Here is a 56,408-nt window from a genome sequence, read left to right as displayed (position 1 = left end):
TCGCCTATCAGGCCACCACCACCGACTTCTGGGGATCCATGGAAGCCGTCGGCGGTCCCTCGACCTGGGTGCTGGGTGGCGCGTTCAACTGCGGCAAGGCGCAACCCGGTCAGGTGGCGGCGGTCTCGCACGGCTGCCCGTCGGTGCTGGTGCGCGGCATCAACATTCTCAATACCCGCGCCGAGGCCGGGCAGTAGGAAAGGACCGACCGTGAGTAAGGAGCAAGCACAGTGAGTGTGCTCCCCGCCCCCGACGTCGTCGAACGCGCGCTGCGGTCCTCGCGCGCCGACGAGGCCATGGTGATCGTCACCGACGCGCACGAGGCCTCGCTGCGCTGGGCCGGAAATTCCATGACCACCAACGGTTCCTCGGTCGCGCGGGACTGGGTGGTGATCTCGATCTTCCGCGACGGACCCCATGCCGCGCGCGTCGGCAGCGTCAGCTCGACCAGCGTCGACCCGGCCGATATCGAGGCCGTGGTGCGCGCGAGCGAGCTGGCCGCCCGCGACGCCGAACCCGCGCGCGATGCCATGCCGCTGCTGGATCCCGACGCCGTGGACGCCGACACCCTCGACAAGCTCCTCGACTGGGAGGGCGAACCGGCGACCACCGATATCGGTGTGTTCACCACGCTGGCAGCCGATCTGGCCACCGGATTCGACGGCAGCGACCGCCTCTACGGTTTCGCCCACCACCAGATGCACTCCACCTGGCTGGGCACCTCCACCGGATTGCGGCGGCGCTGGCTGCAGCCGACCGGCTCGGTCGAGATCAACGGCAAGCGCGGCACCGGCAGCGAGCTGGCCAGTGCCTGGGTCGGTACCGGCACCACCGATTTCGCCGATGTCGACACCGCCGGGTTGCTCGCGGAACTCTCGCGTCGCCTGGATTGGAGCAAGCGTCGCGTCGAGCTGCCCGCGGGCCGCTACGAAACGCTGCTCCCGCCCTCCGCGGTCGCCGACCTGATGATCTACATGGCCTGGACGATAGAGGGCCGCGGCGCCCACGAGGGCCACACCGCCTTCTCCCGCGCGGGCGGCACGCGAATCGGCGAGCGGCTCACCGGGATTCCGCTGACCCTCTACTCCGATCCCAGCGCCGCCGGGCTCGAGTACCGGCCGTTCGTCGCGACGCCGTCGTCCTCGGAATCGCTGTCGGTGTTCGACAACGGCCTGACCGCGCAGCGCACCGACTGGGTTCGCGAGGGCGTCATCGATTCACTGGTCTATCCGCGGGCCACGGCCGCCGAATTCGATGCTCCCGCCACGATTCCCGGCGAGAACCTGCTCATGACCGGCGGCACCGATGCGAGCCTCACGGACATGATCGCGGCCACCGAACGCGGCCTGCTGCTGACCTGTCTCTGGTACATCCGCGAGGTCGACCCGGCCACCCTGCTGCTCACGGGTCTCACCCGGGACGGCGTCTACCTGGTCGAGAACGGCGAAGTCACCGGGGCGGTCAACAACTTCCGCTTCAACGAGAGCCCCCTGGATCTGCTGCGCCGCGTCAGCGAGGCGGGCCGCACCGAGATCACGCTGCCGCGCGAATGGAAGGACTGGTTCACCCGAACCGCCATGCCGCCGTTGCGGATTCCCGACTTCCATATGTCCTCGGTCAGCCAGGCCACCTAGATTCCCGGCGAGCGCGCGCGGATCAGTCGGCGCGCGCTCGCCGCATGAACCAGTTCGGTATGCCGAGCACGTCGGCCTCGTCGACGACCTCGAAGCCGAAGCCCCGGTAGAACTTCACGTTCTCGGGCTTGTCGGTCTCGAGGTAGGCCGCCGCGCCCCGATCGTCCACGCGCGCACAGAAATCCCGCAGCATCAGGGTGCCGATCCCGAGCCCCTGCAGCGCGGGATCCACCGCCACCGGCCCCAGATGCCAGTGCGGTTCGGCCGGATCGCGCTGCGCCCACTCGGTGCTCCAGCGAATCACCCGCCCGGTGGTTCCGACCGTGGTACCCAGTACCACCGTGGGCAGAATCCGCGCCTTCTCCCCCGGCACCGACTGACAGCGACCGGGCGGAGCCATCCCGCAGACTCCCACGACCCGGCCCTCGCGCAGTGCCCCCGCGACGGTGCCGCGCCCGGACACGCCGTAGACCGCCGCGCGGAAGAACCGGTGCAGCACCCGCTCCCGATGCGCCTCGTCACCGCCGAAGGCGGCCACATTGATCGGGTTGTCGCGCATCCCGTGCGCCAGCACCGCGGCCGCGTCGCGCCGCTGCCTCCGCACCAGGTCTCTGACCTCGATATCGACCATCGCCGCGCTCTCAGTTCGATCGGCCCCGCGCCTCCATCATCCCCGCGCTCGCGGGTTTCGGGCGTGAAAGCCTTCCGCGCCATGGTTTCCCGAAAAATCGATCGGACATCTACGAAGATTTGCCGATATCGACTCCGACTACACAGCAGAGACGGCGAATACGGCCGCTCCACCCCACACCTGAAGGAGTTACGGCCATGAGCAAGGTAGTCACCGGCGCGAACATGTCCCTCGACGGATTCATCGCAGGCCCCGGCGAAACCGGATTCGAGCACCTGTTCGCCTGGTATCAGGGCGGCGATGTCCCCATCCCCAGCACCCATCCCGAAATCCCGTTCAACCTGACCCCCGACGACGCGGCCTACCTGAGCGCCTGGCTCGACAGCGTCGGCGTCTACATCGTCGGCAAGCGACTGTTCACGCTCACCAACGGCTGGGGTGGCATCCACCCGGCCGACAAGCCGATCGTGGTGGTCACCCACACCGTGCCCGAGCAGTGGATCGCCGAGCACCCCGATGCCCCGTTCACCTTCGTCACCGGTGGTGTGAAGGAGGCCGTCGATGTCGCGCGCGGGATCGCGGGCGAGAAGATGGTCGGCGTCAGCGGCGGCGATATCGCCCGTCAATGCCTGGATGAGGGCCTGCTGGACGAGATCTGGGTCGATCTGGTGCCGGTGCTGCTCGGCGGCGGCGTGCCGCTGCTGGGTGAGCTCGCCAACGCACCGGTGTTGCTCGAGGACCCGGAGATCGTCGCGGGCTCCCGCGTCACCCACCTCAAGTACCGGCTGCGCTGAACCCGCCCGGACCGAACCTGGTTGCGCTGTCGGCGAACCGGTTGTCGCGCGGTCCATGCGCGCGCATCCTGGAGTCCTAGCAACGTAATCATGTAATCGGGATGGTGGTCGTCATGGACGACGAAGCTGCCCTCTCGTCGAGAGACGAGAACGCTAACTCCGCCGAGCCGGTCGCGCAGCCCGGCTTCGGCACGCCGGACGCCGCCGCGCTGGACTCCTACTCGCGCACCGTGATCGCGGTCGCGAAATCGGTGACCCCGCACGTGGCCAGCGTGCAGACCCGCCGCGGCGGCGGCTCGGCCGTGGTCTTCACCAACGACGGTTTCCTGCTCACCAACGCGCACGTGGTGGGCGAATCCACGAGCGGGACCGTGGTGTTCGCCGACGGACTGGAATCGAAATTCGATGTGGTGGGCGTGGATCCGCTCTCGGATCTGGCCGTGCTGCGGGCCCGCGGCACCGCGCCACCGACGGTCGAACTCGGCGATGCCGACCGCCTGGTGGTCGGCCAGCTGGTGGTCGCCATCGGCTCTCCCCTGGGACTGGCCGGATCGGTGACCGCCGGCGTGGTCAGCGCGCTGGGCCGCTCGGTGCCGGTGGGCAATCGCCGCACCTCCCGCGTCATCGAGGACGTGATCCAGACCGACGCCGCCCTCAACCCCGGCAATTCCGGTGGGGCGCTCGCGGATTCGGCCGGACGGGTGGTCGGGATCAATACCGCGGTCGCCGGAATCGGGCTGGGCCTGGCGATTCCGATCAATGTCACCACCCGGCGCATCATCAGCACCCTGCTCAACGAGGGCCGGGTGCGGCGCGCCTACCTGGGCGTGGTCGGCGTGCCCGCGCCGCTGCCGACCGCGGTGGCCGCTCGCACCGGACAGGACGCAGGACTGCGCATCGTCGAGGTAGTGCGCGGCGGTCCGGCCGAACGTGCCGGACTACGGCGCGGCGATCTGGTGCTCAGCATCTCCGACACCGAGATCCGCGACGCGCAGGGCATTCAGCGGCAGCTGTTCGCCGAGGCCATCGGCCGTTCGCTGCCGGTGACGGTATTGCGCAACGGCGCGATGGTGGATGTGATCGCGGTGCCGATCGAGCTCACGATGGACTGACGCCATCACGACGCCGAGCGTTCGGCGGGTCAGGAGGCCGAGCGGTGCTCGGTGGCGCCGGGCTGCCAGATGTCGGCGAGCTCGTCGAGGGGGATGTCGAGAGCGCGGCTGAGCGCCACCACGGTCCCGAAGGCCGGAGTCGGCAACCGACCGGATTCGATCTTGCGCAGCGTTTCGGGCGAAATGCCCGCTGCGGCAGCCACTTCCAGCAGATCCCGCTGCGCGCGAGCGGCACGCAACGCCGCACCCAGGCGGCGGCCCGCCTCGAGCTGGGCGGGCGTGAGGGGCAGTCGAACCATGACCGCCACCCTACGACTGGTATTTAAATACCGCAACCCGCTATGGTCGGTATAAAAATACCAATCTACGGAGGTTTGACATGGTCGAGCTCAAGAGCCCGGCGGAAGTCCAGCGCATGGCGGTGACCGGCCGCTTCGTCGCCGAGGTGCTGAGCGAACTGCGCGAGAAGGCCCAGATCGGAGTGAATCTGCTGGAGTTGGAAGCGATCGTGCGCGAACGCATCCGCGAGCGCGGCGCGGTCTCCTGCTACTGGGACTACTCCCCCTCCTTCGGACGCGGACCGTTCCGCAACACCGTCTGCCTGTCGGTGAACGACGCTGTGCTGCACGGACTCCCGTTCGACTACGCACTGCGCGACGGCGATGTCCTGACCATGGATCTGGCCGTGAGCATCGACGGCTGGGTCGCCGACTCGGCGGTCACCGTCATCGTCGGCACCCCCGATCCCGAGGACGCGCGCCTGGTCCGCGCCACCGAGGATGCTCTCGCGGCGGCCATCGCTGTAGCCCTGCCCGGCAACACGATCGGCGATCTCTCGGCCGCCATCGCCGCGGTCGCGCACACGGGCGGGTACCCGATCAACACCGAGTTCGGCGGTCACGGCCTGGGCCGCACCATGCACGAGGACCCGCACATCCCCAATCAAGGCCGAGCCGGGCGCGGTTTCCGACTGCGGCCGGGCCTGACCATCGCCATCGAACCCTGGTTCGCCCGCGGCACCGACCGCATCGTGACCGACCCCGACGGATGGACCTTGCGCGCGGCCGACGGCTCGCGCACCGCCCATTCCGAGCACACCGTCGCCATCACCGACGCCGAGCCGCTGGTCCTGACCCGGGCCTCCTGATCGGCGGATCCCGCCGCCGCGTTCTCCCGGACCCCGGCGACTGCCACGGTTCCGGCTCTCGAGCGCTCTGTGCGCTGTTCTCTCGTCATCGATTCCTTCGGTGAGCGGGCGCTTAGCAATGTGGGCTTGACCACACCGCTGTGATCCAGCTAACGTCTCGCCGCGAACTAAGCGCCCGCTTAGTTTACCTGTGACCGGAGCCACGTCCATCCCCGACGGAATTCCGGCTCGGCTCTGCTGTCCACCTGGTCCGGCCAGGTGCCTGCTCGTGAAGGAACGCTGATGAGGAAGATCGCCGCCACCTCCGCCCTGCTGATCGGCTCCGCCGTGCTCGGCTGCGGCACCGCCCACGCCGCCCCCGCCACCGACGCGGCGCCCGTGCACTTCACCGCCGGGGCGACCGAGGACGGCAAGGCCGTGATCCGCACCGACGCGGGCTCGATGCGCGTCGACAATGGCGTCTTCAAGATCGAGGGCGCGGACGGCAGCCTGCTGGCCGGCACCCAGTTGTCCTTCCGCGTGGACGATTTCGTCTTCCCGATCGCCGCGGACATCGCCGACCACACCGCCACCCTGACCCCGCAGTTCGATGTCGCGCACGCGGTCTACCAGCCGGTGGCCCAACCCGTCGCCCTTGACGACGGCGCCCAGCGCGAGGCGCTGGCCTGGCAGCGGCTGACCAGCACCATCCTCACCGGCGGCGCGCTGGGCACCGCGACCGGCGCGGTCGGCGGCGCGGCCATCGGCTGCCTGGCGGGCGGCATCATCGCCGGCGGCGGCGCGACCCTGGCCACCGGCATCATCGGCGGCATCTTCTCGTTCCTGCCCGCGGCCGCGGTCGGCTGCCTCGCGGGCGCCGCGGCCATGTCCGCGCTGGGCACCGTCGGTGGCGCGCTGCTGGTGACCATTCCGGTTGCGATCGGCGCGGCGATCCAGTACTACTCCACGATCAACGCGCCGCTGCCCCCGGCCAAGCCCGCCAACTGACCCGGACCCGCGCCGGATCCACCGCGCCAACTGCGGATCCGGCGCTTCCCGCGCCGGCCGGGCGTCCCTCGCGCCCGGCCGGTGGCAGGCAGGTGTGCGGCCGGTGGCCGGGAAAAGATCAGCCGGTGGCCGGATGAAATACTCACTGGGAGATACTCATTCGATGGGTAACGACGACGTAGCGCCGAACGCCGAAAGCGGCAGCCGCGACACCGCCGCGGTGGCGCATCTCGAGCTGTCCCAGCGCCGCTTCCCCGAAGGCCAGCGCCGGATCTTCCTCGCCGCCATCGACGCCTTCTCCGAGCGCGGCTTCCACGCCACCACCACCCGCGATATCGCGGCCCGCGCGGGCCTGAGCCCCGCCGGGCTGTATGTGCACTTCGGCTCCAAAGAGGAAGTGCTGTACCGCATCTCACTGTCGTCGATGCGCCTGACCCATCAGGTGGCCACCGCCGCGGCCGCCGGTTCCGGCAGTGCCGCCGAGCACCTGACCGCCGTGGTGCGCGACCTCACGGTGTGGCACGCCGAGCACGCGGCCTCGGTGAAGGTGGTGCTGCATCACCTCACCGACCTCACCCCCGAGCACCGCAACGAGGTCATCGAACTCCAGATCGCCATCCACCGTCTGGTCCGCGACCTGGTCGCCCAGGGCGTCGCCGACGGCGTCTTCGATGTCACCGACTCCCACGCCACCACCCTCGCCCTGATGTCGCTGTGCGTGGACACCTCCCGCTGGTATCAGCCGGACTACCGCCGCTCCCCCGACCAGATCGGCGCGGACTACGCCGTCCTCGCCCTGCGCATGGTCGGCGCGAACCAGCTCTGACCCCGCTGAATCCCGGGCGCACCCCGCGGGACCTGGATAGCATCGCCCTATAACCAACGGTCACTACAGGAATTCGCGCGACTGGTCGACGAGAACACCGATCTGACGGCGATCGTCACCGACCAAGCCGCGGTCATCATCAAGCTCCGCACCGAGCTGGGCATGTGATCGACCTCCGCGCCCCGGCACCGGAATCGACTGCGGTGGAATCGCTTTCAGCGAGCGCAGTCTGTACTCAGGCCTGCTCGACCGCCGTCGGGGTCGCCGAGTCCTGCTTCGCGTGCTCGGAGGATGGCTTCGGCGCGGTCGTGTACCTGGAGTTTGGCGAAGATGGAGCCGGTGTGGTTGCGAACGGTTTTTTCTGTGACGCAGAGTCGTTGGGCGATGTGGCGGTAGGTGAGACCTTGCGCGATCAGCTCGAGGATTTCTCGTTCGCGTTGGGTGAGAGTGGGAAACGCAGCCCGCGCCGGCAGCGCTCCAGACCGGGTGAACAGGTTCTTGATCTGCTCGGCCATCTCGGCGCTGAAGATCGCGCCGCCTTCGGCGACCGTATGTAGTGCACGCAGTGTTTCCTCGCGCTGCGCACCTTTGAGGATGTATCCGTGTGCACCGGCGCGCAATGTTGCCAGCAGGTTGTCGCCGTCGTCGGACATGGTCATGACGAGGATCCGAAGTTGCGGGTAGATGGTCAGCAGCGCGCGGGTGGCCTCGATTCCGGACCCGTCGGGAAGCCCGAGATCCATGACCACCACGTCGGGTTGCACGCGTTGTGCCTGTGCGAGGGCCTCTTTCACGGTCGCGGCGTGGGCGACCACGATGAACGACGCATCGGTGCCGATGGCATCGGCGAGCCCGTCGCGGAAGAGCGGATGATCATCGACCAGTAAGACACGCCGAGCGGCCTGTGCACTCATCTCCGAATTCCTTTCCCGGGCTTCAGATCGTGATGGGCAGGGTGGCGTGCACGCTCATTCCCTGCGGAGTATTCCCGATGGTGCAGCCGCCGCCGATCTCCTCGGCACGGTCGACCAGGGAGGCGAGTCCGCTGCCATGCCTCGGATGGTCCGGAAGCCCTTGTCCGTCATCGCTGATACTGATGGTCAGAACCGTGGTCGCGACATCGAGACTGATTTCGATGTGGCGGGCGTCGGCATGCCGGACCGCGTTGGTGACGGCTTCCGAGACGATGCGGTAGGCAGCGACTTCGACGCCCGCCGGGAGCTCGGGAAACTCCGCCGGTGATACGTGCACTGAGATGGCCGTTGCCGCGGTGCCGAGCCGGTCGGCGAGATCGGCCACCGCGCAGGGCAGGGTGCGATCGATCAACGCGGCCGGGGCGAGGCCGGTGGTAATCCGGCGTACCTCGGCCAGGGCATCACTCAATTGGTTTGCCGCAGTGCCCAAGTGCCGCTCGGCCACGGCCGACCGTGGCGAGTCGGCCTGCGCGGTTCCGATCCGCAGTTGCACCGCGGCGAGCAACGGGCCGAGCCCGTCGTGGATTTCGCGGCGCAGATGACGACGTTCCTCCTCTCGGGCGAGAACGAGGCGTTCGCGTGCGACGCGGGCTTGTTCGGCCAGCCCGAGCGCCGCCAGGGCCGGTGCCGCTTGGTCGGCGAGCAGGGTCAGCACATCGGTGTCGCGGTCCATCGGGGTACTGGCGGGGTCGCGTGCGACGGTGAGCCTGCCGATCGTGCGCCCGTGGTAGTGCAGCGGAAAGTGTTGTGCCGGCCCGATGATCGGGGATCCGGCGGTGGCGAGCTCGTGCGAGCCGGTGGCAGTGTCGATGGTGACGGCCGCGCCCGAGAGTCCGAGATCTTCTACCGCACTGCGGCAGATCTGCTCGGGCACATCCTCGGGGCTGGGTGCCTGTCGCAGTCGTGCCGTCAGCGCTTGGACGGCCTCGCGAGGGCGAGCCCGCGGGCCGTAGAACAACCGCTCCACCCCACCGGTCGCTCGCTCGGTGACGGGTCGGGCCAGCCAACCGACCACCAGTGCGCAGCCCAGCGAAACATGTGAGGCGGCAACGGTTTCGGGCATCGGAGCCCAGGGTTGCGCAGCGGCCGTCAGCAGTATCGCACCCGTCACGGTCGCCACGAACGCTGCCGCGAGCCGGTGACCGGTGGCGCGGTCAACCCGCCACAGTTGCCCACGTATCACGGCGATGCACAGCACCGCGGCCCACGCCACCGCACCGCTTACCCGAGCAGTGAGCACCGCAGTGTCGCCGGTCCATACCTCCGACAGCAGTAGCAGGACCAGCAGCAGATACACAACGATGAGCAGGCTGCGACCTACCCACTGTCGTCGCGTCGCTGCGGTGGCCACGGCCATGCACAACCCGGCGGTGACCGCGACGGTCACCCCGCGCCGCAACCAGGTCAGGACCGTCCCCCAGTGTTCGTCCATCGCCGCGCGGACCCACTCACCGGCGCCAGATTCGGCCCAGGGGCTGGGGTACGGGTCCGCGCCCGGCGTGCCGATCGCCCACACCACCGCGTACACCAGATAACAGCAGACGGCGGCCATAATCACGCCACGCCGCCACCATCGGGGCACATCGCCGGAGAGCACGAACGGGCACAGCAACACCGTCAGCGGACGGGCGGCGGCCCCGAAGGCATGGAGCACGACCGCCGCGCCCGCCGCGATCCGCCCGCCTCCGACGAGGGAGAACATGTCGGTCAAGGCCGACGGGATCAGCCACAAACCTCCCGCGGCCATTACTACCGCGCCCAACCGGTGGGCGTAGCGGTCGGCGAGCAGCAGCGCTCCCACCGCACAGACGGGCACGCCCACCAGCACCCGAGTCACCTCGGCGATCGTGCGAGGCGGCGAATAGTGTGCGGCCAGCCACGATTGGTTCGCGACGAGCAGGATCACCAGCCACGCGATCAACATGCCCGCCACTACAGCTACTACAGCACCGGCGATTCCGACGGTCCGGTCATGCGACCGGACCGCGGTGAGATCGGACGATCCGTTCATTTCACCCAGAGCACCCAGTATCCGTCGGTCATGGAACCTGATCCGGCGCTAAGACCGGGCCCGCTGTCGAGGGCGACAGATTCCGGGCTGCAATAGGCGTCGTGGACCTCGCCATCGCCCAACAGTTCTCGCTTGCGTTGCTCGCACTTACCTTCACCGTAGTAGTGGCCATACCAGTGAAAATCTGAATCGGCTCTGGCCAACACTGTCGACCACGGGCCCGTTCCGGCGGCTATCACTGCGATCCACAGTCCAGTGATCCCGATGATTGCTCGCATCGTGCACGTACGCATACTCGCCTCCCCAATCGATGTCGAACGCTGACGAAGCACGAACCCGACCGGGGGCGGGTTGCGCCCGCCCCCGGATCGTCAATCGATCAGCCCGCGAGTGCCATGAGAATGCGGGCGATCTCTACCGCGTACTGGTGCGGGACCCCGCACCCCACCAGGAAATGAATGATCTTGTCCTGCACCCAGTTCTCGGCCCGGTCGAGGAAGTCGGCCAGTTGCTTGGAATGACGCAGAACATACTCGGCGGCTTCCTTGGAGAAGTGCCTGAGCAGCCACGCCAAAGCCTTGCCCCCGTAACGCAGCGCAAGAACGATCAGCTTCCGTTTATAGCCCTCGATCCCCGAGGGCGCGAGCGTATTAACCGCTCCGCTCAATGCACTCCGGGCCGCTTCGACCTCAGCGCTGTCCTGCCCAGCCTCTCGCACCTGCGTGACCAGATCGTCGAGGTCGTCAGCGCTGATGTCCCACCGTGGTTCGGTCATAACAGTGACTCCTGTTTCTCGAGTGCTTCGCCGGACCGCCCGGCGAAACGTGAGACCACTGTCGAACGCCCGATGACCCGGGCACATGAGTCATCCGCCTCGAGTGTGCCCGGCCCGACGCTCACGGACATCCCGGCACACTCGACCAATAGCCGCCATACGATCGAATTGGCCTGGGCCAGAGAGAATTACAGAGATTATTCCCCGGACTCTGTTGCGGTGGACGATATTTCGGCCAGCATCGCCAGTGCGCGCTCCTTGTCTTCGCCAGGCGCGCTCGCCCCGAACCGTCGCAGACCGGTCTCGAGCACCCGGATGGCGGCTTTGTCGTCGTTCTTCATCTCGCTGAGGATGCGGGCATTGTCGAGCACGCGGGCCAGGCCCTCGAGTTGCTTCGAGCCGCCGTATTCCACGTCCGATTCGTCCCGCTGGATATAGATGACGCTGTTTCCGACCGGGTCGACAACCGTGAATCGGGTTTGACCGGGCCGGAAGCGGGTGATGCGCGGCGCGCCCTTGTCCGGTACCCGGCCGTAGCGGGCGCGTAGCGCGGTCTTGAACTCGGCGTGCAGGCCCTCGACCTCGTCGAGCAGAACCAGGCAGCCGACATGAGCCTCCTCCCCGGACAGCCCCTTCGGAGTCGGCCCGAAATGCAGCTCGAATCCGTCCCGTTCGACGACTCCGTAGGTATAGGGCCGGGTCATCTCGTAGGTGACCTTGTAGCCGAGGGTCCGATAGAAGTCGAGCGTCTCGGGTAGATCGCCACCCCAGAGCACCGGAATCGAAACTGCCGCCATAGCTTCCTCCTCGCCGGTCGGGTTCGAAATCCAAGCTAGCGATCGGGAGGGGTCACGCGCCTATGGCTCGGCGCGTGATCCACGTCGCGTCCCCAGAGCGGATAGGCTGCGCACGTGGACAACACGTTCGAGCCATTGGGCAAGGCGAACTATGTACAGCTGACCACCTTCAAGAAGGACGGGACGCCGGTCGGGACGCCGGTGTGGGCGGTCCTCGACGGTGGCAAACTCTACGTCTGGACGGTCACCGACAGTTGGAAGGTCAAGCGCATCCGGCGCAATCCCGAGGTCACGGTGCAACCGTGCGACGTCCGAGGCAACACTCGTGGCGAGGTCCTGAAGGGATCGGCGCTGATCCTCGACGCTTCCGGCAGCGAGCGGGTGCGCAATCTGATCAAGCGCCGCTACGGAATTCAGGGCTGGCTGGTTCTCCTCGGCAGTAAGCTGCGGCGCGGCGACAGCGGCACCATCGGCATCGAAATCGCTCCCGCATAACAGTTTTCGGACACGACCCGGCCGCCGAACCGACGGGGACCGGTCCGGCGGCGGGCGTGCCCTTGCGCGGGTCTAGGGCTGATCCCCGGCGATAATGGCGCCCAGCAGACCGCCGACACCACAGCCGACGATTGCGCCGACGAGGAAGAACCAGATCCCGATCACGATGCCGACGATGCAGCCGATGAGCGCGCCGGCCACGATCGACCCGGCATTGGCCACATTCTGCAACGCCGCGACATCACCGTTGGGTGCAGCGATATCGGCCGGATCCGACGGCCGCACGGTCAGTTGCGTGGCGGCCGCGTTCACCTCCGGCACGACGGTGAGGGTGCGGTCGGCGGCTTGATAGGTGAGCGGTAGCGAGGCGATGACCTCACCGGAGGGCGCGATGATGTTCACCGCGGCCCCGGTGAGCTCGAAATGCCCCGCCGTGAGCGTGGTGGTGACCGCCGAGCGGTCGGGAGCCAGCGAGACGGAGTAGTCGACACCCCGATCCACCCCGGTGATTCCCGGTTGCGCGACGGCGGGTTCGCCGTGTGCGGTCACCGAGGCGACACACAGTGCGGCGACGGAAAGTAAAGCGGTAGCGGCGATCTTGGCAATTCTCATGATTTTTCCCTGCAATCGAAGAGCCGATTCACCGCAGGGTCGAGCAGGCGAATCCCGAGAGATCCGCCCGAACACTGCAACTCGAATTCGCGGACGCGAGGGCGCGGCGAATCGGGGAATTCCCACATCGAATTATCGGACCCGATAACGCCATTCGACGATCACGGGTGACCCGACGTCTCCCCGAGTACGACGCCGGGACATTCTTATGATGCTCTCAGAATCCTGAACAGGGAAGACCCAGGTGCCGGGGTTGTCCGCCTTTGTCCTGCGCGTCACCCCGACACGCCGCGCCGGCCGGTGGACCGGCCGAATTCGATTACTCCAGTTCGCCTTCGGTCTCCAGATAGACCTGCCGCAGCCGATCCAGTGTTTCAGATTCGGGCGCCTCCCAGAGTTTCCGTTCCGCCGCCTCCAGCAAACGCTCCGCAATACCGTGCAGCGCCCACGGATTCGACTGCTCCATGAACTTCCGATTGGTCTCGTCGAAAACGTAGGACTCGGCGAGCTTTTCGTACATCCAGTCCGCGACCACATTGGTGGTGGCGTCGTAGCCGAACAGATAGTCGACGGTGGCGGCCATTTCGAACGCGCCCTTGTAGCCGTGGCGGCGCATGGCCTCGAGCCAACGCGGGTTGATCACCCGCGCCCGGAACACCCGGGTGGTCTCCTCCGAGAGGGTGCGGGTGCGCACCGCGTCCGGGCGGGTGCTGTCGCCGATGTACGCCTCGGGGTTCTTGCCGGTGAGCGCGCGCACCGCGGCCACCATGCCGCCGTGGTACTGGAAATAGTCGTCGGAGTCGGCGATGTCGTGCTCGCGGGTGTCGGTGTTCTTGGCCGCCACCGCGATTCGCCGGTAGGCGGTGCGCATATCGTCGGCCGCGGGCGCGCCGTCGAGGTCGCGGCCGTAGGCGAAACCGCCCCAGGCCGTGTACACCTGCGCCAGATCGTCGTCGGTGCGCCAGCTCTTGGAGTCGATGAGCTGCAGCAGACCCGCACCGTAGGTGCCGGGCTTGGAGCCGAAAATCCTTGTGGTGGCGCGACGTTCGTCGCCGTGCTCGGCGAGGTCCGCCTGGGCGTGCGCGCGCACGTAGTTGGATTCGGCGGGCTCGTCGAGCTCGGCGACCAGGCGCACCGCATCATCGAGCAACGCGAGCACGTGCGGGAAGGCATCACGGAAGAAGCCGCTGATGCGCACGGTCACATCGATGCGCGGGCGGCCCAGCTCCTCCAGGGAGATCGCCTCGAGCCGGGTGACGCGGCGGCTGGCCTCATCCCACACCGGCCGCACACCCAGCAGCGCGAAGACTTCGGCGATATCGTCGCCGGAGGTCCGCATAGCCGAGGTGCCCCACACCGACAGGCCCACCGAGCGCGGGTACTCGCCGTGATCGACCAGGTACCGCTCCAGCAGCGAATCCGCCATGGCTTGACCGGTTTCCCACGCCAGCCGCGACGGCACCGCCTTGGGATCGACCGAGTAGAAGTTGCGCCCGGTCGGCAACACATTGATCAGCCCGCGCAGCGGCGAACCACTCGGCCCGGCCGGAATGAATCCGCCGTTGAGCGCGTGCAGGATGCGCGAGATCTCGACCCCGGTCTGCCGCAGCCGCGGCACCACCTCGGTGGCCGCGAAGCCCAGCACCCGACGCACCTCGGTCAGCGGGCCTTCAATGTCGGTGAGCCCGGCGGCCTCGGCGAGTTCCCCGCCGAGCATGGTCTCGGTGACCGCGTCGATGGAGTCGACGTCCCAGTCGACCTCCTGCATGGTCAGCACCAGCTCACGCGCCAGCTTCTCGAACGCGTCCACCCGCTCGCGCGACTCGTCCCCGGCTTCGCTGAGCCCCAATGCTTCTCGCAGACCCGGCACATTGACCTCGCCGCCCCACAACTGCCGGGCGCGCAGCATGGCCAACACCAGATCGACCTCGGCCTCCCCGGCCGGGGCCTGCCCCAGGATGTGCAGGCCGTCGCGGATCTGCACGTCCTTGATCTCGCACAGCCAGCCGTCGACGTGCAGCAGCATGTCGTCGAACACGTCCTCGTCCGGCCGCTCGGCCAGACCCAGATCGTGGTCCATCTTGGCCGCCCGCATGAGCGTCCAGATCTGCTGGCGGATGGCGGGCAGCTTAGCCGGGTCCAGCGCGGAGATATTGGCGTGCTCGTCGAGCAGCTGCTCCAGACGCGAGATGTCGCCGTAGGTTTCGGCGCGCGCCATCGGCGGGATCAGGTGATCGACCAGGGTGGCGTGGGCGCGGCGCTTGGCCTGCGTGCCCTCGCCCGGGTCGTTGACCAGGAACGGGTAGATGAGCGGCAGATCGCCCAACGCGGCATCGGTGCCACAGGAGGCCGACATGCCGAGGGTCTTGCCCGGCAGCCATTCCAGGTTGCCGTGCTTGCCCAGGTGCACGACCGCGTCGGCGGCGAAGCCCTCGGGGGCGGCCAGCCAGCGGTAGGCGGCCAGATAGTGGTGGCTCGGCGGCAGATCCGGGTCGTGGTAGATGGCGACGGGGTTCTCGCCGAATCCGCGCGGCGGCTGCACGATCAGCACTACATTGCCGAAACGCAGTGCGGCGATGACGATTTCACCCTCGGGATCGGCCGAGCGGTCCACGTAGAGCTCGCCCGGCGCCGCACCCCAGGCCTCGGTGACACCCTCGCGCAGATCCTCCGGCAGGGTGTCGAACCACTGCCGGTAGAGGCCCGCGCCGATACGAATCGGGTTGCCCTCCAACTGTTCTGCGCTCAGCCAATCCGGGTCCTGCCCACCGGCGGCGATCAGAGCGTGAATCAGCGCGTCACCGTCGCCCTGTTCGAGGCCGGGGATCTCCCCTTCCGCGCCGAGATCGTAACCGGCAGCGCGCATTTCGGTGAGCAGCCGGATCGCGCTAGCCGGGGTGTCCAGGCCGACGGCATTGCCGATGCGGGCATGCTTGGTCGGGTACGCCGACAGCACGATCGCGATCTTCTTGCGCTCGACCGGAATGTGGCGCAGTCGCGCGTACCGCACCGCGATACCCGCCACTCGCGCCGCGCGTTCGGCGTCAGGCACATAGGTCGACAGTCCGTCGGCGTCGAATTCCTTGAACGAGAACGGCACCGTGATGATGCGGCCGTCGAATTCCGGCACCGCCACCTGGGTGGCCACATCCAGCGGCGACAGGCCGTCATCATTGGCCTCCCACTGCTCCCGGCCACTGGTCAGGCAGAGTCCTTGCAGGATCGGCACATCCAGGTCCGCGAGCGCCCCCACATCCCACGCCTCGTCGTCGCCACCGGCCGACGCGGTCGCGGGCTTGGTGCCACCGGCGGCCAGCACGGTGACCACCAGCGCGTCGGCGGTCCGCAGCGCGGCGAGCAGGTCCGGCTCAGCGGTACGGAGCGAGGCGCAGTACAGCGGCAGCGCCCGCGCGCCTTTGTCCTCGATGGCCTTGCACAGCCCGTCGATGTAGCCGGTGTTCCCGGCCAGATGCTGGGCGCGGTAGTAGACGACAGCCACGGTCGGGGCGTCGTCGGCGGCTGCCCGCGAATCCCGTTCCAGTTCACCCCAGCTCGGCATCTCCACCGGCGGCTCGAACCCGTGCCCGGTCAGCAGCACCGTGTCCGACAGGAAGTTGTGCAGCTGCAGCAGGTTTCGCGGCCCGCCCGCGGCCAGGTAGTTGTGTGCGTCCGCGGCCACGCCGCCCGGCACCGTCGAGCACTCCATGAGCTCGGCATCCGGTGCGATCTCACCGCCGAGCGCGACCATCGGAATCCCGCTGGCGCGCACCGCCTCCAGGCCCGTCTCCCAGGCACGTTTGCCGCCGAGAATGCGCACGATCACCAGCTCGACGCCCTTGAGCAGCGCGGGCAGATCCTCCGGCAACAGCCGTGCGGGATTGGCGAGCCGATACTCGCCGCCGCTGGCGCGCGCGCTCAGCAGATCGGTATCGGACGTGGACAGCAGCAGAATCACAGGTGTCGGCCTTCCTCGGGTGACGCGCCCAGCACGGTATGGCGCTCGCCGGAAGGTCTGACTGTCACAGTGGCGCGACCGCACCGGAATTGCACCGGTTTCTTCCGTTCGACGAGCTCGCCGATGCTATCGCGCCCGGTGCGCGGCCCCCGCAACGCGCCCTGGTCGATACTCGCCGCGCGCTCGGATCACAGTGCGGCTAAGGCTCGTCCGAGAACATGGGAGACCGACCGGTCCGCCCGTAAGCTGCGGGTATGCCACGTACTCCAGGATGGGTCAGGCGGAATCGCTTTGCTGCCTGGTCGGGATACTTTTGCGCACTGGTTGCCTTCGCAACGCTGGCCATGGCCCTCACGGCCGCCGGCTCCGGTCACACGCAGTGGGCCATGCTCTCCGGCATCATCTGCGCCGCCACGGTCCTCTTCGGCATCACGATCATGAGCACCACCATCCACCGCGACCACGTCGAACACCACAATGTCCCCAGCCTCATGAACGACACGTGGGAAGTCTCCCCCGCCTTCGCGCGGCGACGCGGCGCCCCGAAGTCCATCGAACCCCACCAGGCCGGCTGACCCCCGGCTCATCGGATTCGCCGGACAAATCAAACGATTCACCGAACAGATTCCGGGGCTCAATGCCCCGGAATCTTTTTGTAGCCACACCGACCATTCCGGCAAATCATGCTTAGATTGCAATATCTACAGATTTGGATACTTGTGATCTACGGGGTCGCTGTACCCGTGACCTGCTGGTGCAGCCCGCGCATGCTCGACCTCAGCATCCTCCGTAGTCTGGAGGCGTCATGACGCGATCCGATCCCGATTCCTGCCCGGGCGTGCTGCGCCTGCACGAAGCAGCCGACGGTCCCCTCGCCCGCATCCGCGTACCCGGCGGCCGCCTCTCCCCCGAACAGCTGCAGTCCCTCGCCGCCGCGGCGGTCGACCTCGGCGACGGGAACATCGAACTCACCTCACGCGCAAACGTACAGCTGCGGCAGGTCCGCGACGCCGCCGCGCTGACCGACCGGCTCACCGAGGCCGGGCTGCTGCCCAGCGCCACCCACGAGCGGATCCGCAACATCATCGCCTCGCCCCTGTCCGGCCGCCTCGGTGGCTGGACCGACGTGCACCCCCTGGTCCCGGCTCTCGACGAGGGCCTGCGCGCGCATCCGCGCCTGGCCGAACTCCCCGGCCGCGTCCTGTTCACCCTCGACGACGGCCGCGGCGACGTCAGCGGCCTCGGCGGCGACATCGGCGTGCACGCCCTCGACGCGAACACCTACGCACTCCTGTTGGCAGGCAAGGACACCGGCGTGCGCGTCCCCGCCGCCGACGCGGTCGACCTCATGCTCGCCGCCGCCCACGGCTTCCTGGAACTGCGCGACGGCCAGTGGCGACTGCACGAAATCCCGGACGGCGGCACCCGCCTGACCGAACACCTCCTGACCGCCCACACCGACCTCGACGCCTCCGGCGAGCCTCTCGAAGTGGCCCCCCGCCAGGACATTCCGATCGGCTGGCTCACCCAGGACGACGACAAGGTGGCCCTCGGCGCAGGCGTCCGCCTCGGCTCCCTCCCCGCCCGCACCGCCGAATTCATCGCGGCCGTCGAACGCCCCGTCTTCCTCACCCCCTGGCGCAGCCTGGTCCTCACCGACCTCGACGACTGGACCGCCGAGCAAGTGGTCCGCGTACTCGCCCCCATGGGCCTCATCTTCGACGCCAACTCCCCCTGGCTGCTGCTCAGCGCCTGCGCAGGCATGCCCGGCTGCGCGAAATCCCTCACCGACGTCCGCGCCGATGCCGCCGAGGCAGTCGAGTCCGGCCGCGTAGTCCCCACCGGCGCACCACAATTCGCCCGCGAGGGCCTCGACGCCACGGACGTCGTCGCAGCTGGCCGCCAACATTGGTCCGGCTGCGACCGCCGCTGCGGTCGCCCCAAAGGCCACGTCACCGACGTCATCGCCACCACCGACGGCTACCGCATCGTCCCCACCGACTGAGTGTCCGGCCGCGGGCGACCACACAGATCTTGGACAGGTGCGGCGACCGCCCGGGGCGGTGCAGAGTGGATCTACCAGCGCGGTGTCATCCAACGCGGTGGCAAGTTCGGAGCCGGGAGGCGGTCATGCCGTTCGCGAAGCTCAGCGATGAGGAGATCGCGGGGATGTCCGACGAGGATCGCCGGGCGTTGATCCGCCGGTTGCAGCCGCCGCCGGAGCGCGTGTTGCCGCGACCGGAGGTGGTGAAGGTGCATCGGCGGGTGCGGTTGGCGCTCATGGTCGGCGGGTGTATCGCCTTGATCCCGTGGATCGTCTATCTCGGGTTCACGCTGCCGGATGACTATCAGGCGCGCAATTGGTCGCTGGCCTGGATCGGCTTCGACGTTGCCTTGGTGCTGATGATGGCGGCCACCGCCTATCTGGGCTGGAAGCGCCGGGTCGTGCTGATCCTTCCGGCGTTCGGCACGGGCCTGCTGCTGCTCGTGGACGCGTGGTTCGACATCGTGACCGCCGCACCCGGGGATGTGTGGGTGTCGGCGGGCACCGCCCTGCTCGGCGAGATCCCGCTGGCGCTCTTACAGATCACCGGCGGGATCCTGCTGCTGCGCTTCCTGATCTTGGCGCATCCCCTGCACGATCCTGCGGTCAGTCCGTTCCGGACCCGATTGCCGTTCTGACCCGATGCAATTCGAGCGTGCAGCACTTCACGCTGCCGCCGGATTTCAGCAGCTCCGACAGATCGATGCCGACAGGTTCGTAGCCGCGCTCGCGCAGCTGCCCGGCCAGCGCGGTGGCCTTGTCGGTGAGGAAGACGTGATAGCCGTCGCAGACGCCGTTGAGGCCCAGCACCTCCGCGTCGGCGTCGGTGGCGAGGATGGCGTCGGGGTAGAGCCGGGCGAGCAGCCGCGCACTGGGTCCGCTGAAGGCGGCCGGGTAGTAGGCGATGGTGTCGTCGAGCACCATGAGCGCGGTGTCGAGGTGATAGAAGCGGGGATCGACGAGATCCAGTGAGACGACCGGCATTCCGAAGAACTCGGCCACTTCCTCGTGCGCGCCGGGAGCGCTGCGGAACCCGGTTCCGGCCAGGATGCGTTCGCCCGCGATGGCGAAATCGCCTTCGCCCTCATTGGTTTCGCGGGCCGCCAACACCTTGGCGAAGCCTTGGGTATCCATCCAGTCGTGGTAGGCCGGACCTTCTTGTGCACGTTCGGGATTGGCGAAGCGGGCCGACAGCGCCCGGTCACCGATGACCAATCCGCCATTGGCGGCGAACACCATATCCGGCAGTCCGGCAACGGGTTCGATGACCTCGACCCGGTGCCCGTGTGCCTCATAGGCGGCGCGCAGACCGTCCCATTGCGCGAGCGCCAAGACTCGGTCGACGGGGTCGGCGGTGTTCATCCATGGATTGATGGCGTAGGTGACCTCGAAGTGTTCGGGTCGGCACATCAGATAGCGACGGGGTACGGGCTGCCGCGAAGCGGGATCGCAGGTGGGCAGTGTGGCTACGGATGTCAACGAGACTCCCTCGGAAGTGGCGCGGACCGGGCTGAACCGAAGGTATGTGGCGTACCGTTGCGCAGGAAATAGCGATTCGTTGCGTTGATCATGATCTGAGCAGCGATTTATTGCGTCAGAGCGGTGCGAGTGCACGATTGCGAAAGGAAATCGATCGTGGACGAACTCGATCGGCGGATCCTGGCCCACCTGCTGGACCATGCCCGCGCCTCCTTCCAGGAGATCGGCGCGGCGGTCGGCCTGTCCGCACCCGCGGTCAAACGCCGCGTCGACAAGATGGTGGCGGGTGGTCAGATCACCGGCTTCACCGCGGTAGTGAATCCGGCCGCCTTGGGCTGGCGCACCGAGGCCTACGTGGAAGTCTTCTACCGCGACAACATCTCTCCCGCCGAACTACGCCGCAGCCTCGAACCCATCCCCCAAGTCGTCGGCGTGTGGACGATCGCCGGGGAAGCCGACGCCCTGGTCCACGTCATGGCCACCGACATGGCCGAGATCGAGGCGACCGTCGAGCGGATCCGCAAAAACGCCCGGGTCGGGCGCACCCGCAGCAACATCGTCATGTCCCGCCTCCTGGAACGCCCCCGCACCTGACCGGAGCCCCGCGGCAGCTGACCGCATCCCCCACAGTGCCCGGCCGCGACCCATGCCGTGGCCGATCGCAACCCCTGCTGTGGCCGGGCGCACTACCCGCCCATGGCCGGTGCGACGGCGAAATCTAAGGTGGGAGCCATGTCCGACGTACGCACCAGCTACCTCACCGACGGGGCCGAGATCTATCGGCGCTCGTTCGCGACCATTCGGGCCGAGGCCGATCTGGCCCGGTTCCCGGCGGACGTGTCGCAGGTGGTGGTGCGGATGATCCACGCCTGCGGGCAGGTGGATCTGGCCGGGGACGTGGAATTCAGCACCGATGTAGTGGCGAAGGCGCGGGCCGCGCTGCGGGCGGGTGCGCCGATCCTGTGCGATGCCAACATGGTTGCCTCGGGTGTCACACGCAAGCGGCTGCCCGCCGACAACGAGGTGCTGTGCCTGCTCGCCGATCCGCGGGTGCCGGAGCTGGCGGCCCGCATCGACAACACCAGATCGGCTGCGGCGCTGGAACTCTGGCAGGACCGCCTCAACGGCGCGGTCGTCGCGATCGGTAATGCCCCGACCGCGCTGTTCCACCTGCTGGACATGCTGGACGCGGGCGCGCCCCGTCCGGCCGCGATCCTCGGCATCCCGGTCGGCTTCATCGGGGCCGCCGAATCCAAGCAGGCGCTGGCCGAATACGGCGATGTCGAGTTCCTGACCGTGCGTGGCCGGCGCGGCGGCAGCGCCATCACCGCCGCCGCCCTCAATGCGATTGCGAGCGAACAAGAATGAGCAAGCTCTGGGGTGTCGGGCTGGGTCCCGGCGATCCGGAACTGGTGACGGTCAAGGCCGCCCGCGTTATCGGCGAGGCCGATGTCATCGCCTTCCACAGTGCCCGGCACGGGCGCAGCATCTCGCGCGCCATCGCCGCCCCGTACATGCGCGCCGACCAGGTCGAAGAGCACCTGGTCTACCCGGTGACCACCGAGACCACCGACCACCCGGGCGGCTATCAGGGCGCGATCGACGAGTTCTACGAGCAGGCGGCAGCCGTGCTCGCCGAGCATCTCGCGGCGGGCCGCACCGTGGCCCTGCTCGCGGCCGGTGACCCGCTGTTCTACAGCTCCTTCATGCACATGCACCGCCGCCTGGCCGACCGCTTCGACACCGAGATCATCCCCGGCGTCACCTCGGTCAGCGCCGCCTCGGCCGCCCTGGCCACGCCCCTGGTGGAGGACAAGCAGGTCCTGACCATCCTGCCGGGAACCCTGCCGACCGAGGAGCTCACCCGCCGCCTGCGCGAAACCGACGCGGCGGCGATCATGAAGCTCGGCCGCACCTACCCCGGTGTCCGCCAAGCCCTTTCCGACTCCGGCCGCCTCGACGACGCCTTCTACGTCGAGCGCGCCAGCTCGACCCGGCAACGGGTACTGCGCGCCGCCGACGTCGACGAAGCAAGCGTCCCGTACTTCGCGATCGCCATTGTTCCGGGCCCACAGCCCGCCACGCGAATCCCGTTGACCGAGCAAGGCGCAACCACCACAGCCACCGCGAGCGAACGCAGAGCGGGGACAGCCGCCAGCGAAATCACACGTGTCGCAGCCACTCCCAGCACTGACGCGGTGGTCGGCACGGAGGCGGCCATAGCCGGTGGTGACGCGGAAACCTCCGTAGTTCCCCGGGTCGGCGAGGTCGTGGTGGTCGGCCTGGGCCCCGGCGCCGAGGGCTGGACTACGCCGGAGGTGGCGCAGGTGCTTGCCGAGGCGACCGACATCGTCGGGTACACCACCTACGTGAACCGCGTTCCGGTGCGTGCCGGGCAGCGGCGGCATGCCAGTGACAATAAGGTCGAATCCGAGCGCGCCGGAATGGCTTTGGATATGGCCAAGGCCGGGGCCAAGGTTGTCGTGGTTTCCTCCGGGGATCCCGGGGTATTCGCCATGGCAGCCGCGGTGATCGAGGAATCGGCGGACCCGCAGTGGCGCGACGTGCCGGTGCGGGTGCTGCCGGGGGTGACCGCGGCCAGCGCGGTGGCCAGCCGGATGGGTGCGCCGTTGGGGCACGATTTCGCCATGATCTCGCTGTCGGATCGGCTCAAGCCGTGGGAGACGGTGGCGCAACGGATTTCGGCGGTGGCGTCGGCGGATATGGCGTTCGCCGTCTACAACCCGGCGTCCTCGCAGCGGCAGTGGCAGGTGGCGGCGATGCGCGATCTGGTGCTCGAGCATCGCAAGGCGGAGACGCCGGTGGTGATCGGCCGCGATGTGGGCGGGCCGACCGAGTCGGTGCGGGTGGTGACGCTCGGTGAGTTGGATCCGGCCGAGGTGGATATGCGCACGCTGCTGATCGTCGGCGCGTCCACCACCACGGTGTTCGACGCGGCCGGTGGACCCCGGGTGTTCACATCGCGCCGATACGGTGACTAATATTCCACAGTAGAACGTAGCTGGAAGGGGTAGTGGTGCCAGAAGACAAAGCTCGACGGCCGCTCAACTCGACGGCAGCGTCCCTACTCGGCTTCCTACACCGGGGCGAAATGTCCGGGTGGGACCTGGTAGCGCAGGCCCAGGACCGCATCGGCGACTTCTGGACCATCACCCAGAGCCAGGTCTACCGGGAGCTGGCCACCATGCACCAACTCGGCCTGGTCGAGAAAGGCGAGTCCGGCGCGCGCGACCGCACCCCCTACCGCATCACCGAGGACGGCCGGGAGGCGTTCGCGGAGTGGATCGCCCGCGACCCGGGCGCGGAAACCATCCGCGTGCCACTGCTGCTGACGTTGTCCTTCGGCGAATTCGTCGACCCGCGCCGGCTCGAGCGCATAGTCGCGGCCAACCGCGGCGTCCACGAACAACGCCTCTCGGGCTACCTCTCCGGGCAGGACGAACAACGCATGTCCCCGTTCGAGCGCGCCACCCTGGACTTCGGCATCCGCTACGAGCGCGCCGTGCTGGACTGGTTCGACCGCCTCCCCGAACTCCTGGACCGCACCAGCCGCCTGTCCTGAGCTAGCGCCGGGAGCGCAGCCAATCCCAGGCCGCCGCAACGGTTTCCACCTGCTCGGCACCGCCGGGCAGCGCTGGCCGGTCGATCATGACGACCGGCAGGCCGAGCCCCCGCGCCGCGGTGAGCTTGGCCTCGGTGAGCGCTCCCCCACTGTCCTTGGTCACCACGACATCGATGCGCCGCTCCCGCAGTAGCACGGTCTCGTCGGCGACGCTGAAAGGCCCACGCGCGAGCAACAATTCATGCCGCTTGGGCAGCGCACCCTCGGGCGGATCGATCGCCCGGATCAGGAACCACGCATCGGACTCCGCGAACGCCGCCACCCCCTGACGACCGATCGTCAGGAAGACGTGATCCCCCAGCCCCGCAAGGGCCTCCGCAGCCCCCGCCAGATCCGACACCCGGATCCACCGATCCCCGTCGCGCTCGTGCCACCCCGGCCGCCGCACATGCAGCACCGGCAACCCCAGACTCGCCGCGGCCGCTGCCGCATTCGCGGTAATCCCCCCGGCGAACGGGTGCGTGGCATCCACAACCGCCTCGATCGCGTTGCCCACCAGCCACTCCCGCAGCCCGTCGACTCCCCCGAATCCCCCCACCCGCACTTCCCCGACCGGCAGCACGGGTTCGCGTACGCGCCCGGCGAGCGAGGACACGATCTCGAATCCCCGCTCCCCGGAAGCGATATCGGCGAGTTTCCGAGCTTCCCGGGTCCCGCCGAGAATCAGCGTTTTCAGGGCTGCCCCGTGAGGACCGCCGAACCCGAATCGATCAGCGGCTGCCCGCCCACGACCAGCAGTCCGATAATCGCGCCCGGCAGCGCGCCGATGCCGACGAAGATCAATCCGATGAGCCCGCCGATCAATCCGCCGATCGCCGCCTGCTGCAATTCGGACATGAACCAGTCCCAAGAGGCGCTGATGTCCTTGGCGGACATCACCGGCGCGGCGGCCGAGGTCAACGTCAACTGCCGCCCGTCCTGGTCGATGGCCGCCGCCAGGTCGATCGACTTGCCCGCCACCACACTGGACAGATTGACGCGCGTGAGTTCCGCACCGTCCTGGTTCCGCAGCGCCACCGACTTGCCATCGGCGCTCACACTGAACTGTCCGCCGGTCACCTGCGTAATGATGCCATTCCCGGCCTGCGCCAGCGTCACCACATAGTCGACACCCTGCTGCGTGCCCTTGATCGGCTGCACGCCCTGCTGGTCCTGCACCGCGGAAGCCGGATCCGCCGTCGGTGCCGCGTACCCGGTCCCCGCCGCGATCCCGGTCGCCGCCGCCGCGATGAATGCCGTCGCCACAAACTTCGTGTACTTCATGAATCTCCCAATAGCGCTCGAGCCGAACCCGACAACTCTCGGATTCCAGCAGGTCACCCTACCGTTGACGCAACGATGTTTCAGTCTGAATGACTCACTGGCGCCACCGATTCCAGCTTTGCCGTTTCCGCCGTGGCCGGTGTAGTGCCGCGATGCAACGCTCACGCCCTCCGAATGTCCCAATTGCGCACTTGCCCGCCGCTTGTCGGCGGGATTGCTTTGCGCTTGTGGCCAACCAGCGTGAATTACTTGGATGAGTAATCTTTTACTCAACGAGGTAAGCTCGCCGTCATGACTACACCGCCCACCACCTGCCGCACCGCCCTCGTTCTGGGCGGCGGTGGCAGCGTCGGATTGCTGTGGATGACCGGGCTGGTCATCGGATTCGCCGACGCGGGAATCGATCTGGCGCGCGCTGACCGGATCGTCGGCACCTCGTCCGGCGCGATCGTCGGATCCGTCATCGCGGGGCGTCTCGACCCGGCACGGCTCATCACCCCGCCCGCCGCGGCGTCCGAACCTGGCGATCCCCGCAGCCCCGAGGTGCGAATCCCCCAGTTGCGCAACCTCATCGGCCTGAGCGCTTGGCCCGCGGCCGAGCTGCTCATCACCACCATCGACGCCGATACCGACGTGCGGCGGGTCTGGCGCGCGGGCGGCCCGGCCTCGCCCGCCGAAGCCGTGGCGGCCAGCAGCGCGGCGCCGAGCGTGTTCGCGCCGGTCCCGATCGACGGCGCCCGCTACGTCGACGGCGGCCTGCGCTCGACCATCAATGCCGACCTGGCAGCGGGCGCGGAGCGGATCCTCATCATCGAACCGCTCGCACACCTGTACCCGCACGCTCCGGCCGACAGCGAATTGGGTGGCGCCACCGCACTCTTCATCAGGCCCGACGCCGCCGCGGCGATCGGCCCGGACCTGTTCGACCCCGCCGACTTCGAATCCGCGTTCCGGGCCGGGCTGCGGCAGGCCGCCGACCACGCCCCTGCGGTGCGGCAAATGTGGCCGGCAGCCCTCTAGGCGGCGCTCAGCCCGCCGCCACGATGGCCCGCCGGAACAAGTCGACCAGCTCGGCCGCGTACCCGTCGAGATCGGTCGATATACCGGTGGCGTAACGGATTCCGGCAGCATCGATGGCGGCACGGAGGGTAACCGCCATGATCTGGGCGTCGAAGGCGATGAACTCCCCCGCGGCCTGACCCGCCCGGAGTCCGGCTTCCAGTTTCTCCACCGCGTCGGCCTGATACCGCTGGATCGGTAGTGGTTTCCCGGCCGCGGTGCCGGCATTGTTGAAGATCCCGATCAAGGCCCGCACCTGCTCGGGCCGGTCGCGGTGATAGTTCAGATTGGCGGTGATGTACGCCGAGAGCTGTTGCCATCGACCGGAATCGGCCACCGCGATGCGCGGACTCATGTATTCCTCGGCCGCACTCACGATATGGTCGGCCGCCGCCAGCATCAGATCGTTCTTGTCCTCGAAGTGATAGGAGATCAGCCGCGTACTGCTGAGTTCGGCCCGCGTCGCGATCTTGGCGAACGACGTCCCCGCGTACCCGAACTCGGCGAGGGTGTCGATGGCCGCCGCCACGATCTGCGCACGCCTCGCCAAGTTCGTTACCGACATGAGTAAAGGTTTACTCGCATAGGGCAAGCCCCGGCAAACCGCCCTTCGAGGCAACTGATCGGGCCCGCACCGTCGAGGCCCGGTCACGCGGGTCTGCGAAGCCTACGACGCGTTTGCTGCGAAGGTTCGGGGACGAAAGCCCACACGGCGGCCGCGGCGATGAGAAGTCCGCCAGCGAGCAAGAGTCCGCAGTGGTAGGACAGTCGTTGTGCCAGTGCGCCGATTGTGAGGGGGCCGAGGACGACTCCGCGGTGCGGTATTTCGCCGCGGGCTGAACACTTATCGCGGGTTGTTCACCGACAATGCCGGTATCGACCGCAGCAATGCGCTCACGCTGTTCCCCAGATTCGAATCCGTGCCGGTCACGCGGTCGGCGAGGTAGCCGTCGGGCCGGATGAGTATCAGTTCTCCGGGCTCGGGCACATAGAATTGCTCGAATTCGCCTTCCCCGTCGAAGATTCCGTCGTCGGGGGTGCTGGTGATCCGGTACACGTGCAGCTCGTCGGATTCCAGGCTCTCGATGAGATCCTTTGCGCTGCCGTCGATGTCGAAGGCGAGCAGGGTCCACTGCGGACCGCGGGTCAGGTCGAACAGGCCGAGCGTGCCGTCGGGGCCGCGCAACCCGGTGGCGTTGGGGGCGCGGTCACCGGCGACCGGATACGCGGCACCGTGGGCGGCGGCGCGATCGCCGTAGTGGATGCCGAGCCCGGTGGTCAGTGCGCTGTCGGCGAGCTTGGATAGTGCGTCGGCCGCCTGCCCGATATCGCCGTTCGCGCCGCCGGTGACGCTGTCCAACCGTCGCGTGCTGAGTTCCAAGACGGTCCGGGCGACCGGGATACGTTCGGCGGCATAGCTGTCCAGCAGGTCCGGGGCCGCGCCCGCGATCACCGCGCCCAGCTTCCAGCCGAGGTTGTAGGCGTCCTGGATGCCGGTGTTCATGCCCTGTCCGCCGCCGGGCGAATGCACGTGCGCGGCGTCACCGGCCAGCAGTACCCGGCCACGGCGGTAGTCGTCGACCATGCGGATGTTCACCCGGTAGATCGAGAGCCAGCTCGCGCTCGTGAGGGTGATGCCGGCATTGCGGTCGTCGAGTAGGCGCTGGTACAGCTCGAGCGACGGCTCGGCCGGGTCCGCATCGTCGGGGATGCGGTTCTGGAGCTGCCAGATATCGGCGGTGGGCAGGGGTGTGAGGATCAGCATGCCGGAGGCCGAGGTGAAGACGTGTATGCGGTCGCGGGGCAGTCCGGCGACGGTGACATCGCCCAGATACCAGCGCTCGGTGTCGCGGGTCTCGCCGTTCAGTGGAAGATCGATCAGGTGGCGGACGGTACTCTTGCCGCCGTCCGCGCCCACGGCATAGCGTGCCTCGACCGTGCGCTCCCCCGCCGCGGTTCGCACGACCACGGCGACGTGGTCCGAATCCTGTTTCAGAGCAATCGCTTCCGCGCCGTATTCGATCGCGCCGCCCAGCTGGTACAGCCGTTCGCGCAGTGCGTGCTCGACATCGAATTGCCCGATCCAGAGCATGTTGGGGTAGGGCGTGTGGAAGTAAGTCGCGGCCGGGACGGTAGCCGGCGGGTGATCGACGGTGACGCCGGACGGATCATGGAAACGCATCGGCAGCTCCGCGATCCCCTGTCGCACGATGTAGTCCACGGCACCGAGATCGTCGAGCACCTCGAGCGAACGTGGCTGGATCCCTTTGGCTTTGGAGGCGCGGCTGGGTGCGTCCACGCGTTCGACGACGTAACAGGCCACGCCGCGGCGGGCAAGGTCGCAGGCGAGAGTGAGACCCACCGGGCCGGCGCCGATGACGAGGACTTCGGTCCGAATCGTGTTGTGCGCGTTCATGACTTCCTCCACGGGTAGCCTTTAGATGCACATCCGCATCTTATGCAATCGAGAGTACTGCGGCCTGATAAGATGCACAAGTGCATCCTAATGAGGTTCAACCGGCCCAACGCCGCCGTGGCGCGGCCCTGGAGGAAGCGCTGCTCGACGCCGCCTGGGCCGTGCTGCGCGAGCACGGCTACGCCGGGTTCACCCTCGAAGCCGTCGCCGTCCGCGCCGGGACCAGCCGCCCGGTACTGGCCCGGCGCTGGGCGGGTCGCCACGAGATGCTGCACGCCACCATCGCTCACGCCGGCCGGATGCGACCGGTCACGACCCCGCACACCGGAACCCTGCGCGGAGACCTCATCGCCCTGCTGCGCGAACTCAACGACTCCCGCCTCGATCTCGCGACCGTCATGGGCGTACAGCTGGGCGGCTACTACCAGGAAACCGGCGAAACCCTCGCAGACCTGCGCGAGGTATCACTGAGCGGGCAGCCGCGGACCATACTCGACGAGATCCTGGCGGCGGCAGCCGAACGCGGCGAGATCGACCCTGCCAAGCTCACCCCGCGGCTGCGCGCGCTGCCCGTCGATCTCCTGCGTCACCACATCTTCATGACAATGCAGCCGATGACCAACGCGGATATCGAAGAGATCGTCGACTGCATCTTCCTGCCGCTCGTCCGGCCGATCAGAACACCGGATACCGATCAACCCTGAAGCGCCCCAAGGTATTACCGAGAGCGCTTTCCCTGCGGACGAGTTGAGGATAAAGGAGCGCCGGGTCCTCGCCGAGGCGCGCCTTCCAGGCCACGGTCTGCGCACGTGCGAGTGTCAGTGTGCGAGCCCTGCGGTACTACGAGGAACAGGAACTACTCATCCCCGAGCGCACCGCCTCCGGCCAGCGCGTCTACACCGAGGAAGCGGTCGAGCGGGTACGCATCTTCCAGCTGTTCTACGCGGCCGGACTCAACAGCCGCACCATCGCAAAGCTGCTGCCCTGCATGGACACCGGCCGCACCACACCCATCCAACGCGACGAACTACTCGCCGAGCGCGGCCGCCTCGCGGGCCACATCATCACCCTGACCAACGCCCTGCACCGCCTCGACGACCTGATCACCGCCGCCGACCAACGCACCGAAGACAAGCTGTCGCCACCGGGCTGACCTGATCGTCTCGAATCGGTCGCCAAGACAGCACCAATCGAGCGATTCAGTGCCGAGCGTCGAGCTCGCCGCTGGTCATCTGATGCGTGGTCGTGTAGCCCAAACGCAGGTAGAGCCGACGCGCAGATTCGTTGGGGTGCCAGTGATGCAATGCGCAGAGTCGGTCGCCCGCCGAGAGCGAGCGACGCGTCAGTCGGGCACCGATCGCCGCGCCGATGCCCCGACCGCGTGCGGACGGCAGGGTCGCGATGGAGCCCAGCCAGCCCACACCGCCAGCGCGCCTGCAGTACGCCCCGCACCCGACAAGGGCACCCGCAGAGTCACGGACAACGGCCCAGACCTCGATCCCCGCGTCCCCGGGATGCAGCGAGTGCGTCGGGTTCGCGAGTGCCAGCAGATCACGGATTTCGTCGTCCGCCAATGCATTCGGCGCTATCTCGACAACGCACTCTTCACCGGGCATGAAGGGCGGGGCCCCCAGAGTACGGGCCCGCACCATTTGATCCCACTCCTCGAGGCAGGTCACACGAAGATCACTCAGATCCGTGCCCCTCGGAACCGATATTCCTTGCGGCACAGCGGGAATGTCCGCCAGGACATGCCGAAGCAACTTTGATGCTTCAGGCCCGATCACCGTCAGCCAATCGACGAGACCCGGACCCCGATCAGATCCGCCGAAAGCGGCAGTGCCATCGGCCCCGACCCAGGCGGCGACATCCCCGTCTGGCTCGACGCTCGACAACAGCAGATGATCCGCGGTCGCTGCCATCGACAGACCCGCCAGGGATTCCAGACGCCGCACCCACATCGCTTCAGTGTTGCGCTGACCGTCAGAACACGCGCGCCAACAGGGCTGTCACAGCTCAACCCCGTCACACACTCCGAGACACCTAGTGATTTGCTCCCTTGACATGCGCAGCTCGTCCCTGTTGGCCGGCAGCGATTTCCGCGCGCGCGGCGGCGACGAGGACAAGGAAGCCATCATCGCCATCGTTCGTGAGATGGCGGAGTCGATGACCGGTGCGCAGAGCACCCGCCACTGGGCTGAGGATGTGCTGTGGTTCGACATTCCCCCGTTCGCGTCGCGGGGTGTCGCCCCGGCACGAAAGCTGTTCGACGACACCTTCGCCCAGTTCGAATCCTGCACCGTCGACATCCTCGAACTGGACGCCACGGTCAGCGGGGACATGGGCATCGTGGCCACCGTGCAGAGCACCAACATCGTGCTGAAAAGCGGTGCGGCCAAGCATGTCATGGCCCGCCAGACCGACTGCTTCCAACGGCGCGACAACGGCTGGGAGCTGATCCATCAGCACGCGTCGGTCCCGGCCGGCGGTCAATGGGACGGCAAGATCACGACGGCCTAGACAACCATGACCTACCAACTCGACCCGGAACTCGCACCGGCCATGGCCGCGCAAGCCGCCGAAACCACACCTGCTGCACGCGGAGACTGGCAGGCGGTGCGGACGGCAGCGTCAGCCGGTCTGGCCTACCTGGCCAGTCTGACTCCGCGCTCGCCCGGGGTGAGGACAACGTCGTTCCACACCGCGACCAGCGACGGTCGAGCCGAAACAAGACGCTCGACCATCTCGTCCACGCAACATGATTCGCCACCGCCGGTTGATCTTTCACCGCTCCGCATTGGCCCCGTAGTTGCCGATACAGTTGGGTGACGCGAAAGATGGGGCTGGCATGGCGATCTGCTTCGAACTGGTAGTGAACTTCGGCGACAATATCGACGCAGCACGTTCGGCAGTCCTGGCTGGCTCTGGAACCTGGGGGACGAGTCCGCTCAGGGTGGGGGATCACCAGATCCCTGTGCATGCACCGTTACTGCGTACCGACGGACCCTTCATCGAGTTGTCGATCTTGCCGGTGGCAGTCGGCTTCGGTGTTGCACTGGATGGCACAATCCCCCGATTCGCTCTTACCGCAGCGGAACTGACCACCCTAGGTAACCACCTCTACGAAATGCTCGCTACATTCGACGGATACGTCGCCGCGATGGTCGGCTGGGATCCGGAGTGGATGATCGATCCCGACGAACTCGAAAGGGAGTGGTTCGATAAACCGGGCGAGGCATCCCCTCATGGCCTTGTCCTCTCCGAGGCCTTGCACGCTGAGCTCGGTTCGGGAGATGACTCCGTGGTCTTCCAGCCCGGATACCGATGGGTACCGTATCGCGGTGAATCACCCAGCACCCTGACAGCCGACTGACGAATCGATCTGTACCGGCAATCACTGTCATCCGCACGAGCGGACGTACTGCGCTACAACAGGTTCCAACCGCCGAGACTTCACGCCGGCCGGTTCGGGTAAGCGCAGGAAGCGGCAATGCAGTGCGATCGCCCATGAGAGAGTTGCTGTCATGCCAGCTGGAGTGACACCGGGCCGCGAGGTTGTCCTGGAGACGGGTCGCCTGCTGCTCAGGCCTTGGCGGGTAGCCGAGGCTGTTGTCCTGCGCGAGCTGTGGACCGAGCGCGATCCACGGGTGCCGCCGCATCGTCGAATCGACGCGGATGGACACCCCACACTCGCAGAACTCGAGGATTCGATCCGTACCGACCAGCCATCGTCTACTGGCTTGCTGGCGGTCCAGCGCAAGGTCGACCGCGACGTTATCGGCTACTGCGGACTGGTCGACACTGGACGAGGAATGGAGGGGGAACCGGAGTTGGCGTTCGAGTTGCTTCGCCGAGTCTGGTGTCAGGGCTACGCCACCGAAGCCTCGCTGGCGGTGCTGGACTGGGCGAGAACCTCCGGGTTCGAACGTCTGTGGGCCACGGTGTGGGACTGGAACATCGCTTCTCGCCGTGTGCTGGCGAAGGTCGGGTTCACCGAGACCGAGCGGACGGAACTGGACGCGGTCCACGGGACCACCCTGTTCACCACGAGACAGCTCTGACGACGGGCAGGCGCGGGATCGGGCGAGAATCCTGCTCCCGTTTTGCCTCCCACTTCGAGCACGATCACGCGGGAATCACCGGGATACGACGGGAGCCGCCGGGCGCCAACTTCTTGCGAAACGCACTTGCCCATACGCTGATCTGCGAGTCGTCGGACGCTGGCGATTCGAGCCATTTGTGCTGTCTCAGTTCGCTTGTGAGCCACTTCGACAGCGTGACGCACAAGCGGTAGCACCGATCCGCAGGGCCGCCGAACAATGATCTGGGTGCCGATGCGTGCGCCGAATCGGGCGTCTTTCATCAGGAAAGCCTCCGCGAGGCGAGGTTCAGGGCATCGACAGGATGGACACCTTGCCCGACCGACCGCAGACCGTCACGCACGGCGGCGGCCGTGTGCGCGGTCGCCGTTTCGGCGGCCGTACGAACGTCCATGCCTAGAGCCAGGAAGCCGGTGATGAGCGCTGAATGTGTACAGCCAGCCCCGTGTTCAGCGCCTGTCCAGTGTCCCGGCCGCGACACTTCGTGCGACGACTCGGTGTCCGCGTACCATTCGCCACCCGCGGGGCCGCCGCAGGTGACAATCACAGCCGAGACACCTGATGCGACAAGTTGCTCGGCCGCTTGCCGGGGTGTCGCATCGATTGAACCGATGAGTAGGCGGGCTTCCTCGAGGTTTGGAGTAACGATGGTGGCCAGCGGCAGCAGGCGGCGGCGGAGCGCGGATATTGCTCGGCGGTCGCCCAGGCTCGCACCCGCGGCGGTCACCATGACCGGATCCACGACGACCGGAACTGATCTGCCCTTCAGCCAGTCGGCTATGGCCGTGATGTGGTCCGCGCTCCAAGTGGTACCGATCTTGATTGCGTCGATGTCGATATCGGCGCAGACCGTATCCAATTGGGCGAGCATCATCGGCACGGATATTGTGAATCGGTCCGATACGCCGCATGTGTTCTGTGCCGTGACACCGACGATGGCCGTCGCTGTGTAGCACCCGATGGATGCCATCGCCTTGATGTCGCCTTGAATCCCAGCGCCACCGCTGGAATCTGAGGACCCAATCGTCAGGCCGACCGGTATTCGTGGGGTCGGCGCGGAATCAGCGCAATGCGGCATAACCTGCCCGCCAGCAGTTCTCGAGTAGGCGGCGATACAGCGGGTCGAGCTCATCGAGCAGCTCTGTGTCGATCGCCCCATTATGTCGGCGACAGGCATACAGCGCGAAGAGGATTACGATCTGCATCCAATAATGCGGCAGTCCCAAGGACCCGATATCGCTGCGCCGCAGTCGGATTCGGTTCGAGCGGAGCAGGCCCTCCAGCTCGAGGACCGCACGGATAGCCGGCCAGTTGTCTCCGGTCGGCATCGCAGGGAACGCTTCACCGTATGCCTTCGAATCACTGTGTGCCAGTACTTCATCCGCACGCAGGTCATCAACTGCATAGAGGTGATAGGAGCCCGCGACATGGGTATAGCCACCGAGCTCCAGGTCAAGTTGCCTGGCGAGAACCTCCTGCAGCAGCGTGAAGGAGAATACGTCACTGACCGTACCTCGGTAGGCGTCGTTGGCCCGCATGAAGGCGATTGAATGCAAACGGCCTTCGCGCACAAAGTATTGCAGCCCGATAGTGCACGCGACGTCGATATTGTCGGCGACCAGAAGCTCTTCTGGCGCGAAGATCTGAATCAGCGCACGCTTGGAATCCGGATCTGCCCGCAACGTGCTCACGACGCTCGACCATTGATCGAACCCTGCTGCGCCGGAATGGAAGATGCGCGGACCATATGCAGTGCCACGCAGTGTGCGCCCGTCGGCCGAGTACTGCCCGATAGACGGCGCGTAGTGTTCGATGAAGTCCAACGAGTTGGACCCGGACAGGTACCACAGTGCTTCGGCGAAGTTGAACACGATGTTCGTGCGGCGTTCCGGCACCCGAACGATACGTTCGCGCGGGTTCGCCAAACGATAAGTCACCCCGAGGATTTCGCGGCTGTGTTGTCCGCGCGGAGCGTTGCTGTACTCGGGTTCGTCGCGCACACGACGCAGATGACTGAGGTACGCCTGCTCGAAGGTGTCGAAAGTGAGTGGGGAGGGAGAGGTCATAGCAACAACCAGTCGGCGAGTCGGGAGCGATAGAACGGCACTAGGTCGGGTTGCCAACGGGCGAAGTAGCCGATCTGTGTCAGGGCGTAGAGTCCGTTGCCCAACTGAAGCCTGGCGGCGTCGGCCGGTTCGCTAGGAAAGTACTCGGAGTAGGCCTGAAGGAACGGCTCTTCGCTGCCGGGCCACCATTCGAAGACCAGCTCGGTCAGCTTGCCGAAGTCGGTGAATCTATCCCCGAATCGGGCGTGCTCGAAATCCAGCAGAACCGTCGGCTTCTCGTCGGTGACCAGCACGTTGTCCAGGTAGAGGTCGCCATGTAGTAGCGAAGGCCGTTCCGGCGGACCCGATGCTGCGACCACAACCGCGAAGGCGCGCTCGATATCGGAGGCAGCAGCAGGCAGCGCCCCCGCTGGGAGTGTGCGCAACGTGTCGCGTACTCGTTCTCGTACCACGTCGGCCCAGTCGACGGGTCCGTTCGGGTCCAGGACTGAGCCGATCGTGTCACGACGAATGGTGTGCAATCGACCGATCCAAGCACCGAGCTGGGCCGCGACCTCGGCGATGTTGCCCCGTCCTGCCCGCAGCGCTGTCGTCGCGTTTTCGCCCGGGGTCAGATGCTGAACCAGGACAGGTAGGCCGAATCGCGTGGTGGCGGCGAAGGCGTGATAGTGGACGGTCGGGATTCCGGCTTCAGATGCGATCCGAGTCGCCTCGACGGATGCGCGCAGATCCTCTGGGTCGGTGGTGCGGCCTGGGATGCGCACCAGGAGCGGACCAATGTCGCTGTCAGCGTGCCAGAGCCTGTTGCTGTAGCTGGTCGGCCCGGCGGAGATCTCGGTTACAGCAAGGTCCGGACAGATATCCCAGAGCGCCTCCCGCACTTCGGAATCGGTGATCGTGTGGATCGGCCGTGCGATCGCAGGGTTGTTCATGGGCCGACCAAATCGGAGAGTGCCTGTTCGAACGCGGCGGTGTCGAACTGTCCGCCAACGGTTTCCACAATGGCGGTGCGCGTGACGTGACGTAGTCCGTAGACCATCAGTGCGTACTCCTCTCCACGCTCGAGCAGCAGCAGGATCGGCTTGCCCAGCGCTGAGGCCCACCCGAGTTCGATATGGGTACCCAGTGAGGCCGGGGGCCCGGGAACGGCCACAAGCAGATCGGCTGTGGCGATCTCCTCATAATCGAGGCGAGTGAAATCATCAGGCTCGAGAAATGCTTCGCCCCAGTGCTCGCGCCTGTGGGCGTTGTACACCAGGCAGCCGCGACCTTCGAAATAGTCGATGAGCCATTCGAAACGCTCACGATCTTCGGCGCGCATGGCGCCGGTCACGGGATCGACCAGTTTGTAGAAGGGGCCCGCGACGAATACCGTGCGTACGCCGAGCAGGCTCGCCGTAGTGCTCGTTCGATCGGTATCGCTAGTACTCATGAGGTTCCACTCCTGGCTTGGCGGAAATTCCGCATCTGACGGATGAAGAGCAGCGGGTAGGCGCCGGGTGCCACGCCGAGGAACGGCGACAGCTCGAGCCGTCGCTCCTCGTGCGAACCGACGGTCACTGAATCACGGTGAAACAGAGGCGGATCCGGCAGTCGGGGACCGAAATACACCACCTGCTCGAGACCGGCGTAGACGAGATGACGCAGGCATTGGCGGCACGGCAGTGCCGTAACGTACAGGCTGTGGCCAGTCACGGCCATGCCGCTGCGCGCCGCGGACAGCAACGCGGCCATTTCGGCGTGCACCACGCGGCCGAGCGATTCGAAACTCTGTGCTGCGCTGCCACCGTGGCCAACACCGAACGATCCTTGATCGGTGTCGAACTCACGCAGAAGACTCTCTGCAATCTCGGCGGCCGATTGCGGGAGTGTGACGTGGAAGCGCGCCGTCAGGACCGACAGCAACGCAGTGACTGTTTCGCTCCGAGCCACAGTTGCCGGGTCGGAGCCCAACACGAAATCTCGTGCGTCGGCGGGGTCTCCGTCCCAGTATTGGCCACCGCCCCCGACCGGCACCTCGGCCGTGCCGAGCGCGACAATCTCGCCAGCACGGTCGACAAGCGCAGCACCGACTCCACCGCGGAGCGCGGCCGACCGCAAGGCGGCGCCGTACGCGGCGAACATGGCGTATTCGGCGCGGCTGGGTGTGACCCGTCGTCGCATCGACACTAGTTCGTCGAACCGTTCCAACCCCGTCCCGACCGCATCGGTGATGAACAGCGGCTCGTGCACAGAATCGATGGTGAATGCGGATTCGGTGGTGACCACCTGTAGTTCGTCGATGTCGGGGAACGCGCTCACAACGCCACCTGGTCGGTGTGTGCGATCGCTGGGATCGGCTCGACCTGTTCGAGGCCTGAAACTACGAGGTCGGCATGGGTGAAGTCGTTGTGCATCGTCACGCGATTAGGTACAGCCACGCACCGCAACCCGGCGTTGCAAGCCGCCTCGACGCCGCGCGCCGAATCCTCGAACGCAATCGCCCGATCGGCGGTCAGACCCAGGGCCGCAAGGGCTTTCAGGTAGCCGTCCGGTGCGGGTTTGGGAGCGTGTCCGGTGCCGGGAACGATCACATCGAACGCGTCGACACCGATCCCGAGTGCGGCGAGCTGGCGTCCGATCCATTTCATCGGGGAATTGCTGACCAGTCCAATCGTCAATCCCCGTACCCGACAACGGTTCAGGAAGTCCTGAGCACCAGGCAGCACCGTGAGCAACATGTCGCGGCGGACTCTGCGCTCCTGTTCCAACCCGGTGCGATCGACCGGCGTTCCGGCGAGCCGTTCGAGTTCATCCCAAGGTGAGAAGGGGTCGTTGCTGCCTGCTCGGCCTGCCCACTCCTCGATCGCAACGGTGCCACCGAATCTCGCGTACAGCTCGTTCCACGAACGCCAGCCGGCGTACTCGGTATCAATCAACAGGCCGTCGAAATCGACCAGCACAGCCTCGCATTCGAGAGGGATCGCAGTTGGACGCCGTGTCGGCATGATGACCGTGGTCACGATTCGGCGTGCTAGCTCGGAGTTGCGGTGCTGCTCGAACGCGTTCTCGAAGTACCAGCGCGAAACGAACAGATTGCGCCACAATGAGTACACCGGACCCAATGCCGCCACCCGCGCTCGCAACTGCTCGTCGGCGTTGTAGCCGTCGAGGACCACAGGCAGCTGGTCCGGGGCGAAGTGCGTCAAGACGACGAGATCCATTGCGGCATCGCCCCAGCCGACATCGCCGAAGTCGATGAGCACCACCCGTTCGCCGTGCACAAGCACGTGCCGGGCCTGCAGATCACCGTGTACCAGAACCGGATGTGCAGGACTCACCTGGGTGAGCCGCTGTGCCGCGTACCGCCGTACCGCGTCGGATTCGCTGTGACTCAGCAGTCCGCGGTCGACTGCGAAACGTGACTCCACCGCAATCCGATGATCGACGTAGTTCTCCCAATCGCCCACTCCCCCACCGAACATCGCCATGCCTGCAGGGATTGGAGTCTCGTGCAACGCACGTACCATCGCTCCTGCTGTACGCCAGGAACCGTGCCCGTCGGCCAGGGAGCTCGTGGCGGGGATCTCATCGAGGACCAAGATCCACGGATCGTGGCCTGCCTGCCGACCATGCCATCGCACACGAGGCACCTCGACACCCGAGGCTGCGGCCGCCCGCAGTCCGGCGGTCTCACGGTGATGTCGGATGGCATCGCAGTCGACTTTCACTATGGCACGATCGCCAGCCGGAAGGGTGGCGCGGAAGACTGCCCGATTGTCCCAATCAACGTGCGCCGGTGCGAGTTCTACACCCTCACCGAATACTGCCCGCAGACAACCCAACGCGGCGTCGGCCTGTCCCGACGGTGTTGGGCTCACAGCTCGATCCGCTGCGGTTCGAAGTCGGCGAGACCGACTTGCGGCCACGCCGGGCCGGGTTCGAGCGCATCGTCGAACACGGCGACCTGATGCTGTGTGCTGCGCACGAACAACCGGATCAAGTGATCACGACGACTCGGCTCACGTGCCAGCTCATCATCGATCAGGCCTTCGTGAGCATCGACGATGTGATACATCTGCTTGTCCGCGTAGATACGTGCCCAACGCCGATACGCTTCGGGGCCTTTGATGTCCACCGATTCGAAGCGCCGACCCACCACTCGAGTGAAGAACGTGCACGGCAGCAAGGCGGCGGCGGTGTCGGCCGCCGGGCCTTCGAGGGCGGCGCGAAGTATATGATTGGCGTAGCCCTCGCGCCGCGGTGATAGCGCCCAGCGATCGAATCGTGGATCCCGCACACCCAGCGATTCGAGGATCTCACGTTTGTTGGCAAGTTCGTTCGCCACGAAGACCTCGCTCAGCAACGTTGTCGCTGCCCTCGACCAGGTCGAACCGGTCGGCGCCTTCGACAAGGCAAGCGCGACAGTCTGGTGCAGATACGGGATGAAGGGGGCGTCCTCCAATTGGAACCGCACGAACTGATCGATCGGTAGCTCGCCGTTCTCCAGCGCCTCGAACCACGGATGATCGTGGTACCGATCCCACGCCGGGCCGGAGGCGGCGATGGCTTCGTCGAGAAATGATCCCATCTCAGGCTCCTGCTGCTCGTCGTTCGACGGCGTCGACCAGCTCCGTCGCGGTGACCTCCAGGTTCCGGACTCGCACAATCGCTTCGGCGAATTCTTGTTCGAGAGAGTCGAAATGTGCCCGGTTGCGTCGCAGGAACTGCACGATCGTGTCGACATCCACGACCGGTTGATTGGTCAGGTCACGCAGTGAGGATCGCTGGCTGAACTGGAACAGCGAGACGTCCGGTGACTGCGAGGTATCGAAGCGGATGGGCATCGAGATATTCCCATCGTCGAGGGTGACGACCTGGTGCATCCAGAACGGCGGAACGTACAGCACCTCGCCAGGAGCAAGTACGCCCTGGTAGACCTGTTCGAGTTCGTTCAGCACCGGGGCGTCCTCCGCCAGCACCGGGGCGTGGGACAGGTCGTAGCGCGATTCCGCCGGCCAATCGCGTTGCAACCGTGGCGCATCGAACGGATGCACCATCGTGTACCGCTTGTGGCCCGAGATCTGGAACAGGAGGCCATGCCACTGATCATTGTGAAAGGGGGTCGAATTGCCGCGCTGCCCCATCCAGATTCCCGTCCATGCAGGATTGAACTCCCTTCCAGTGTCCGGAATGTCGAAGTCCGACGAGAGTTCCTCGTACACAGCGGATCCTGGCTCGACGCGGAGGTAGTAGGACAGTTTCTCGTCGTGTCGCCGCACGTCGAAGATGTGGTCGATGACGGCTCCGAAGCTTGTCGTCACCTTCCTGTTGATCTGCTGCAGAACCGTTCCCTGCAGCGACTCGTCGGTGACGAACGCGGTGACTTCGTGGTGTCCAGCGCGTGTCACCAGATCCTCGGCGTTCCACTTGTCCACCGCCGCCCATTTATCGGCCACGCCCTCGATCACGACCGGCAGCCCTCCGTAGGCCGCCCAGTCACCCGCCTCAGGGCGCGCAGCGGGCAACCCCGAAATCCGTGGTGCGGGACGTACGGTCATCACTGGTCCTCCTTCATCGCGTATACAGGTCGTGCAGGATGTGCAGACCCAGTAGGTGGTTGTGGATCTTGTCGTGCTCGTTGGCACGTGCAGGTTCCAAGGGCACCTCGGTCAGGAACCTGATCGTGCGATCGGCATCACAGATGCCCACCTCCGCGATCCGATCCCGCGTCAGGTACTTCCCATCCAGCCGTGACAGCAGCTCAGTGCGCCCCGACGAGCGATGTGCGGGTGGCGCCATGAACGCGAACTTCCGACGCCGATAGAGGAATTCGGGCATCGCGTGGCGCAACGCCTCTCTCAGTACCCACTTCTCGACACCATCGCGAATGCGCAGTCCGGGTGGGACCCGGGCCGCGACCTCGGCGATCCGATGATCCAACAGGACCGGGCGGCATTCGATGGCGTGCGCCATATCCACCCGGTCGCCACCCCAATTGAGGATCTGCCCCTCGAGCATTGTCTTGATCCAGCTGTACTGGGCGCGATCGAGCCTGGCCCGGCCTTCGATGCGCGCCGGATCCAGTTGCTCGGCAACGGCTTCCAGCGGTTCGTAGCCGCCGAGGTCGGCCAGGAGTCCGTCTGCGAGCAACGGGCGCACGGTATTCCAAGTCGACACCCATGGCTGTACCCACCCGGGCGTGAATCCCATTCTGCGGTCGAAGGCCGGGTGTCGTTGTGGTCGGACAGCTACGGTGGCGCCGAGGACGAGAGAATCGGCCGGGTTGGTCAATCCGCCGACGTGATCGAGGGCGAAGGCCGGGTATCCGGCGAAGAGTTCGTCCGCACCCTCCCCCGACAGCACCGCCCGCAGGCCGTGTTCGCGCGCGGTAGCCGCGAGGTGCAACTTCGCTACGCCCAGAGTGTTGTAGAACGTCCGTTCGCTGTGCCACACCGCCTGCACGAAGGCCTCGCCGTACAACTCCTCATCCGCTACCCGCCGCACCGTCAGTTCCATGCCGTTGTAGGCGGCGACCTTCGAGGCGATGGCAGATTCGTCATAGGCGGGGTCTTCGAAACCTATCGTCAACGCCTCGATCGGACGTTGCGACAGCGCTGCGGCCACCCCGAGCAGCGCCCCACTGTCCATGCCGCCCGAAAGATAATGTCCGACAGCGACATCGGCGTCCAAACGCACCTCGACGGCATCGACGACCGCCTCACGCACCGCCTGAACGTGCGACTCGGCGTCGCCCTCGTCCCAGCCGCCGTCGGCAGGGAATTCCAGATCCCAATACTGGCGCGCACGGACCTGAAACCCGTTGGGTACACGGTCCACGGTGACCACATGTCCGGGCCGGATCGCCACGATCGATTCGAATGCCGTAGTGCCCGGGACCATGACTTGCGTCAGCTGGTTCACCGCAGCGGCCCGGTCGAGCCGCTGCGGAATCGCCGGATGAGCCAGCAGTGCTTTGGCTTCCGACGCCCATCCGAACAACGTGGCACCGCAGTGATAGAACAGCGGACGAACACCGAATCGGTCGCGCGCCAACACCAGACGATCGCGCTGAAGATCGACCAGGGCGATCGCGAACTCGCCGCGTAGATGCTCGACGAAATCGGTGCCGTAGCGCCGGTACAACGCGATCACCAGTTCACTGTCGGATTTAGTGGTGAATCGCTCGCCTTGTGCTGTCAATTCGGCGCGCAGCCGTCGGAAGCCGTAGAACTCACCGGTGACGGTCGCAATGATCGCGCCATCCGAGGAAACCAGCGGTTGTGCCGCTGTAGATCTCGGGTCATTGATGGCCAGCCGAACGTGCCCCATCGCCAGACCCGCATCGGGCTCGATCACCTGGCCTGGACCGTCCGGCCCACGATGGGCGAGGGTCGCGAGCATTCCTCGGAGAACGCGAAAAGTGTCGGAGCCCAGCCGATCACGAGTGAGATAGCCAGCCATCCCGCACATATGTCAGTCCTCCCCCGTGGTATCGAATTCCGGAGCGAAGCGGCCTGTGATCGCCAGCAGCAGCGCTTGCCGCACGGGCACCGCCCCTGCGGCCTGCCTGAAGTACAGGTTGTGCGCAGTGGAGTCCAGATCGGCGCCCAGCTCGCCACGACGTGCCAGCGGGTGCATAACCACTGCCGATGGCTTCAACGGCGTGTCGGCGTCAATGCGTACCGCAGGACCAAGGGGTTGATATCGGCCGCCAGCGGGTGCCAACGCGTTCTGATAGATCACGTCGGCCTCGCCTGCGATGGTGTGAAAGTCGCCGGTACAGCGGTATTCGATTCGTTGCCGGTTCAGCAGGTCGACCAGATCGGCGTCGAGTGGCTCGGGCTCGTCGGAAACCACGGTGACCGCCCGCAACGCCGTCGGGAAATGCACGGCGGCCGCTATCAGGAAGCTGCGCAGTGAACGCATTCGCCGGGGTGTACCGACGAGGCACAGTGAGATCTGATCCGCTTCGGACGGGTGCTCTTCGGCCAGTGCAGGTCGCCAATTCAGGAGCGTGTACCAATCCGCCATCGCCTGAGTCGGATGCTCATCGATCCCGTTGCCCCCGTTGATGACCGGAATCGATATCCCGCTTGCCCGAAGCTGATCGACGGCGTGTGTGTCGGGGTGGCGCAGCACCACGACATCTGCATAGCTGTCGAACATCACCCCGGTGTCGGACAACGACTCACCCTTGTCGATGCTGGTGGTGCGCATATCGGCAACGCTGATCACAGCGCCGCCAAGACGATGCGCGGCCGATTCGAACGACAGTCGTGTGCGTGTGCTGGGTTCGAAGAACGCGGTGATGACGATGATCCCTGCCAGTGACGGCGGCCTGGTGACAATCTTCTCCAGCCGGGCGGCGAGTGCGAACAGCGCCAGCATTTCTCGACGGGTGACATCCCGAATCGAGATCACCGAACGACCAACCAACCGGTGCAGCACCTCAGAGCCCGAGTCCTCGCTCACGGTCGGCGACGCCTGAAATCCTGGGTATGCACTCGCTGGGCTTCTCGATGAAACCTTCTGCGCTGGAGCGTTTTCAATGCCCCCCACCGCGCTCGATGCGGTGCTCAATACATCATCCGAGGGTCGAGGTAGTGCTTGAACTCGAGCAGGTTTCCGGTCGGATCCACGAGCACCACCGTGCTGTGTTCCTCTACCGTTCCTTCGAAGCGCAGCTGCGCCGGGCGAAATACAGCGAGCTTGCGGATCTCGACAAGCCGCAGCAGGTTGTCGAAATCTGTCCGATCGCGGAAGGTGATACCGAAGTGCCTGGGATACAAGGCGGGCTCGACGACAGGCTCCTCAGGTGAAAGATGGCACACCAGTTGGTCACCGAAGAAGTCGAACGTCAGGCGGTCGTCGTAGCGGCGGGCCAATGCGCACCCCAGCTGCCGACGGTAGAACTCCTCGGCGTCCGCCAGATTCCGGGCCGGGACGGCAATGTGAAATGCGTCTTGTGTGGATCGCATCGGAAGGCTCCTATCGGTCGATATCGGTCAGTCGGCGTGCAGTGCGGCGGGACTGCTGGCCGCGGCGCCGAGGCGCCGCCCCAGCCAACGCAGCAATGTCAGCGCCGTGACAGAGGTGAGCAGCAAGATCAGCCAGGGCAGGGCGGCTATCGGCTCGATCAGTCCGCCGAGCAATGGGGCGCTGATCTGCGCTGCGGTGAACGAGTACTGCAGGAGAGCGAGCTGCCGCGCGCGCTGATCGACGGGCACCGCGGCCTCGGCCATCGCGGTAAGGCGCGCTGTGCACAACAGCGATCCGACCGACAACATCACGGTGGCCACCGGAATCCACACCGGCAGTAGAGTTCCAGGCAGCCAGGGCGCTACGAGCAGGCTCGTGCACCAGATCATGGCACCCCCGATACCGACTGCGATGGACCGTGTACGGCTCCAGGAATCGGTGAGACGAATCAGCAATGGCCCGGCCACACTGGACGTCACCGCGGATACGGCCAGGCTCACACCGACCACGATCGGCGGGGTGCGCAGTACATCGGTGGCGAAGACGGGAAACCCTACGAGCAGGAAGTCCACCGGCAGGGCGACGAGCGCGCACAGCGCCAGCACCGCAACGAATTCGCGCGACGACGCTGTCAGCCCCCGACCCCGATCGGTCCGAGTTTCGATCGCATGATGCGGGTGCACGAACCTAGCCAGGATGGCACCGGCAATCAGGAAAGTGACGACGTCGAACGTGGCCAGCACGCGCAGATCGATCACCGTGTGCAGAGACAGCGCTGCACCCGCAACAACGGTTCCCACTCCGAAGGCACCCGCTCGCACCATCGCGACGAACGCGTACGCGCGATCCTTCGGCCCCCGTGGCGCGGTGTCTGCGATCAAGCCGAGCAGCGCACTGTAAAAGGTCTGGATCCCGGTTGCCATCAGGAACGCCGCCAGCGCCGCGCCTGCGATCCCGGTCGACAGAAGATAGATCGTCAACCCGGCGGCTTGAATCAACTGTGCGGCAATCACCACTTGCCGTGCGCCGACAGTGCCGATCACCCGCATGACAACGGCGGGAGCGAACACACTCAGGATGGTCGCTGCGGCCAGAACGGTCGCCGCAGCACCGAGTGTCAGCCCAGACTCCCGGGTCAGGTACACCAAGGTCAGCGGCAGGAACAGACCGGAGCCGAAGTTGTCGATCGCCAGGCCCGCCAGCAAAGCACGCTGCGAGACGGTCAGTGTCGCCGAACCGCCGCTCATAACAACACGTTCCAATCTGCCGACGCGGCGAGACGCCGGATGAGGGTCGCGATGGCTGCCGCCAACCGCCATTGGGAACCGCTGTCGAAAATGCTGTAATGGTCGCCGGCCAGCGCGATCAGCTCGGCATCGTCGGTGTCGCGCCACGTCGGCGGCCCGCTTTGCGAGGCAACTATGAAACCTGTTGCGCCACTGTAAGGCTCAAACTGGTGGTCAGCGAGCAACCGCAGGTGCGTCGCCATCACTTCCCCCCACATCGCGAGATCAGCCGTGGACCAATCAGGTGCGCCGGGACCGGACGCTCGTACGGCTTCGGCCAGCGCCTCAACGGTGAGCGCGTCGTCGTGGATGGCGGACAACTCAGCAGCGAGGCCCAATGATCCACCGAGCAGCCGCAGGGCCTCGGTTCGAAATAGACTGCTGGACAGGCCAATGCGATTCAATCGAACGTCGATCAGGATCAGAAGCAGCGGTGGCTTCCCGAGAGCGTCCAGTCGCCGCGCCACGGCGTTGGCAAGAACTCCACCGAACGAGTATCCGAGCAGTATCCCCGCGCTTTCCTGCTCGGCAATCCACCGGCGAGCGTACTGATCAGCGAGAGCTTCCAGCGTCTCACAGGCGTGGACACCACCCAGCAGCCCGGCCGATTGGAACGCATACATTCGCGCGGCGGGAAAGTTCTCGGCGAGGCTCTGGTAACGCACCGCCGTGCCGGTGAGGGAATGTAGGCACACCAGCGGAGTTCCAGCAATACCGGCATTGATCAGCACTAGCGGATCCGGCAGCTTGTCGACCGGAGTGGCGCAGACGTGCGCACTCAAAGCGGCCAGTGTCGGATGGGACCTCAGGGCATCCAATCCGATTGCGCGCCCGCAGGTCTCACGAATCTTGCCCAGAAATGAGATAGCGCTCAGCGAGGTACCGCCGAGAGCAAAGAAATCGGCGTCCGTCCGAGTCAGATCGTCACCGAACATCTCACGCCACAGGCCTGCGAGTTGCAGTGCGACGGCTGCCGACGGACCGGAAACCGCGATGTCAGCGGTCACAAGCCCGGCCCGTCCGGGTCGGCGAAAAGTGTCTCCGAGCGCAGTCCGAGTCGCAGGGTTTCCAGCGCGATCACGTCCAGGAAGCCGATGTTGCCGAGGTTCACCTCGGCGCCGATACGGTTTACGAAGTATGCCTGCAATATCTTGGTCGGGCTTTCGAAAATAATTGTGCCCATCGCGATTTCGGACTGCAGAATGTCCTCGATGAGGCCGAATCGCAGCTCACCATCCGGCCTGCAGATACCGCTGGATCCCGATTCTCTGGCCTCGAGCTGGACGTAGACCGCCCCCGCATCGATATCCGATCGGATCGCCTCGATCCACTGGCTCGGCGAAAACAACTCGGATCGCGGCTGGTCTTTATATCCAACCTCCGCGATCACTGTGAAGTCCGAAGCCGCACGTTCGATGAACTTCGCTTTCGCACCCGAATCGAGAGTGATCGTCCCGTTGGATATTTCGACGAGCCGACAGCCCAAGTCTGCACACAAGGAAAGATATTCATCGAAGCGGTCCTGGCTCACATATTTTTCGAAGAGCGTCCCACCCAACATGAAATCCACACCGCATCGCTCAGCAATCTGCAGTTTTCGCCGGAAATCAGGAGACGCGAGCGAAGTTCCCCAGCCAAATTTGACCGTGTCGATCAATTCTCCATAGCTGGTCAGCACATCCTCGAATAGTCCATGAGGAAGACCGCTGTCGATTGCGATCGTCAGCCCGCCAGTACGTGGCTTACTTTGGCGAGCGGGCAATTGCAATGTTGTGTCAATAAATGCCATCAGCGAAGCAGCCCTTCCAGGAGTCTGGCTTTCTGAATCTTGCCGAGGCGATTTCGCGGCAACTCGCCCACGACGTAAATATCGGCGGGACGCTTGTACGGAGATAGCAACTCGGCTAAATGCCGATCCAGTTCTCCGGCGACCACGCGTTCGGTGGTTACCACCCACGCGGTCACCCGTTGACCCAAATGGTCGTCGTCGACGCCGAGCACCGCTGCTTCCGTAACGGCGGGATGGGTGAGCAGAGCATCCTCCACCTCGCCCGCACCGACTCGATAGCCGGCGGTTTTGATCAGGTCGGTGACCCGTCTGCCGGCCAACTGCAACGAACCGTGTTCCCAGCGCGCCAGATCTCCGGTCTCGAACCAGCCATCCTCATCCAGCACAGAGTCACGCCCCAGATAGCCATCGAAAAGGTTGGGCCCACGTACTGCCACCTCACCGATCCCGCCCGACAGCCCGACGTCACGCAACTGCACCTCAACACCGGGTAGTGGCCCTCCGAGGAGACCGGGACCACGCGGCTCGTCGATCCTCGGGGTGGTATTGACCAGCGTTTCGGTCAGCGCGTAGCGGTCGATGATCCGATGCCCCGATATGGCGGCGATACGCTCGTACACCGCGGTACGCAGCGGCGCGGCGCCGCTAGCGAGCAACCTGGCGGAGCGCAGCTCCTGCAGCTGATACTCCCCCAACAGCGCCCACAGCGCGGGGACTCCGAAATACATCGACGCCCCGGGCACCGGTCGCAACGTTCCGGGCGTGTACTCCAGTGCCGAACCCAGGCGGAGCGGTCCGAAGACTCCGAAAACAAGGCCGTGCACGTGCGTGAGCGGGAGCCCGTGCGCCAACGTGTCCGACTCGTCCCAGTGCCACGCAGTCGACAGCGCATCGAGATCGAAAGCGATCGCCTTCCTTGACAGTACGACGCCCTTGGGCGCTCCCGTCGAACCCGAGGTATATAAGATCAACGCCGCCGTATCGTCAGCGGGGGCGCTCGGCAGGGCGCCCCGCGCACTCGTATCAACTTCGGTAATCACAATGTCCGGTTGAGAATCGCGAAGAATATGCTGCCGTTCTGATGCAGCCAACGTCGCCGCCAAAGGAATTGCAGCAGCACCGGCCAATATTACTCCAGCGATTCCTATTATCGCCGATATCGGATCGGCAGTATCGACCGCCACGCGACGAGCTCCGCTCACTCTGGCCGCAACAGCGCCGACGCTTCCGGCCAACTCATCGCCTGCCACCGAAGACCCATCGACCGAGATTCTTGCGCGACCGTCAGCAAGCGCTGGAAAGATGGTACGAGAAGCACTCGAAGTACCAGGAATTCCCACGATTCATCCCCCAATCCCCTCCGCCGGAAAGCCTTATCAGGCCTCGAACACCAGGAATTCTCACCATCGAAATGCCCGTTCCGCGATCGTTAAAATATCCCTGAGTCCAAGGTTGAAACCACACTCACGACGTGCTAAGTGCACGGTCCAACACATTCGGGTAGCAGTGCGCAAGTCAATGTGATAAACAGAGAGTTCGCACTTCGGGGGTGGGACGCAGACATGACTCATACAGCTCTTGACGAACTACTTCTCATTGCATGCGAAGTGCTCGATGCAGTAACACCCCGGTTCATCGAAGGCCTCGGTTCCCCTGCCGCGATCCATAAGTCCCGATCCGATTTCGCGACGCTTCCCGATCTGGAACTGGAGCGGGAGGTGTCCGCCCAACTTCACCTGAAGACAGGAATTCGCGTGCATGGCGAGGAGTTCGGCGGACCGGCGATCACCACGGGAACGGTCTGGATCCTCGACCCTATCGACGGAACGTTCAATTACTCAGCCGGATCCCCCATGTCCGCCATCCTGCTTGCACTCCTCCAAGACTCGGAACCCGTGCTTGGCCTGACCTGGTTGCCCCTTCTCGGACATCGGTACACCGCCGTGGCAGGTGGGCCGCTCAACTTCAACGGAAAGCCGCTGGCGTCAATGCCACCAAAACGGTTGACCGACACCATGATCGGGTTCAGCACGTTCAATCTACCGGCGCGAGCCCCACTGCCGGACTCCTTCCCGTACGACTTCGTAGCGGCGTGCGGCCGACGACAAATTCGGCTACGGATGCACGGCTCTACAGGGCTCGACCTCGCCTTAACCGCATCCGGCGTGCTGGGTGGCGCTGTCGCACTGGGAAATCAGCCATGGGACAACGCCGCAGGGGTCGCTCAGCTCCGCTCCGCAGGAGCAGTCGTCACCGACATCGCTGGTCAGCCTTGGAGACTCACGTCCGATTCGATACTCGCAGGCGCGACCGGCGTACACGACCAGTTGCTCGACATCATTCAGGGTCTAATCCAAACGACGGCAGTGGAGCCGCGACCACCACCGCTTCGACCCGCAGACACCGGCCGAGGAAACAATGATGTTTCGTCTGAATGACTCACTGGCGCCGTCGATTCCAGGAATACCTCACCTTGAGACAGCTATTTCGATTCCTCGTGAACGGCGGCGCCGACACGGTGACGTCGGCGCACCACCACGACGACCGCGACGGCGATGGCGAGCACGACCAGACCGGCGATTACGTAGCTGGGACCGCGCAGGGTGTTTTCGAGGTGGTGCCAGTTGGCGCCTACGGCGTAGCCGGCGGCGGCGAGGGCTGCCGTCCAGGGGAGACAGCCGGCGAGGGTGTAGAGGCCGAATCGGAGGGCGGGCATTCCGGCGATGCCTGCGGGCAGGGAGATGAAGGTGCGGATGCCGGGCAGTAGGCGGGCCCAGAAGACCGAGGATGCGCCGCGCCGGACGAACCAGTCTTGGGCTCGGTCGATGTCGTCGGCGCGCAGGAAAATGTAGCGGCCCCAACGATGCAGCAGGGGGCGGCCGCCGTAGCGGCCCGCGAGCCAGGCCAGGTAGCTGCCGAGTACGTTGCCTACGGTTCCGGCGGCGATCACCGCGAGCAGATTCGGGTGCGGGCCGGTGACCGCGCCCGCGGCCATGGCTCCGCCCAACAGCATGGTGATCTCGGACGGAATGGGGATGCAGGCCGATTCGGCGGCCATCAGCATCAGGATCGCGGTGAGGCCGTAGGTGAGGATCAAATGCTGCACGGCACCGCCTCATCCGGCGCCAGAAGGTTCGATTGCACCCGATCACCGTGACAAAGAACCGCTGAGAGCACGCTGAGACCGCATCCCGAATCCCGCGCGGGTTACCGTCGCAGCTGTGATCGACGATGCCACCCTCCGGGCGATGAGTGCCGAGCAGCGACTGGATCTGCGCCGCCGCATTGCCGCGATCGACGGGATCGAGTCCGGAATTACGGTGGGCCGCAGGCGCTTCCGCTTCGGTCTGCTGGTCTACACCGTGCTGCCGTTCGCCATGGGCGGCTGGATCGCGCTGCTGGCCACCACCCTGCACGGCCTGCCCCTCATGGTCGAGATCGCGGACCCGGCGGTGCACCGGCAACGGTGAGTTTCACCGAAGCAGGTCACGAACCCCACGTGGGCGCGGCCGAGATTGCGGCGGGAGCGACGGTGCCGTCGTAGGCCAGGTACACGCCGGTGCTCAGCATGATCAAGACCATGGCAATGGCGCACAACCAGCCCAGCGGCGCCGCGCCGTCCGAGGGCTCGCCGCGGACTGTCGTGCGTTCGGCCTCGTGGCGATCGATCGCGCGCAGCACGCGATCCTCCAAAGCCGGTGGCGGAGGGCAGGAGTCGGAGTGGCCGACCATGGCGAGGGCCAGCCGGACCCGCGTGACGATGGTGTCGAACGCCGCGGCGGTGACCTCGTCGATCTGCTCTCGCCGCCGCTCGATGATGGTGCGCTCCAAATCGGTGACGGCATCCATCGCGTAGAGATAGGCGAGCTCGAGCAAATCTGCGTTCGACGGCTCGTCGGCGGTCATCGTCGGTCACTTCCTGTCCAGCAGGGCGTAGGCGAGGGCGGCTTGTCACGCGGAACACGGTCGGACTGCCCAGACAATACAAGACCGATGCGCCGGATCCGCGGACTTCTCCGCGCGGTCGGGGCACCGAATTCATTCCTGAACCCGGTGTCCCCCACTGCGGCGGTCCCAAACCCGTGACCGCGTGTTTCGTCTAGTCGCCCACGGTTGCCGCGACCGCTGATTCCGCGTCGATCAGGCTCTGGGGACGCATGTCCACCCAATGCGATTCGACGTACTCGAGGCAGTCGGGCTTGGTGCCGTCGTAGACCACGTGCCAGCCGTCGGGCACGGGGGCGAAGTCCGGCCACAGCGAGTGCTGGCCTTCCTCGTTGACGAGCACCCGGAATCGGCCGTCCTCGTTGTCGAACGGGTTGGTCGCACTCATTGCTGGTTCCTTCCGGTTGTGGTGGTGTCATTCGATTGCCCGCCATGACGTTTCAATTCGCCCTGGACGTCCTCCAGATACCCGCGCAGTTCGACCGCGATCTCGGCCAGTGCCTCGGGCGAGCCCATTTCGACATGCGAGCAGGCCAGGAAACGCTCGTACACCTCGCCCTGCACTCGCTCGCGCCAGGGACCCGCGCCCGGTGCGGCCTGCATCGGGCCACCCGCAGCCGCGGGGGTCCCGTCGCGAGTCGCGGTGAAATACAGCAGATCTCCGGAGTACTTTCCGGGCCGGAAGCGGTAGCCCATGCTGGTGCCGGTCAGGTACCCGGAGTAGAGCCGCTCGACATGGGCCGCGCTCAGCGCGCCGAACGGACCCTGGTGTTCGTGCAGCAGTTCTGCCGCGCGTTCGGCCGACATGTTCTCGGCTGCCAGCCCCGCGTCGCCGAGCAGCGCTGCCAGCAGTTCTCCGGCGCTGGCGTCGGCGATCTCGGGCTCGTCGGCGAGAATCCGGCTGTCCAGCAACGCGAGCAGCGCGACCCGCTCCCCCGCCCTGGTCAGCTGCACCGCGATCTCGTAGGCGATCAGACCGCCGAGCGACCAACCCAGGACATGGTAAGGCCCCTGCGGCTGAACGGTTTTCATCTCCGCGATGTAGCGGCGCGCCAGTTGCTCGACGGTGTCCGCACCCGAGGTCTTCTCGGTCAGATGCGGGAGCTGCAAACCGTAGACCGGCCGATCCGGTTCCAGGTGCGGCAGCAGGCCGGTGTAGCTCCAGGCCACGCCGCTTACCGAGTGCACACAGAACAGCGGAGGCAGGGTGCCGCGGGCGCGAATGGGCAGCAGGGTTTCGAAAGCGGCCGCGATCGCGCTGTCATCGGTGCCGTCGCCGCCAATCCTAGTGGCGATGCCCGAGGGGGTCGGGTCCAGGAACAATGCCTGCATCGGCACGTCGATATGGTGTTCGTCCCGCAGGGCGGCCACCAGTTTGACCGCCAGCAGCGAGTTTCCGCCGAGCTCGAAGAAGTTGTCGTCGGCGCCGACCGCGGGCATGCCCAGGATCTCGGCGAAGGCCGCACAGACCAGCGTTTCGGCCGCGGTGGCCGGAGCGCGGAAGGCGGCCGCGGACAGCAACTCCGGTGCGGGGAGCGCCGCACGGTCGAGCTTGCCCGCGGGAGTGACCGGCAGCGTATCCAGGACCACGATCGACTGCGGCACCATGTATCCGGGAATCATCCCCGCCACATGGCGGCGCAGCTCGGCGGGCGCCGGGGCGGTAGCCGCCGGGCAGCTCACATAGGACGCGAGGATCGTTGCGCCGCTGCCCATCTCGACTCCCAGGGTGGTCGCACCGGTGACGGCGGGATGCGACACCAGCGCCGCGTCGATCTCCCCGAGCTCGATCCGGAACCCGCGGACCTTCACCTGATCGTCACTGCGCCCGAGGTATTCGAGTTCCCGGCGCGCACCGCGCGTTACCCAGCGGACCAGATCACCGGTGCGGTACATGCGTTCCCCGGCCCGGCCCAGCGGATCGGCGACGAAGCGCTCGGCGGTCAGTCCGGGCCTGCGGTGATATCCCCTCGCGAGGGCGGGTCCCGCCAGATACAGCTCACCGGAGACCCCCGGCGGCACCGGCCGCATCCGCGCGTCCAGCACGGCCACCGCGAAACCGCGCAGCGGGGCGCCGATCGTGACCGGAATACCCGGTCGCAGTGGCGAACTGATGGTCGCCGCGACGGTGGCCTCGGAGGGACCGTAGGCATTGAGCATGGTGCGCTGCGGCGCGTCCGCCGTGCCGACCCACCGCCGGACCAGTTCCGGCCCGGTGCGGTCACCGCCGACCATGATCATCTCGAGGTCGTCGAGCCGTTCGGGGGTGACGGTGGCCAGCGCCGCGGGCGTGACGAAGGCGTGGGTGATGCGCTCCTCGCGCAACAGTTCCCGCAATGCGTCACCGCCGTAGATCGCGGTGTCGGCCAGCACCGCGGTCGCGGCCTTGCCCAGCCCGAGCAGCATTTCCAGGATCGCCGCGTCGAAACTCGGCGACGCGAAATGCAGGACCCGCGAACCGGTTTCGACCGCGCAGCGGTCGGCGAGCTCCGCGGCGAAGCTCGCGAGACCCGCGTGGGTGACCGTCACGCCCTTGGGCAGGCCGGTGGATCCCGAGGTGTAGATCAGATACGCCGGGTGGGCGATCGAGGGCCGACGCCGCTCCGTGTCCTGGATCGGGGTGTCGGGCAACGCTCGCATCTGGGCGGTCAGCTCCGGATCGTCCAGCACCAGCCACCGCGGCCCGTCCGGCACCGCGGAACGGCAGGCGGCGACGGTCAGGCCCACCGCGGCCTGCGAGTCGGACAGCATGTGACGCTGCCGATCCATCGGATAGGCCGGGTCGACCGGCAGGAACGCGGCACCGGCCTTCACTACCGCGAGGATGGCTCGAATCGAGCTGACGGATCGCGGAATACCGACGGCCACAAACGATTCCGGTCCGACACCCTGTGTGATGAGCACCCGTGCGAGGCGGTTGGTAGCGCGGTCGAGCTGGTCGTAACTCATCTGCACCTCACGATCACGCACCGCGATCGCATCCGGCGCAGCTGCCACGGCGGCGGCGAACAGGTCGCCGAAGGTCGTCGCCGGGACCGGCGCGGGGCCGTGCACGGGTGCGAGCTTCCGCTGTTCCGCGGCGTCGAGCAGCTCGATATCGCCGACGGCCACGTCGGGAGCGGCGGCGACGGCCGTGAGCACGCGGACGAATCGCTCGGCCAGCGACCGTGCGGAATCCGCGTCGAACAGATCGGTCGCATACGTGACGCTCAGGGCCAGCCCGGCCGGATCGCCCTGCGGGGTCATCGATTCGGTGACGGTGAACTGCAGATCGAACTTCGCCGTCGACACGCCGGGATCCTCGGCCACCACCTCGACCCCGGGCAGCGCGGGCAACGGCGGCACGCCGCCGTGCACGGACAGCATCACCTGGAACAGCGGATGGTAGGACGCGGATCGACTCGGTTCGAGCACGTCCACCAGCCGCTCGAAGGGAATGTCGGCGTGCGCGAAGGCATCCAGATCGGTCTCCCGGATCACGTCGAGCAATTCGGTGAACGACCGATCCACCTCGACGGGTGTGCGCAGCACGAGCGTTCCGACGAACATGCCGACCAAGGCATCGAGTCGCGGGTCGATCCGTCCGGCGATCGGGGTGCCGATCGCGATATCGCCTGCCCCGCTGAGCCGGGCCAGCAACAATGCCAGCGCGGCGTGCAGCACCATGAACGCGCTGACACCGTGGCGGCGGGCCAGTTCGGTCACCGCGGCGTGGGTATCGGCATCGATGCGATGGTGCACCGACGCGCCCTGTGACGAGGGCACGGGCGGGCGGGGGCGATCGGCGGGCAGCGCCAGCACGTCGGGCAGGTCCGCGAGTTTCGTTGTCCAGTAGGCTAATTGGCGTGCCGCGATGCTGTCGGGGTCGGTGTCGCTGCCCAGCACCTCGTGTTGCCAGATACTGAAGTCGGCGTACTGCACCGGCAGTGGCGACCAGTCGGACGTGCCGCCGCTGCGGCGAGCCGCGTAGGCGGCCGCGAGATCGTCGGCGAGCGGCCCCATCGAGGCGCCGTCCGCGACGATGTGATGCACCACCAGCAGCAGAACATGCTCCTGGTCGGCGAGCCGCAGCAGCCGAGCTCGAACCGGGATCTCTTGCGTCACCTCGAATCCCGCCGCACCGCAGGATGCGATCAGTTCCGCGGCCTCGGCTGCCGTCGTCTCGACGACCGGCAGCGTCGCCGAACCTTCCTCGGCAATCAGCTGATGCGGACCGTCGGCGTCGGCCGGGAAGCTGGTTCGCAGCGACTCGTGCCGGGCCACCACATCGGCGAACGCCTGTTGCAGCGCATCCACGTTCAGGTCCCCGCTGATCCGCAACACCAGCGGAATGTTGTACGCACCGCTCGCGGTGTCGAATCGGTTGAGCAGCCACAGCCGTTGCTGCGCCGCCGAGAGCGGAATCCGGTCCGGGCGGGGGTGCGCGGTGAGCGCGACCGCACGGCGTGGACCGGCGGACAGCTCCCGATCGAGCTCGACGGCCAGGCCCTGCGGCGTCGGATGTTCGAAGACCGCGCGAACCTGCAGTCGGCAGCCGGCAGCCGCGTTGATCCGGCCGATCACCTGTGTCGCCAGCAGGGAATTGCCACCCAGGTCGAAGAAACTGTGGTCGGCACAGACCTGTTCGAGGCCGACCACCTCGGCCATCGCGGCGGCGATCAGTGCTTCGCTGGGCGTGGCGGGCAGTCGTCCGGCGCTGGTGGCGATCCATTCCGGTTCCGGCAGTGCGGGCCGATCCAGCTTTCCGTTGGGCGACAGTGGAATCGAATCCAAGGTCACGAAGGCCGCCGGGATCATGTGTGCCGGAAGTCGCCCGGCGGCCTCCGCCCGGAGTTCCCGATCGTCCAGTGTGCTCCCGTCGTCGGCGACGACGTAGCACACGATCTGTCCACGGCCCGCGGCGTCCTCGCGGATCTCGGTGTGCGCGAAGCGGATTCCGGTGCAAGCCGCCACGACGGCCGTGATCTCGCCCAGCTCGATGCGGAAGCCGCGCAGCTTGACCTGATCATCCGCGCGTCCGACGAATACCAGATCCCCGTCGGCGTTCCAGCGCACCAGGTCTCCGGTCCGGTACAGCCGCTGACCGGGTGCGGCGAACGGGTTGGCGATGAATCGTTCGGCAGTCAGTGCCGGTCGGCGATGGTAGCCCTGCGCCAATCCGACACCGCCGACATAGAGTTCACCGGCGACCCCGGACGGCACCGGCCGCAACCGGGCGTCGAGCACAACGGCTGTCACTCCACGGATCGGCCGTCCGAGCACGATCGCCCGATCGGGATCCATCGGTTCGGAGAAGGTGGCGGCGATGGTGGCCTCGGAGGGACCGTAACCGTTGACGATGTCGTGGCCGCGAGTCCACCGTTCGATCAGCTCCCGATCGAATGCCTCACCGCCGACCACCAGCGTGCGCAGGTGCGGCAGCGGCCAGCGTTCGGCGTCGATGCTGGCCAGCGCCGCGGGAGTGATGACCGCGTGGGTCACCCGCTGGGTGTGGATCAGCTCGGCGAGATCGTCACCGCCGTAGGTCCCCGTGGGCACGATGACCATGGTCGCGCCCGCGCACCAGGCCAGCAGCAACTCCAGCACGGCCACGTCGAAGCTCGGCGA

At 66.4% G+C, this 56,408-nt stretch carries 55 protein-coding genes, 1 pseudogene and 1 riboswitch (2 of these 57 cut by a window edge); of the genes and pseudogenes, 23 read left to right on the top strand and 33 right to left on the bottom strand.

Going from position 1 to position 56,408, the window contains the following annotated elements; genetic code table 11:
* Together ACYVN4_RS24090 and ACYVN4_RS24085 are read left to right on the top strand one after the other, a co-directional pair.
* Positions 1-197, top strand: partial view of a TldD/PmbA family protein gene (locus tag ACYVN4_RS24090; protein WP_460724256.1) — the end only. Its footprint begins 1,330 nt before the window's first position; only the last 197 of its 1,527 coding nucleotides appear in the window; its start codon lies beyond the left edge, outside the window; the stop codon is at positions 195-197.
* 39 nt (positions 198-236) lie between these two features.
* Positions 237-1,634: a metallopeptidase TldD-related protein gene (locus ACYVN4_RS24085; RefSeq protein ID WP_460724667.1), complete on the top strand. Its 1,398-nt coding sequence runs from the start codon at positions 237-239 to the stop codon at positions 1,632-1,634.
* 22 nt (positions 1,635-1,656) lie between these two features.
* Here ACYVN4_RS24085 and ACYVN4_RS24080 read toward each other — a convergent pair whose 3' ends face one another.
* Positions 1,657-2,265 (bottom strand): GNAT family N-acetyltransferase, encoded by a 609-nt coding sequence (locus ACYVN4_RS24080; RefSeq protein ID WP_460724255.1) that lies wholly within the window; start codon positions 2,263-2,265, stop codon positions 1,657-1,659.
* A gap of 197 nt (positions 2,266-2,462) precedes the next feature.
* Between ACYVN4_RS24080 and ACYVN4_RS24075 the strand changes: the two genes are divergently transcribed.
* The gene (locus ACYVN4_RS24075) at positions 2,463-3,059 is read left to right on the top strand and encodes a dihydrofolate reductase family protein (RefSeq protein WP_460724254.1); all 597 of its coding nucleotides are present in this window, start codon (positions 2,463-2,465) and stop codon (positions 3,057-3,059) included.
* 113 nt (positions 3,060-3,172) lie between these two features.
* Positions 3,173-4,171 carry a S1C family serine protease gene (locus tag ACYVN4_RS24070; RefSeq protein WP_460724253.1) on the top strand — a complete coding sequence of 333 codons (999 nt, stop codon included), beginning with the start codon at positions 3,173-3,175 and terminating at the stop codon, positions 4,169-4,171.
* A 29-nt stretch (positions 4,172-4,200) separates the two neighbouring features.
* On the opposite strand, the gene ACYVN4_RS24065 is transcribed toward ACYVN4_RS24070, so the two are convergent.
* Entirely contained in the window at positions 4,201-4,470 is a 270-nt protein-coding gene (locus ACYVN4_RS24065) for a helix-turn-helix domain-containing protein (RefSeq protein ID WP_460724252.1), read from the bottom strand.
* Between the two features lie 80 nt (positions 4,471-4,550).
* On the opposite strand from ACYVN4_RS24065, the gene map reads away from it, so the two are divergent.
* The 3 genes from map to ACYVN4_RS24050 all read left to right on the top strand — a co-directional run bounded on the left by map (position 4,551) and on the right by ACYVN4_RS24050 (position 7,131).
* Complete coding sequence (gene map / locus ACYVN4_RS24060; RefSeq protein ID WP_460724251.1) at positions 4,551-5,318, top strand: type I methionyl aminopeptidase; 768 nt, start codon at positions 4,551-4,553, stop codon at positions 5,316-5,318.
* A 282-nt stretch (positions 5,319-5,600) separates the two neighbouring features.
* A complete protein-coding gene (locus tag ACYVN4_RS24055; protein ID WP_460724250.1) occupies positions 5,601-6,305 on the top strand; it encodes a hypothetical protein in 705 nt (234 codons plus the stop codon).
* Positions 6,306-6,468: 163 nt separating this feature from the next.
* On the top strand, positions 6,469-7,131 hold the full coding sequence (locus ACYVN4_RS24050) for a TetR family transcriptional regulator (protein ID WP_460724249.1): 663 nt from the start codon (positions 6,469-6,471) through the stop codon (positions 7,129-7,131).
* A gap of 215 nt (positions 7,132-7,346) precedes the next feature.
* Here the strand turns inward: ACYVN4_RS24050 and ACYVN4_RS24045 are convergent, their stop codons facing one another.
* The 4 genes from ACYVN4_RS24045 to ACYVN4_RS24030 form a co-directional block, all read right to left on the bottom strand.
* Positions 7,347-8,045, bottom strand: a complete 699-nt coding sequence (locus ACYVN4_RS24045) for a response regulator (protein WP_460724248.1) — start codon at positions 8,043-8,045, stop codon at positions 7,347-7,349.
* 22 nt (positions 8,046-8,067) lie between these two features.
* Positions 8,068-10,116 (bottom strand): sensor histidine kinase, encoded by a 2,049-nt coding sequence (locus ACYVN4_RS24040; protein ID WP_460724247.1) that lies wholly within the window; start codon positions 10,114-10,116, stop codon positions 8,068-8,070.
* Positions 10,117-10,495: 379 nt separating this feature from the next.
* Positions 10,496-10,891 carry a hypothetical protein gene (locus ACYVN4_RS24035; protein ID WP_460724246.1) on the bottom strand — a complete coding sequence of 132 codons (396 nt, stop codon included), beginning with the start codon at positions 10,889-10,891 and terminating at the stop codon, positions 10,496-10,498.
* Positions 10,892-11,088: 197 nt separating this feature from the next.
* Positions 11,089-11,688, bottom strand: a complete 600-nt coding sequence (locus tag ACYVN4_RS24030; RefSeq protein WP_460724245.1) for a VOC family protein — start codon at positions 11,686-11,688, stop codon at positions 11,089-11,091.
* 114 nt (positions 11,689-11,802) lie between these two features.
* Between ACYVN4_RS24030 and ACYVN4_RS24025 the strand changes: the two genes are divergently transcribed.
* A complete protein-coding gene (locus ACYVN4_RS24025) occupies positions 11,803-12,183 on the top strand; it encodes a PPOX class F420-dependent oxidoreductase (protein WP_460724244.1) in 381 nt (126 codons plus the stop codon).
* A 72-nt stretch (positions 12,184-12,255) separates the two neighbouring features.
* On the opposite strand, the gene ACYVN4_RS24020 is transcribed toward ACYVN4_RS24025, so the two are convergent.
* Positions 12,256-12,795 carry a hypothetical protein gene (locus ACYVN4_RS24020; RefSeq protein ID WP_460724243.1) on the bottom strand — a complete coding sequence of 180 codons (540 nt, stop codon included), beginning with the start codon at positions 12,793-12,795 and terminating at the stop codon, positions 12,256-12,258.
* A 319-nt stretch (positions 12,796-13,114) separates the two neighbouring features.
* Complete coding sequence (gene cobN, locus ACYVN4_RS24015) at positions 13,115-16,750, bottom strand: cobaltochelatase subunit CobN (protein ID WP_460724242.1); 3,636 nt, start codon at positions 16,748-16,750, stop codon at positions 13,115-13,117.
* Positions 16,751-16,795: 45 nt separating this feature from the next.
* A riboswitch (adenosylcobalamin-variant (AdoCbl-variant) riboswitch) is annotated at positions 16,796-16,865 on the bottom strand.
* Positions 16,866-17,094: 229 nt separating this feature from the next.
* On the opposite strand from cobN, the gene ACYVN4_RS24010 reads away from it, so the two are divergent.
* From ACYVN4_RS24010 to ACYVN4_RS24000, 3 genes are all read left to right on the top strand, one after another.
* Positions 17,095-17,325: a hypothetical protein gene (locus ACYVN4_RS24010; RefSeq protein ID WP_460724241.1), complete on the top strand. Its 231-nt coding sequence runs from the start codon at positions 17,095-17,097 to the stop codon at positions 17,323-17,325.
* 230 nt (positions 17,326-17,555) lie between these two features.
* Positions 17,556-18,755 (top strand): precorrin-3B synthase, encoded by a 1,200-nt coding sequence (gene cobG / locus ACYVN4_RS24005; protein WP_460724240.1) that lies wholly within the window; start codon positions 17,556-17,558, stop codon positions 18,753-18,755.
* 125 nt (positions 18,756-18,880) lie between these two features.
* Positions 18,881-19,432 (top strand): hypothetical protein, encoded by a 552-nt coding sequence (locus ACYVN4_RS24000; protein WP_460724239.1) that lies wholly within the window; start codon positions 18,881-18,883, stop codon positions 19,430-19,432.
* Here ACYVN4_RS24000 and ddaH read toward each other — a convergent pair.
* Positions 19,401-20,273 (bottom strand): dimethylargininase, encoded by an 873-nt coding sequence (ddaH, locus tag ACYVN4_RS23995; RefSeq protein ID WP_460724238.1) that lies wholly within the window; start codon positions 20,271-20,273, stop codon positions 19,401-19,403. The two genes, ACYVN4_RS24000 and ddaH, sit on opposite strands and share 32 nt — an antisense overlap.
* 156 nt (positions 20,274-20,429) lie before the next feature.
* Between ddaH and ACYVN4_RS23990 the strand changes: the two genes are divergently transcribed.
* The 4 genes from ACYVN4_RS23990 to ACYVN4_RS23975 all read left to right on the top strand — a co-directional run bounded on the left by ACYVN4_RS23990 (position 20,430) and on the right by ACYVN4_RS23975 (position 23,856).
* Positions 20,430-20,867, top strand: a complete 438-nt coding sequence (locus ACYVN4_RS23990; RefSeq protein WP_460724237.1) for an Lrp/AsnC family transcriptional regulator — start codon at positions 20,430-20,432, stop codon at positions 20,865-20,867.
* 138 nt (positions 20,868-21,005) lie between these two features.
* A complete protein-coding gene (locus ACYVN4_RS23985; protein WP_460724236.1) occupies positions 21,006-21,641 on the top strand; it encodes a precorrin-8X methylmutase in 636 nt (211 codons plus the stop codon).
* Positions 21,638-23,275 carry a precorrin-3B C(17)-methyltransferase gene (gene cobJ / locus ACYVN4_RS23980; protein ID WP_460724235.1) on the top strand — a complete coding sequence of 546 codons (1,638 nt, stop codon included), beginning with the start codon at positions 21,638-21,640 and terminating at the stop codon, positions 23,273-23,275. The genes ACYVN4_RS23985 and cobJ overlap by 4 nt, the downstream gene beginning before the upstream one ends.
* A 32-nt stretch (positions 23,276-23,307) precedes the next feature.
* A complete protein-coding gene (locus ACYVN4_RS23975; RefSeq protein ID WP_460724234.1) occupies positions 23,308-23,856 on the top strand; it encodes a PadR family transcriptional regulator in 549 nt (182 codons plus the stop codon).
* A 1-nt stretch (position 23,857) separates the two neighbouring features.
* Here ACYVN4_RS23975 and ACYVN4_RS23970 read toward each other — a convergent pair whose 3' ends face one another.
* Positions 23,858-24,592 carry a cobalt-precorrin-6A reductase gene (locus ACYVN4_RS23970; protein WP_460724666.1) on the bottom strand — a complete coding sequence of 245 codons (735 nt, stop codon included), beginning with the start codon at positions 24,590-24,592 and terminating at the stop codon, positions 23,858-23,860.
* Complete coding sequence (locus tag ACYVN4_RS23965) at positions 24,589-25,179, bottom strand: hypothetical protein (RefSeq protein ID WP_460724233.1); 591 nt, start codon at positions 25,177-25,179, stop codon at positions 24,589-24,591. The genes ACYVN4_RS23970 and ACYVN4_RS23965 overlap by 4 nt, the downstream gene beginning before the upstream one ends.
* A 291-nt stretch (positions 25,180-25,470) precedes the next feature.
* On the opposite strand from ACYVN4_RS23965, the gene ACYVN4_RS23960 reads away from it, so the two are divergent.
* Positions 25,471-26,199, top strand: a complete 729-nt coding sequence (locus ACYVN4_RS23960; RefSeq protein WP_460724232.1) for a patatin-like phospholipase family protein — start codon at positions 25,471-25,473, stop codon at positions 26,197-26,199.
* A 7-nt stretch (positions 26,200-26,206) separates the two neighbouring features.
* Here ACYVN4_RS23960 and ACYVN4_RS23955 read toward each other — a convergent pair whose 3' ends face one another.
* On the bottom strand, positions 26,207-26,803 hold the full coding sequence (locus ACYVN4_RS23955; protein WP_460724231.1) for a TetR/AcrR family transcriptional regulator: 597 nt from the start codon (positions 26,801-26,803) through the stop codon (positions 26,207-26,209).
* A gap of 279 nt (positions 26,804-27,082) precedes the next feature.
* Positions 27,083-28,654: an FAD-dependent monooxygenase gene (locus ACYVN4_RS23950; RefSeq protein WP_460724230.1), complete on the bottom strand. Its 1,572-nt coding sequence runs from the start codon at positions 28,652-28,654 to the stop codon at positions 27,083-27,085.
* Positions 28,655-28,734: 80 nt separating this feature from the next.
* On the opposite strand from ACYVN4_RS23950, the gene ACYVN4_RS23945 reads away from it, so the two are divergent.
* Entirely contained in the window at positions 28,735-29,358 is a 624-nt protein-coding gene (locus tag ACYVN4_RS23945) for a TetR/AcrR family transcriptional regulator (RefSeq protein ID WP_460724229.1), read from the top strand.
* A gap of 104 nt (positions 29,359-29,462) precedes the next feature.
* Positions 29,463-29,807, top strand: a pseudogene (locus tag ACYVN4_RS23940) (MerR family transcriptional regulator); the annotation flags it as partial.
* Positions 29,808-29,853: 46 nt separating this feature from the next.
* Here ACYVN4_RS23940 and ACYVN4_RS23935 read toward each other — a convergent pair.
* On the bottom strand, positions 29,854-30,615 hold the full coding sequence (locus ACYVN4_RS23935) for a GNAT family N-acetyltransferase (RefSeq protein WP_460724228.1): 762 nt from the start codon (positions 30,613-30,615) through the stop codon (positions 29,854-29,856).
* Positions 30,616-30,718: 103 nt separating this feature from the next.
* Between ACYVN4_RS23935 and ACYVN4_RS23930 the strand changes: the two genes are divergently transcribed.
* The 3 genes from ACYVN4_RS23930 (at position 30,719) to ACYVN4_RS23920 (ending at position 32,715) form a co-directional block, all read left to right on the top strand.
* Positions 30,719-31,174, top strand: coding sequence for a YybH family protein (locus tag ACYVN4_RS23930; RefSeq protein ID WP_460724227.1), 456 nt, complete (start codon positions 30,719-30,721; stop codon positions 31,172-31,174).
* Positions 31,175-31,502: 328 nt separating this feature from the next.
* Positions 31,503-32,027, top strand: a complete 525-nt coding sequence (locus ACYVN4_RS23925; protein WP_460724226.1) for a hypothetical protein — start codon at positions 31,503-31,505, stop codon at positions 32,025-32,027.
* A 151-nt stretch (positions 32,028-32,178) separates the two neighbouring features.
* Positions 32,179-32,715, top strand: coding sequence for a GNAT family N-acetyltransferase (locus ACYVN4_RS23920; protein ID WP_460724225.1), 537 nt, complete (start codon positions 32,179-32,181; stop codon positions 32,713-32,715).
* 301 nt (positions 32,716-33,016) lie between these two features.
* On the opposite strand, the gene ACYVN4_RS23915 is transcribed toward ACYVN4_RS23920, so the two are convergent.
* The 15 genes from ACYVN4_RS23915 to ACYVN4_RS23845 form a co-directional block, all read right to left on the bottom strand.
* Positions 33,017-33,832, bottom strand: a complete 816-nt coding sequence (locus ACYVN4_RS23915) for a PfkB family carbohydrate kinase (protein ID WP_460724665.1) — start codon at positions 33,830-33,832, stop codon at positions 33,017-33,019.
* Positions 33,816-34,820: a thymidylate synthase gene (locus tag ACYVN4_RS23910; protein WP_460724224.1), complete on the bottom strand. Its 1,005-nt coding sequence runs from the start codon at positions 34,818-34,820 to the stop codon at positions 33,816-33,818. Before ACYVN4_RS23910 ends, ACYVN4_RS23915 begins: the two co-directional genes overlap by 17 nt.
* The gene (locus tag ACYVN4_RS23905) at positions 34,817-35,752 is read right to left on the bottom strand and encodes a phosphotransferase family protein (RefSeq protein ID WP_460724223.1); all 936 of its coding nucleotides are present in this window, start codon (positions 35,750-35,752) and stop codon (positions 34,817-34,819) included. Before ACYVN4_RS23905 ends, ACYVN4_RS23910 begins: the two co-directional genes overlap by 4 nt.
* A complete protein-coding gene (locus ACYVN4_RS23900) occupies positions 35,749-36,252 on the bottom strand; it encodes a nucleoside 2-deoxyribosyltransferase (protein WP_460724222.1) in 504 nt (167 codons plus the stop codon). The genes ACYVN4_RS23905 and ACYVN4_RS23900 overlap by 4 nt, the downstream gene beginning before the upstream one ends.
* Positions 36,249-37,121, bottom strand: a complete 873-nt coding sequence (locus ACYVN4_RS23895; protein WP_460724221.1) for a deoxycytidylate deaminase — start codon at positions 37,119-37,121, stop codon at positions 36,249-36,251. The genes ACYVN4_RS23900 and ACYVN4_RS23895 overlap by 4 nt, the downstream gene beginning before the upstream one ends.
* Entirely contained in the window at positions 37,118-38,680 is a 1,563-nt protein-coding gene (locus ACYVN4_RS23890; RefSeq protein ID WP_460724220.1) for an HAD-IA family hydrolase, read from the bottom strand. Before ACYVN4_RS23890 ends, ACYVN4_RS23895 begins: the two co-directional genes overlap by 4 nt.
* A complete protein-coding gene (locus tag ACYVN4_RS23885; RefSeq protein ID WP_460724219.1) occupies positions 38,677-39,390 on the bottom strand; it encodes a TenA family protein in 714 nt (237 codons plus the stop codon). Before ACYVN4_RS23885 ends, ACYVN4_RS23890 begins: the two co-directional genes overlap by 4 nt.
* A 1-nt stretch (position 39,391) precedes the next feature.
* Complete coding sequence (locus ACYVN4_RS23880; RefSeq protein WP_460724218.1) at positions 39,392-40,327, bottom strand: cupin-like domain-containing protein; 936 nt, start codon at positions 40,325-40,327, stop codon at positions 39,392-39,394.
* A 46-nt stretch (positions 40,328-40,373) separates the two neighbouring features.
* Positions 40,374-42,263, bottom strand: a complete 1,890-nt coding sequence (gene asnB / locus ACYVN4_RS23875; protein WP_460724217.1) for an asparagine synthase (glutamine-hydrolyzing) — start codon at positions 42,261-42,263, stop codon at positions 40,374-40,376.
* A 12-nt stretch (positions 42,264-42,275) separates the two neighbouring features.
* Complete coding sequence (locus ACYVN4_RS23870; protein ID WP_460724216.1) at positions 42,276-43,274, bottom strand: aspartate/ornithine carbamoyltransferase family protein; 999 nt, start codon at positions 43,272-43,274, stop codon at positions 42,276-42,278.
* A gap of 104 nt (positions 43,275-43,378) precedes the next feature.
* Positions 43,379-43,780, bottom strand: a complete 402-nt coding sequence (locus tag ACYVN4_RS23865; RefSeq protein ID WP_460724215.1) for a VOC family protein — start codon at positions 43,778-43,780, stop codon at positions 43,379-43,381.
* 27 nt (positions 43,781-43,807) lie between these two features.
* A complete protein-coding gene (locus ACYVN4_RS23860; RefSeq protein ID WP_460724214.1) occupies positions 43,808-45,100 on the bottom strand; it encodes an MFS transporter in 1,293 nt (430 codons plus the stop codon).
* Positions 45,025-46,074 carry a thioesterase domain-containing protein gene (locus ACYVN4_RS23855; protein WP_460724213.1) on the bottom strand — a complete coding sequence of 350 codons (1,050 nt, stop codon included), beginning with the start codon at positions 46,072-46,074 and terminating at the stop codon, positions 45,025-45,027. Before ACYVN4_RS23855 ends, ACYVN4_RS23860 begins: the two co-directional genes overlap by 76 nt.
* Positions 46,071-46,856, bottom strand: coding sequence for a phosphosulfolactate synthase (locus ACYVN4_RS23850; RefSeq protein ID WP_460724212.1), 786 nt, complete (start codon positions 46,854-46,856; stop codon positions 46,071-46,073). The genes ACYVN4_RS23855 and ACYVN4_RS23850 overlap by 4 nt, the downstream gene beginning before the upstream one ends.
* The gene (locus ACYVN4_RS23845) at positions 46,856-48,040 is read right to left on the bottom strand and encodes an AMP-binding protein (RefSeq protein ID WP_460724211.1); all 1,185 of its coding nucleotides are present in this window, start codon (positions 48,038-48,040) and stop codon (positions 46,856-46,858) included. The genes ACYVN4_RS23850 and ACYVN4_RS23845 overlap by 1 nt, the downstream gene beginning before the upstream one ends.
* A gap of 378 nt (positions 48,041-48,418) precedes the next feature.
* On the opposite strand from ACYVN4_RS23845, the gene ACYVN4_RS23840 reads away from it, so the two are divergent.
* Positions 48,419-49,294, top strand: coding sequence for an inositol monophosphatase family protein (locus ACYVN4_RS23840; protein ID WP_460724210.1), 876 nt, complete (start codon positions 48,419-48,421; stop codon positions 49,292-49,294).
* A 44-nt stretch (positions 49,295-49,338) separates the two neighbouring features.
* Here the strand turns inward: ACYVN4_RS23840 and ACYVN4_RS23835 are convergent, their stop codons facing one another.
* Positions 49,339-49,962: a DedA family protein gene (locus tag ACYVN4_RS23835; RefSeq protein WP_460724209.1), complete on the bottom strand. Its 624-nt coding sequence runs from the start codon at positions 49,960-49,962 to the stop codon at positions 49,339-49,341.
* Between the two features lie 115 nt (positions 49,963-50,077).
* Between ACYVN4_RS23835 and ACYVN4_RS23830 the strand changes: the two genes are divergently transcribed.
* Positions 50,078-50,326: a hypothetical protein gene (locus ACYVN4_RS23830; RefSeq protein WP_460724208.1), complete on the top strand. Its 249-nt coding sequence runs from the start codon at positions 50,078-50,080 to the stop codon at positions 50,324-50,326.
* Between the two features lie 16 nt (positions 50,327-50,342).
* Here ACYVN4_RS23830 and ACYVN4_RS23825 read toward each other — a convergent pair whose 3' ends face one another.
* The 3 genes from ACYVN4_RS23825 to ACYVN4_RS23815 all read right to left on the bottom strand — a co-directional run.
* Entirely contained in the window at positions 50,343-50,762 is a 420-nt protein-coding gene (locus tag ACYVN4_RS23825; RefSeq protein ID WP_460724207.1) for an RskA family anti-sigma factor, read from the bottom strand.
* Between the two features lie 193 nt (positions 50,763-50,955).
* Entirely contained in the window at positions 50,956-51,189 is a 234-nt protein-coding gene (locus tag ACYVN4_RS23820; RefSeq protein WP_460724206.1) for an MbtH family protein, read from the bottom strand.
* Positions 51,186-56,408: the 3' end of a non-ribosomal peptide synthase/polyketide synthase gene (locus ACYVN4_RS23815; protein WP_460724205.1), read on the bottom strand. Its footprint extends 17,829 nt past the window's final position; the window shows 5,223 of its 23,052 coding nt (coding positions 17,830-23,052); the start codon falls outside the window, past its right edge; its stop codon occupies positions 51,186-51,188. The genes ACYVN4_RS23820 and ACYVN4_RS23815 overlap by 4 nt, the downstream gene beginning before the upstream one ends.

This window comes from Nocardia heshunensis (assembly GCF_054782115.1).
This window is presented reverse-complemented; position numbering and strand designations above follow the sequence as displayed.

Coding starts and splice junctions, on each gene's coding strand:
- ACYVN4_RS23865 (WP_460724215.1), bottom strand. CDS start 43,780: ATGCGATCCACACAAGACGCATTTCACATTGCCGTCCCGGCCCGGAAT.
- ACYVN4_RS23925 (WP_460724226.1), top strand. CDS start 31,503: ATGGCGATCTGCTTCGAACTGGTAGTGAACTTCGGCGACAATATCGAC.
- ACYVN4_RS23825 (WP_460724207.1), bottom strand. CDS start 50,762: ATGACCGCCGACGAGCCGTCGAACGCAGATTTGCTCGAGCTCGCCTAT.
- cobG (WP_460724240.1), top strand. CDS start 17,556: ATGACGCGATCCGATCCCGATTCCTGCCCGGGCGTGCTGCGCCTGCAC.
- ACYVN4_RS23915 (WP_460724665.1), bottom strand. CDS start 33,832: ATGCCGCATTGCGCTGATTCCGCGCCGACCCCACGAATACCGGTCGGC.
- ACYVN4_RS23920 (WP_460724225.1), top strand. CDS start 32,179: ATGCCAGCTGGAGTGACACCGGGCCGCGAGGTTGTCCTGGAGACGGGT.
- ACYVN4_RS24065 (WP_460724252.1), bottom strand. CDS start 4,470: ATGGTTCGACTGCCCCTCACGCCCGCCCAGCTCGAGGCGGGCCGCCGC.
- ACYVN4_RS23960 (WP_460724232.1), top strand. CDS start 25,471: ATGACTACACCGCCCACCACCTGCCGCACCGCCCTCGTTCTGGGCGGC.
- ACYVN4_RS23935 (WP_460724228.1), bottom strand. CDS start 30,615: ATGTGGGTGCGGCGTCTGGAATCCCTGGCGGGTCTGTCGATGGCAGCG.
- ACYVN4_RS24075 (WP_460724254.1), top strand. CDS start 2,463: ATGAGCAAGGTAGTCACCGGCGCGAACATGTCCCTCGACGGATTCATC.
- ACYVN4_RS23930 (WP_460724227.1), top strand. CDS start 30,719: ATGCGCAGCTCGTCCCTGTTGGCCGGCAGCGATTTCCGCGCGCGCGGC.
- ACYVN4_RS23950 (WP_460724230.1), bottom strand. CDS start 28,654: ATGAACGCGCACAACACGATTCGGACCGAAGTCCTCGTCATCGGCGCC.
- ACYVN4_RS24045 (WP_460724248.1), bottom strand. CDS start 8,045: ATGAGTGCACAGGCCGCTCGGCGTGTCTTACTGGTCGATGATCATCCG.
- ACYVN4_RS24010 (WP_460724241.1), top strand. CDS start 17,095: ATGGCCCTCACGGCCGCCGGCTCCGGTCACACGCAGTGGGCCATGCTC.
- ACYVN4_RS24080 (WP_460724255.1), bottom strand. CDS start 2,265: ATGGTCGATATCGAGGTCAGAGACCTGGTGCGGAGGCAGCGGCGCGAC.
- ACYVN4_RS24030 (WP_460724245.1), bottom strand. CDS start 11,688: ATGGCGGCAGTTTCGATTCCGGTGCTCTGGGGTGGCGATCTACCCGAG.
- ACYVN4_RS23885 (WP_460724219.1), bottom strand. CDS start 39,390: ATGGGATCATTTCTCGACGAAGCCATCGCCGCCTCCGGCCCGGCGTGG.
- ACYVN4_RS23840 (WP_460724210.1), top strand. CDS start 48,419: ATGACTCATACAGCTCTTGACGAACTACTTCTCATTGCATGCGAAGTG.
- map (WP_460724251.1), top strand. CDS start 4,551: ATGGTCGAGCTCAAGAGCCCGGCGGAAGTCCAGCGCATGGCGGTGACC.
- ACYVN4_RS24050 (WP_460724249.1), top strand. CDS start 6,469: ATGGGTAACGACGACGTAGCGCCGAACGCCGAAAGCGGCAGCCGCGAC.
- ACYVN4_RS24040 (WP_460724247.1), bottom strand. CDS start 10,116: ATGAACGGATCGTCCGATCTCACCGCGGTCCGGTCGCATGACCGGACC.
- ACYVN4_RS24000 (WP_460724239.1), top strand. CDS start 18,881: ATGCCGTTCGCGAAGCTCAGCGATGAGGAGATCGCGGGGATGTCCGAC.
- ACYVN4_RS24055 (WP_460724250.1), top strand. CDS start 5,601: ATGAGGAAGATCGCCGCCACCTCCGCCCTGCTGATCGGCTCCGCCGTG.
- asnB (WP_460724217.1), bottom strand. CDS start 42,263: ATGGCTGGCTATCTCACTCGTGATCGGCTGGGCTCCGACACTTTTCGC.
- ACYVN4_RS23910 (WP_460724224.1), bottom strand. CDS start 34,820: ATGACCTCTCCCTCCCCACTCACTTTCGACACCTTCGAGCAGGCGTAC.
- ACYVN4_RS23905 (WP_460724223.1), bottom strand. CDS start 35,752: ATGAACAACCCTGCGATCGCACGGCCGATCCACACGATCACCGATTCC.
- ACYVN4_RS23820 (WP_460724206.1), bottom strand. CDS start 51,189: ATGAGTGCGACCAACCCGTTCGACAACGAGGACGGCCGATTCCGGGTG.
- ACYVN4_RS23985 (WP_460724236.1), top strand. CDS start 21,006: ATGTCCGACGTACGCACCAGCTACCTCACCGACGGGGCCGAGATCTAT.
- ACYVN4_RS23965 (WP_460724233.1), bottom strand. CDS start 25,179: ATGAAGTACACGAAGTTTGTGGCGACGGCATTCATCGCGGCGGCGGCG.
- ACYVN4_RS23900 (WP_460724222.1), bottom strand. CDS start 36,252: ATGAGTACTAGCGATACCGATCGAACGAGCACTACGGCGAGCCTGCTC.
- ACYVN4_RS23955 (WP_460724231.1), bottom strand. CDS start 26,803: ATGTCGGTAACGAACTTGGCGAGGCGTGCGCAGATCGTGGCGGCGGCC.
- ACYVN4_RS24070 (WP_460724253.1), top strand. CDS start 3,173: ATGGACGACGAAGCTGCCCTCTCGTCGAGAGACGAGAACGCTAACTCC.
- ACYVN4_RS24035 (WP_460724246.1), bottom strand. CDS start 10,891: ATGACCGAACCACGGTGGGACATCAGCGCTGACGACCTCGACGATCTG.
- cobJ (WP_460724235.1), top strand. CDS start 21,638: ATGAGCAAGCTCTGGGGTGTCGGGCTGGGTCCCGGCGATCCGGAACTG.
- ACYVN4_RS23850 (WP_460724212.1), bottom strand. CDS start 46,856: ATGGCATTTATTGACACAACATTGCAATTGCCCGCTCGCCAAAGTAAG.
- ACYVN4_RS23860 (WP_460724214.1), bottom strand. CDS start 45,100: ATGGCGGTTGGCGGCAGCCATCGCGACCCTCATCCGGCGTCTCGCCGC.
- ACYVN4_RS24020 (WP_460724243.1), bottom strand. CDS start 12,795: ATGAGAATTGCCAAGATCGCCGCTACCGCTTTACTTTCCGTCGCCGCA.